Source organism: Actinokineospora sp. NPDC051303 (assembly GCF_055586285.1).
This window is the reverse complement of sequence record NZ_JBVJIN010000020.1, coordinates 1-57,671: the sequence shown is the minus strand read 5'-3', so window position 1 is coordinate 57,671 and position 57,671 is coordinate 1. Positions and strand designations below refer to the sequence as shown.

The window sequence follows — 57,671 nt, the reverse complement described above, 5'->3', positions numbered from 1 at the left end:
GCTGGTGGCGGCGAGTGCCTCGATCCACAGCTCCACCGCACCATGTCCACGTGCGGCTTCGGTGGCACGATTGCCCAGCCCCACCAGTACGCTCGCCAACGTGAAGCTGTGCAAGTCCGAGTTCGAGACGGCCAGTCGGCGGGCTAGCCGCACCGTCTCCCGGTCGGTGCCCAGAGCCTCTTCCAGCCTTCCGTTGGCCAGTAGCACGGTGCCGAGGTTGGCCAGGCTCACCACCAGTGCGCGCTCGTGTGCGGCGGGGTCCGTCGTCGCGAGCGTTCGGCGGATCTCCACGGCCTCCCGTGCCGCGACGAGACACTGCTCATAGAGTCCGGCGGCGAGCAGCGTCGGCGCCAAATTGTCCTGGATCGAGGCGCGCTCGACCGGGTCATGGGTTTGGGCCATGCGATGAGCGGCCAGCCGGACAGCGATCGCGGCCAGCCCGCTGAAGACATCCATGCGGCGCTCCGCCGAGAGCACGCTCTCGACCGCTTCGAGCGCGCCGAAATCGACATCGGGCAATTCCGAGAGCCGCGTAAGCGTAGCCGCGTCGATGTGCAGCGCGAGTGCCGGGTAGTCCTTCAGCAGCGGATAGAGATGGCACTTCGCGACGTGCGGCCATCGGTGGGCTGTCTCGACCAGGACCGTCACGACCTGGCTGGGCCGCCCTACCGGATTCGCGTCTTCGTCGTGTGGCGTGAGCAGGCTCCTGACCGCGATCTCCGTCCACGGGTCTACGACGTCGCCGCTGGCACGGCTGTGTCCAGGGGTGGTTATGGCGATGAAGTCCTCGCCGAGGCGGTCTGGGTAGAGCGGCTCCAGGACTGTGCCGGGATCTTGCGCCGGATACAGCCTCGCGTGGTCTTCGATGATCTGGCCGCATCCCCCCGGTGAGTCGGAGACGTGGGTGCGCCGCAGCACGTCGACACCGCTCAGATAGGGAAGCGGACCGCTCAGGGTGGCGAGGCACACCGCTCGACTGATCGTGTGGGGCGGAGTGTGCAACGGTTCTTCGCTCTGCACGTGCCACTCGAGCCAATGGCGTCGCTCACGCTTGAGCAGGTAGTCCGTGACTCGGTGAGGTTCCGTAGGAGGAACCTCACCGTGAAGCCACGCGTCGACGGTGGCGAGAGCTGCCATGTGCACGGTAAGAACCTGGTCGAATCCCGGAGTGTCGACCACGGGTAACACGATGCGGCGGCTGATCTCGGGTACGCGTAGTGCGCGGGCAAAGGCTTTGAGCGCGGATCGGAAAATCTGGTCCAGACTCAGCTCGAAACCGAGTGGCAGCAGCACAACCGCGTCCGACGGCACGCCCAATTCGGTGTCGAGCCAGTTCTCAACTGCGTTCCACCACCATCCGGCGGACCGTGCCAAGAGCAACACCCGAAGTGGTATCGCCCCCGGTAGATGACCCATCATGACGCGCAGGTCGGCGATCAGTGCTTTCAAGCTGTTCAGCGGCCATCTGTCCGCGTAGTCGACGATGACCAGCAGCCCCTCGACGGAACGGTCGATCTGCTGATCAGCACCGCTGAGCGCGCTCGGCAGCGGGAGCCTCGCCCTCCACACCTGCCATTTCGTGGCGTGGTTGTGGGCCAGATGGGCGGCCAGTCGGGACTTTCCTTGCCCTCCAGGAGCGTGGATCAGGCGGACTGAGATCTGGGAAGATCCGCGTGTCATCCACGCCGACAGATCCGCGAGAACGGCCTCGCGTCCCTCGAACGGAACCACCTCGTGCCGGGCCATCAGGAGCCGGGATGGTTGCCCGCGGATGTGCTCGTACGCCAGCGACGCGGATGCCACTGGGAAGGATTCGATATGATAGCCCGGCTGGTTGAACGAGACCGTCAGATTCCCGTGGAGCTCGCCGATCTGGATGACGTTGCCCAGGACGATACTGTCCGTCACGGAATTGACGGAATCGAACCGTCGTACGTCCTCTTGGGCTTCCCCGTCCTCCGAGGGGTTCGACGGTGTGCTCATGCGCGGCCAAGTCCGATCACCCACTGGATGATAGCCAGTGAGACACAGACGTGGTCGGCCATCGCGAGAGAAGTTGCTGTCGTCCGACCCCGTCCGAGGTCCAACGTGAATGTGCCCCACCCACCGTCTGGATGTAGGTAGCCGCGCGGCGCGCGAGACGTGCGCGTGAGGCCGGTTCACCCGATCACGGCTGGCTCAGCGCGCTTGCACGACCTGCGATGCGCCCCCTCAGCGGCCTCATGGTCCCCGAGTTCCTTGAGGCGCTCCGGTGACTTCCGCCAGCGTGCGTACGTAGGGGCCTTGCCTGGCGAGCGTGAGCTGTTCATACAGCCTTCCGGCTTCCTTCACGCGGCGCTAGCAGGCCAGACGGTGGTGATCACTGGAACGATCAAAGACCCAACCCGAGTACCTCGAACACACCGGTCAGATCGCGGGACTGGGCGCGGAGGCGGACTTCGACCTGGCTGGGAGGCCGTCCTGTGGCAGGGTGCGGTGCAGTTCTTGCCGGTGCGCGGTCAGGGCGGGCAGGCCGAGGTAACCCTGAGCCAGGCCGACACCGGCCCTCGATGGCTTCGGCGGTGTGCTCGTCGCGTTCCTGTATGGCGGTGTGCTCATGTTCGCCGCTGAACTCGGTGCTCCCGATGTCGGCGACGGCGTCGACGGTCACTTGCTCCGCGTCCTCCACCTCGATGACGACGCTCATATCGATCTTGACTCTGCGAGCGATGTTTCCTCCTCCGGCATGGGCTCGACTCTGTTCAGGTACCGGTCTTCGCGAGCCTGATGTCGCCGCTTGAGTCAGGGATTGCCCGGAGAGGAGCCGACAGGGGAAGATCTGCCGTTGCCGTACTTTGCCGAGGGCGCGGTCCACGGCGCAACAGCTGGCTGGCAGCGGCTGCGGTCGTCAAAAGCGCGCTTCGACCCTTCCAAGCAGTAGAATGACTTGGCGGTCTGCGCTTCGCTGCTCCTGCGGACGTGAAAGGGTAGGGAAGACGACCCCATGACCTCGCGGGAAGACGCATCTCCTTGCCCCCAGTGCCGCCCGGATAACGCGCTGACCAACGGAAACAGAGAATCCCCAGCGTGTGTTGGTGCGGTTGACGCCTGTTGGGTGCACTTCGACTGGTCAAGTTAGGCACCGCGCTCCAGTTTCGCTCCTGCTCCAGTGTGCGTTCGTGTCCCCGGCGAGGCTCGTGCAGCATCCACACGAAGCCACAACTACCGTGTTCTGCGGCTTTCCGCGACCGTCAAGTTCGACCGGCTGCGTCGTCGTCAGGGGGTTGGTGCGTCATGACGAGTTTCGTGTGCGCCGGGACCGACTGGAGGGGCTCCGGGCTGCGCCGTGCTGGTCGGGTCATCTCGTGCTCGACTCGGATGACGGCTGTGACGCCGTTGGCGGGCACTGCGTGGGTGCTGGGACCCATGTGGGGCAGGACTTTCGGTCGCCGCCCACGCCCGGCCCCGTGCCTGCCGTTCTCGCGTTTGCCGTGCCTGCCAGGGCGCGACCCGGCTCATCGTCCGGCGCTGCCGTCACGGCGTCAGCGCACGATGACCGTGGAAGGAACCGGATCGAGAAGCCGACGACCAGGGTGGCCGGAATCGGTCACCAGGCCCCGTGTGCCCCGTGCGCGCCTCGATACTGGTCGCCACGATCACCCGCCCCGGCTCGATGTAGAGGAAAGGAATGAGTCTCGTGAGCGGTTTCGATGAGCCGTCAGCGCATCACGGCGGTGCGGGCGACAGGGAGGAGGCGCGGCAGGCGCCTTCGCACGGGGTCCCGCCGATGCCGCCACCGCCGGGCCGGGAGGTGCGGCCACGTCCCCCGGGCACGCTGACCGCGGCGACGGTCGTGTTCGTTCTGGTGGTGGTGCCGACCCTGGCCCTGTCGTTCATCGATTTTGTCACCACCCCTGCCTCGCGGAGCCGTTCGGCGAACCAAGAGCAACTCGCGCAGTTGGTCGGGATGGTGTTCTACACGGCGCTGCTGATCCTGGCGATGCTGCTCCGGTGGGGCAGGAACTGGGTCCGGGTGACCGTGACCGTGTTGGCGTCCTTCGCTGGACTGGGCATGTTGGCGGGGATGGCGGCGGGCTTGACGAACGGGGACGTCCGCCAGTTGATGATCTTCGTTCCCGTGCTGGGGCTGATGGTCGCCGGAATCGTCTTGCTCTACGTGCCCACCTCCAGCGCCTACATTGATGACATGTGCCGCATCCGATGACGTCATTCTCCTTGGTGGGGAGTGTTCTGCGGGCACGTCGGGAACGTGCGCGACACCCAAGGAACCTCCTGATCAGCAGACCGCGCTCCAGGCCTTCGTCGAAGGCTTGCTTGGTCGACCGACTGCTCGACGGCCACGTCATCGATAGTGCCGCCGAAAACCGACCTGCGGCCCGCCCTGGCCCGCGCCGAAGCCGCGCGTTGCTCGCCGCTCGCGCGGTCACGCCCGTCGGGCGACCTGGGCGCGACTGGGTGCGCTGCTCTGCCTGACCGGCCAAGGTATCCGAGTCGTCGGGGATCATCTCATGTGATCACCATAGGTATATGTTTCGCCGGGGTTTGAACATCCCGTGCGATGAGAGTCCAGGCTATTTAAGCAATCGAGGATCTTGCGGCCGACCGCCATGTGGCCGCCCAACGAAGCTGTGAGTGGGGGAATCACACATGCCCGGTGCGCCTTCGCGTCTCTATGGCAGGCAGCGGCCAACAGCCCTGGTCCTCGAGTTCATGACCAGGCCCATATACGACGGGTTTCCGACCAGCAGACGCGTGCCAATCATCGTTTTCACGGGTTCGCGTGGGTGCGGTAAGACCGTTTTCCTCAGGGATTTGGCTGAGCAGTTCACCGGGCAGGTTCCGTACGCGCGAATCGATTGCGGGTCGCTGAGCGTCGAGGATCCGTGGGATCTCTTGGCGCTGCTGGTCTTTGAGTTCAACCGTTCGGCTGCGGGCTACCGCAGGATCCCGTTCCCGAGGTTCGTGACCGCGCAGGTGGCCATGGCGGAGGAGAACCTGAGCCGGATTGACGAGGAGGCCCGGAAACAGATTCAGGCGGCCATTGATCGGTACCGCTGGGTCGACACGCTCCGCGAGTTCGTGAGGAACCTGGCCGGGCGTCTGGTCGAGGCCGTGCCGGGGCTCGGCGGTGTACCGGGGGCGGCGGACACCGCAAGCTATGCCGCCGGTCTTGTCATGGATGGGCTGGCCTTGGGGCTCGGCGAAGGTGCTGACTGGTATGGCGAGCAACCCGCCTATGAACTGATCAGGCTCAATCGGTTGACCCGGGGGACCGCGAGCACGGAGGACAAACTCGAGGCGGCGGAACTGCTGTGGAAGGCGTTTCTCGCTGACTTGCGTGCTGCTTTTGGCAAGGGCCGTGGCGCGCGAGCGTGGACGCTCAACTGTCCGGTGCTGCTGGACAACGTCGACAGCGACGTCGGTGAGATGCTGCTGGACGGGCTGGTGAAAGCGCGCCGTCAGCATGCCGTCCACCAGCAAGCCGTGCACCAAGCCGATGAGCCGGATCCACTCACGGTGGTCGCGACCAGCACCGGCGCGATCGTTCGGCAGTTCGTCACCCAGGACGTGCGGATCCCGTCCGCGGAGGAGGCGAGCTACGACGACTATCGCGAGCGGATGCGAGCCGACCGTGACCGCGACTGGTACCCGGTCAGCCTGCGCGCTCTCACCCTCGATGAGGTCGTGGGCATGGTGACCGCGGTCGGCGGAGCGTGGCGGAGCGTGGCCAGCTCGGTGTACCGACTGACCCGTGGTCATCCCGGCGCGACTACCGAACTAGTCGATGCGATCGCGAACAACACGGGTGGTACCGGTCTGATCAAGACCCTGCTGGACACCCCCACCCGCGTGCCGCGGAGCGAAAAGCCGGCCGTGGCCGACGACAAGCCAAAACGTTTCACAGTCGAGGACAAGATCCTGGCGGACTTACGCGGCGAGCACAAAGAGGAGGTAATCGACCGGCTGATGATCTGCTCCGCCGCCCGTGATGTGGAGGAAGCCGAACTCCTCGCCAGCGACAGCGGCCTGGTCACCCTTCGCGACGTCGCGGAAACAGTTCCTCCGGAGTTGCGGAGCACGGACACGTTCACCGGCCGTACGACGATGCTGCCTGGGCTCCGCCACCTGCTGCTGCGCCGCCTGGCTGAGCGACCGGACAAATGGTCGGCCGCGCACGGTTGGCTGCGGGACAACGGCGCGGAGTCCACGCCCGCCAAGCTGTACCACGCACTGGCCACCAGGGACGTCGAAGCGGTGACCACCTGGTTGACCGAGCGGTTGCGGGATCGCAGCGTCGATATCGCCGACTGGCTGGCGGATCTCTACTTGATCACGTCAGCACCCAGTGACCTGCACGACGACGGTGACCCGGACAGCGTGCTGGATGCCGTCGGCTGGGCCGGGCCTCGCGATGGCGCCGATGGCGCACTCGCCCGGCTCGTCGTGGAACTGTGGATCGCAAACGACCCATTGTCTGATGTGGACAGAAAGAGCCTCTACCACGAAGCAAAACTAGACCTACAGAGGCTGGCCCAGGACGCCCCGAGAGGCAGGCACGATCTTCGAAACGAAGCTCGCTGGTTGGAGGACGTGGCCAAGGCGCCGGACGACGCCGCCGTGATCGCTGGCATCCGGCCGCCGAAAGAACGCAACGCGCCGCTGGCACAGCCACATTCAATCGAAACCCAGCAGAAGGTGTCGTTCCAACCACCGGTGTCGCCGAGACAAGCGGCGTATAGGGGGAAAAACCGGGCCTCTGTCGCACTTGTTTTCGTTGCGGCACTCGTCGCGGCAGGACTGCTTTGGTGGCCCTCTTCATTCGGCGAGCCGGAGTGCGGCGCGGGGGTCGCCCGACTAGAAGGTGAGTGTATCGGCGTCAGCGACGGCTCATTCGTCTTCGACGACGCCAATCTCGCGGCTGTGGAGAAACTGATCCACGCCGAGAACCAGGCCGTAGAGTCACAACCCCACGTCACCCTGGCGCTGCTGACTCCGCTTACACCTACCCAGACGGGCAGCGTGACGCCGGAACGGATCCGGGCTCAGGTCGAAGGAGCCTACGTCGCCCAGCACGCGGCGAACGCGTCGGGTGATCCCAAAATCAAGCTCGTGCTCGCCAACCCCGGCAGCCGCCAGCAGGGCTGGCGGCACGTCGTCTACGAACTCCAGGATCTGCTGGACGCTCCGGACAACCTGGTCGGGGTGATCGGCCTGGTGCCGAGCACCCGCACGACCCAGGAGGTCATGCGCGAGCTCGCGGCGAAGAACTTGCCGATGGTCGGGACCTTGGTTACCGCCGCCGACATCAACAAGGTGCAACAACCAGGCGGCATACCCACCTACGTCGATGGGTTCACTCGAGTGAGCCCGACAACGCGTAACCAGGTCACAGCCCTCTCCCAATACCTCGGCACGACCACACGCAGGGCGATGCTGCTCTACGACATCGACGAGGAGAACCTGTTCGCCTCATCGTTGCGCAACGAGTTCGAGGCAGCCGCAGTCGCCAGCGGAGGACGACTGTCGATCACGGTGTTGAACCGGTACGACACCGAAGCATCGCTGGACAACCAATTCGGAGCGATCAACGGTGACCTGTGCGGCGACGGTGCCCCGGACACAGTTCTCTACGCTGGCCGAGCCGCGCTGCTCGACAGCCTCATCCGCAACCTGCGCGACCGCAGCTGTGCGCGGGACCGCCCGATCACCCTCGTCACCGGTTCGGACGCCTCGATTCTCAAGCTACCCGGCTACCCCAAGCCCAGGACCGACCAGGCCAAGCTGACGGTCCTCTACACACCGGCCGCCGACCCTGACGCCATCAGGGAAGTCGGCGTGCCGGAACTGGAAACCTTCGCCAACGAATTTACCGCAGCTGGCTTCGCCGACGCGGACCTCAAAGACGGCTGGGCGATCATCACGCACGACGCGCTACTCATGGCGTCGGAAGCCATCCGACGCGCCGCGCTCTCCGGCCCACCCTCGAAGGAGACCGTTCGGTTCCAGATCAACCGCGCCGCCCGCGAGCGCAACCAGGTTCGAGCCGCGCAAGGCCCGTTCCGACTGCATCCGGAAACGGGCGACGCCGACGGACTGACGGTGCCGGTCGTCGAAGTAAGTCCAGAGTGGATTTTCACCATCAAAGCGTTTTGCGGCATCGACAGTACCCGCGACCCGGTCGTGCAGTGCCAGCCCGATCAGCAATGACTGCGCGTGGCAAGGGCGGGACCAGTCCGTTGCGGATGGCTGCCGCGCACTGCCGGTCGGCGATGTCGATATCAGTGTCCCGTGGCCTCCACGGTGACGGCGACCTCGTCCGCGCAGGCGTGAACGTGCTGCTCGGCGAGTTCCCGGGATAACTCGCGGAGCCGGAGAACGCTCTCGGCGGGGCGAAGACGGGTGCGGCGCTTTGCTGCCGCCCCCGGCCAAAGCGGCGGTCAAGACCGTGGTCCAGGTGGTGATCGCGAGGCGGATTGACATGGGTTCTCCATAGGGTTGTTGATGTTCGAGGTGGGTGCCCTGAATGCCCTGGGCGGCGGGGTGTGGCTTATGGGTTCTTGGCGTTTGGGTGGCTTGCCAGGAGTGGCTGCCCCGCTGTCCGGGACGCCCTTCCCCGCGCTGGAACGGGCTTTCGACTACTCCACGCGCTCCGCGCTGGTTCTGCTGACGGGATCCAGACCCCGGCCGACATGCGGCTGTCGGACCACCCTCACGGCAAGCGCGTGACCAGCGTGACGGCTCGGCCCGATCCTGGCCGCCCACCTGCTGGCCGACACTGGCGGCGACCTGCGGGCCGCCTTCGGCAACCCCGGCCGCATGGCCGCCTACGCCGGGCTGGCACCGGTGCCCCGCGACTCCGGACAGGTCACCGGAAACCCGCACCGCCCCAAGCGATACCACCGCGGGCTGCGCAAGACCTTCTCCATGGCCGCCTTGTCGGCCAGCAAAGTCGCCGACGGTCCCTCCCGCCGCTATTACCCGCGCAAACGCGACGAGGGCATGCACCACGTCCAAGCCCTCATCGCCTTGGCCCGCCGGCTGGTCGACGTGATCTGGGCCTTGTTGCGCGACGGCCGCGAATTCCATGCCTCAACACCGATCACGACCGCGGCAGCTTGACACGATCATTGAGAATCCTGGTTCAGGGCCGGTCGGTTGCCACTGGTGCTGTGGCGGCTGGGGTCGACGTCGTCCGGCTATCCCGGCCACACCTCGAACGAGATGACCAGGTCCGGTGCGAGGCTGTCGACGTGGACGGCGGCGATGTTGTCCTTGTCGGTGCGCACGCAGAACGCGCTGCCCGCCATCAGATCGGACAGGCGGATGGCGCCGACAGTCGTGGCTGTCTGCTCACGACAGACGACCTCCGACGCCTTTCGCCCCGGCTCCAGCAACGTCAGGCGGGGGGCGTGTTCGGGAGCGTGTGCCTCCTGCTCCTCGACGATCAGGTCGGCCAGCTCGCCGCACCGGTCACGACCGATGCGGACGCCGGTGGGGCCCCAACCCGGACAACCGGTGTCCAAGTCGACCTTGTCCCCGATGTTGGTCAGCGGGTCGGATGACGGGGTCAGGCGGTAACCGGACTTCGCCAGCAGCGGAGGCCCAGCGCGCCGCCCCAGTGACGAACCCCGTCCTTACCGGGGGCCTTTGTGAGTTCTTCGCCGCCGCCTGGCTCAAGAAATACCTAACCCCGCTGGCTACTTCCCTCCGTCAAGCCATGTCCACCAACCCAGGCCCCGTCTACGGCACCGGCTACCGCACCCTCTGAGCTTCCGTGATCCGCCACGGTACCCACAAGGTCCTTGTGCCGCACCGGCACTCTCCCGTAGGCGCGTGTCACGCGCGCTCGTCAGAGGTCCGGCGCGCGCGGTGGCCGCCGAACTCCGAGCGGATCGGATCCGAACGATTTAGGTCCTTTGCCTACGACGAACTAATCGCACGCGACAAGGTCAACCTCGATATCACGTGGCTCCGTGATGAGTCACTCGAAGACACCGACAATCTCCCGGCGCCGCATCTCATCGCCCGTGATTTGATCGAGGACCTCACTGCCGCGCTGGTCGAACTCGAAGCGGTCGCCGCGGCGCTTGAGCCGTCATCCGGCGGAACGTCGGACTGAACATCGGACCCTTCGGTCATGCCGGTGATCCACGACGTGTGTCTCCACGACGTGGATCGCGGTTGATCAGGCGACGTCGACCTACCTCCTGGACGACCTGCCGGAGCCGATGGCCAGGATCGCTGACCTCGGCGACGTCAACGTCACCTTCGTACTGCGGACACGGGCGCGGTACTTCGAGTACGCGCCGCTGTTCCACCTGCTGCCCAAGCGCGTGCTGGACATGTTCGGGCTCCCGTTGCTGCGGGGCGGCCAATGGCCGGGTCGGGCATCGACGACTTCCTACCGCCCGATTTCGAGGAACGGCTTGGCCCGCGCCTGGGCATGGACGGTGTGGCCGCACCTGGTGTCGGGGTCGAAGATGAAGGCGTTCTCGGCCCACGACCCGATCCGGCTACTGGCTCAACAATCTGGACTTCTGGGTGCCCGCGGTCACCGCCACCATCCAAGAGCGCCTGCGGGACTTCCCCGAGGTGGACAAGGGCAAGCCCCCCGGCCCGGTCACCTTGGAGGACGGCAGCGTGCTCGCCGGGGCGGTGGTCGGCAACCCGCGGATGGGCGGACAGGTCTGGTTCGGCGAGGACGACGCCCGCGACGCAGTGGTCGAGACCGTGGAAGCAGCCGACCGGACCGGTCGACTGTGCGGCATTCTGGACGCGGTCCGTTCCCACCGGGTCGAGGACGATTTCTCCAGCCACTGGTCGCGCGCGAAGACTTCGAACGCAAGCTGCACGGGAAGCGGCGCAAGGTGACGGTGAAGTTCGTCGAGCTGACCGACACCGTCCCTGTTCAGGGACCGGAGAGCGAGGTGTTGGGCAACCTGGTCACCAACGACTTCCTCACGCTGCTGGACGCCCGGAGTCGACAGATCGTCGTGCTGCTCAACAGCGGCGTCACCAGCAAGACCGAGATCGCCGACGTCCTCGGGTACGCCAACCACAGCGCGGTGTCGAAGCGACTCGCACAGATCCGCCGCACCGCCGAGGCGTACTTCGACGAGAACTGACTCGCCCCGCCCGTTCCAGCCGCGCTCGACACCACCCATGCGAGCGATCAACCGAGGCCTTGGTAGTGATCTTCTTCGCTAGACAAGAAGAATGATCAACCAGGGGCTTCACCATGATCGCCCCGATCGACGGGGGTTAAAACTCAAGCTAGAGGCAGCCAACTGCTGGCAATCCACGGCATTCCGAGCCTGGATCGGCGGTGAGGTCTCCGGTACGGGAAGGGTTTCCCAATGCCGTCGATCAGGTAGCCCGCCACACACACCCCAAGGGCTCTTGGTAGTCGGAGCCCGCAGGCGCCTCTTCAGCATAGTCCACTGTGTACCGCTCCTCCTGGCTCGCGGTCGTGATCCGGAACCGGACGATCATGCGCTGGTCGGTGCGGCACCGGCCGTTCACCGCTTTCAGCACCAGGCCGACTTCGGAGTCGAATCGCCAGTTCGGCTTGGCGGTGTCGGTGTCCAAGGTGGAGTAGTGGTTCGGCTTCGAGCCGCCGCACGCCCTGACGCTAGCTTCGCACACGAAGTCCCGGATCATGCTCGCGGCGCCGCCGTCGGGAATCGCTCCGACGGGGTATGCGTAACCAAGGGGTTTCTCGCGGCGGTACCCGGATTGTGTCATTCCCTCGAAGCGGAGGATGTACACGTTGGGATTGTCGATGCGCTGGTAGCGCCACAGCATCGTGGATTGGTAGGGCGAGTAGTGCACGACCACCACACCGCCGCGCTGCAGGGTGCCCGGAGCCGGTTCCTGGTCGGCGACCACTGCTCCGGGGTGCACGCCGTCCGGACGGGCGTCGCACTGCCAGCCGCCTGCGGCCAAGGTCTGGCACGCGGTGTCTTTGTCCATGTCCCTCACATCGGGGACGGGCGGTGGCGGCGTGACCTGGCGGTACACGGTCAGCACAACCGTCTCCCCGATGCGGACCCGCTCACCGGGTGCGGGGGTCGACGACTCGACCGTCCCCGGAGCCGGACCCTCACTGCCCTGCTCGATCCGGCACCGCACCTGGTTCTTCGATTCGGCGAGGATCGCGTTGCAGGCAGCGTCACCGGCGTGCGCCGCACCGCCGAGGTCGGGCATCGCCACGAACCCCCAGTGGCGAACGGCGACCCTGGCGCCCGCGGTGACGAATTCCCCGCCCCGCGGTGACTGCTCCGCGACCACGCCCAGCGCGGCCCAGTTCGCCCCGGGCGTGGGCATGGCCTGCTCGTCGCAGACGTCACCACCTGCCTGCGCCGCGGCGGCGTTGACCGAGTCGCACGCCGCCGTGACAAGCATGCCGACGACATCGGGGACACGCACGTTCTCGCCGTAGACATGCACGGTCACCGTCGAGCCCTCGGGCACCTCCGTGCCGCCGCGCGGGTTGGTGTCGCGGACAGTCCCGGTGGCTCCGCCCGGCCCGATCTCCACCACCTGGCACCGCAGTTCGGCCGCCTCGACCAGGGCGCACGCCTGTTGCCGGTCCGTGCCGGGCGGGACGACCGGGACGGCGCGCTTGGGCACCTGCGGCGGGGCCGGGGTCGGCGACGCGGTCGCTGTCGGGGAAGCCGTCGCTGTGGGGCTTGCCGGTGGGGTCCGTCGGGTGGTCGACGGCGGTGTGGGCGTCGAGCTGCGGGGTGGTTCCGACGGCCGGTCGGGTTCGGGGTTCTCGGTGTCGGTCTCGACACCGGACGCCTTGCCCTTGTCGATCACCGTGCGCCGCCCGTCTGGATCCACCGCGATCGTGCGGCGGTCCGCCGGGTCATTGGCCACCACCCGCTTGTCCTGCACCTCGACGGTGAACCGGTCGGACTTGCCCGGCACCGCGATCGACTCGGTGCGGGAGCCGGTGCGCAGGTCGAACGACCGCAGCTCGTGCTTGGCGTAGTCGGGGACGTAGACGCGGTCCTCCAGCACGACCGGGGCGCCCAGGTTGTGGTCGACGCCCCTGGGCAGGTCGAACTCGCGCCGCTGGCCGGTGCGCGGGTCCACCGAGACGAGCTTGCCCTTGCGGTCCAGCACCAGCAGGTAGCGGCCTGCGCCCTTGGCCGAGGGCACGGACACGGTGTCGCCGTGTGGCACGGGCTCGCGGCTGATCGACTTCAGCGGCGTCGCGGAGACGTCCAGCGCTTCGCCTGCCCGCGTGATGCCGATCGGCCTGCCGTCGACCAGGGTCAGGTGCTCGATGGGCTCCGGTGTGGGGACGGTTCGCTCCACCTGTCCGCCGACCACGTGCACGGCCTTGCCGTCTTCGGTCAGCACCCAGATGCCCGCCCCGCCGTCGCCCACCGCGGTCGGCGTGGCGCGTGGCACCGGCACCGGGGTTTGCGGGGTGCCATCGGGGTCGATCAGCTCGACGACGTCCGCGCCCGGCCGCAAGAGGTAGGCGGCCGAGGTGGCCGCGACGACGACGGGCGCCTCGTCGGGGCGCGGCACGCCCGCGGAGGACTGGTTGATCGGCGCGCCCTGCTTGCCCAGGTCCTCGTTGAGCAGGAGCACCTGTCCGGTGGTGTGGTTGACCGACGCGGTGCGGCCGTCGGCGAGCCGGACCAACTCCAGTTGCTGCCCACCCGTGGCCAATGCCCGTGCTTCCGCCTCGACGCGTTCGGTTTCGGTGTTGACCTGCACCACCCCGTCACCGTGTTGCACGACGACCTGAGCATTGCTCAATTCCGTATCGGTCATGCTGTAACCGGCGCCGACCGATGCCGCGAACACGGCCGCGAGCACAGCGCTGACCAGCACGAACAGGCGTGATGTGCTTTTTTGGCGGGATGGCGATTCACTCACTTGAGGTCTCCAGTACGACGATTGGAGTAACGCGTCATTCGCGAATGTGGCACGAGGCGCTCGTGCAGAGTACAAAAACGCCGGGCACCGTCAGATGGGAAGTACTTCCCAAAGGCCGGAGGATTTATGAGCGGGCAACTGCCGGTCGAGGTTCGGGTGGGTGCGCGAGCCTACATCGTGTCACCGGGTGAGGAGTTCGAGTTCGGCCGTTCGAGGGAGTGCACGGTGTGCCTGGATCCCGACGACGCGACGATCTCGCGTCGTGCGGGTGTGATCACCTCGGAGAACGGTATCTGGTTCGTGGTCAACACGAGCAGCAGGAGCGGGCTCGAACTCGTCGACGACCGCGGGCTGCGCAGTCTGGTCGCACCCGGCAAGCGTTCCGTGTTGCAGGGGTCGATGCGCGTCTACGTGCAAGGGAGCCGACCTGAACCGCACGTCGTGGAGATCGACGCCCACGAATTCGATTCCGCGTTATTGCGGGAACTGCCGACCGGGCAGCCGACGATCACCGGTGACGACGTCGTGCTCACCCGTGAGGAGAAGCTGGCGCTGACCGCGCTGTTCGCCGGTTATCTGCGGAAGGGCGCGGCCTACGATCCCTATCCGCGCACTTATGACGCCGCCGCCAAGCGGCTGGGTTGGCCGCGCACCACGCTGCTGCGCAAGGTCGAATACCTACGCACCCGGCTGACGAAGGCGGGAGTGCCCAACATGAACGGCGCCAACGCGTTGATCAACCTCGCCGAGCACGTCCTGACCCGCGGCCTCATCACCGAGCACGACCTGCGCCTCATCGGCCTGTGACGCCGGTTTAGGAAGGGCTTCCGATTCCGCCGCGGCGGCGGGTTGCCTAGCGTTCGCACCGACGGCAGAACTGATCGCGGGAGTGGCACATGGCGGAGGTCGAGTTGGTGTGCGTCGGGCACGACGGCATTCGGCGCGCGGTCGTCGCGACTGTCGGGCCGGAGCACCGGGTCGCGGACCTGGCTCGGGCGCTGGGCTGCCGTCAAGCCCTCTACCTGGGACTCGTCGCGCTGCCGAGCTGGCTACCGGTGAGCGGGTCGGGCATCGCGAACGGCACGGTCCTCGGCCTGGACGCGGCGCCGCCGGTGGAACGCGGCGCGGCGGTGGGCGGCGGCGCGCGGGAGGTGGCGGTCGTGGGTGGTCTGCACTGCGGGCCGCGTGCGACCTTGTATCCGGTGGGGGAGCTGAGGATCGGCCGTGCCACGGATGCCGACCTGATCCTCGCCGACGCGGAGGTGAGCAGGCGGCACGCCCGCCTGCGGATCTCCGCGGATGCCGAACGCGTTCGCCTGGAGGACGTCGGTTCGCACAACGGCGTGCGGTGGCGCGGGTGGCTGCTGGAGGGCTCGGCGGAGCTGGTGCCCGGTGACGTCGCGGAGTTGGGGGAGACGGTGATCGGCCTGCGCGAGGCCGTGCCCGCTGACGCGGAGCTGACCGACGCGCCGGACGGGATGGGTCGGGTGTTGCACCGTCCGACCGAGCGCGCGCCCACGGTGGCGACCGGTGGGGAACAGGCGCTGCGTGCGCGCGACCCGGATCCGACGATGCTGCTGGGCATTGCTTGCGGACCGTCCGCCCGGTTGTGGGAACGACGCCGCACCGATCCGGACTTCCGGCGCGTACGCCTCGGGCTGCACGACCGGCAGGCTGAGCTCCGGATGCCGTTCGCCGAACCGGTGCCGGTGCTCCACGCGGTGCCGGTCGCGGCGGACCTGCACGAGGCAGGCGCGCTCGGTCTCGCCGGACCGCGTCCCGCGCTGCTGGCCTCGGCGCGGGCCGTCGTCGCGCAGGCCGCGGTGTTGTGCGCACCGAACGACCTGGCGATCGTGGTGGTGACCGCGCCCGGCGGGGCGTCGGACTGGGAGTGGGCCTGCTGGCTGCCGCACACCCGGGCACGTGCCGGGGCGTTCGACTGCTCGCGGCTCGTCGCCACCGACGAGGACCAGGCCCGTGCCAGGCTCGACGAACTGCGGGCTCTGGTGGCACGGCGCCGTGCCGCGCCGCGGTCCGGCGGGAGTCGGGTGCTCGTCGTACTCGACGGCGTGCGGCGGTTGCACAGGATTCCCGGCCTGGCCGAGGTGCTGGCCGAGGGGCCCGCCGCAGGCGTCACCGCGCTCTGCCTGGAGGAGAGCCCGGACGGGCTGCCCGGCGCGTGTGGCACGGCCCTGGTGGCCACCAACGAATCGGGTAGCCGTGCCGAGTTGCGGTATCGGGGGTTTCCCGCGGTGCCCGACGTACTGGTGGACGGGCTGCTTCCGGAGTACGCGACGCGGCTCGCCCTGGCGCTGGCGTCGATCACCACGCCGGGCGACGGCCCGGAGGAGCCGCGCGGAGCATCGGGAGGCGAACTGTCCGTGCGGCCGCGACTGATCACCGAACTGGGGCGTGCGACCGGGAATCCGACGTGGGACCAGGACGACCGCACCGATGCGATGGCCACCGCACATGTGCGGCTCGCGGCGGATTTCGTTGCGCCGCAGGAAGAAGCGACGGTGGCTCACGTCCGGAGCCGGACTGTTGGACGTGCGGGGCGGTGACTATGTTGTCCCTCGATCGGGGTCGGTGGGAGTTCGGCCGCGGAGACTGGAGGTGCGGGTGTGGTCGCCATCGAACAGCTCGCCGGTTACCGGGTGGCGACCGATCCCGTCCGAGTCGGCCTGTACGCCGTCGTGCGGGCCACGAGAGAGTCCGACCACGCCGAGGTGACCGCGCACGTGGTGGTCGAACCGCTGGACCGCGCGACCCTGCGCAGGGTCCGGACTGAGCTGTCTTCGTTGGCCACCGCGTTGGAGGAGTTGAACAGCCCGCTGGTCGTGCCGCTGCTGGACCACGGACAGACGCCTGACGGCCGCCCGTTCTTCGTCACCGGGTCCACTGGCCCCTCGCTCGCCGACGAACTGGCCGAACGCGGACCGCTGTCCCCCGACCAGGTGCGGCAGGCCGTCTTCGGCGCCGCGACCGCGCTGGTGTCGCTGCACGACGCGAACCTCCTGCACCGCGGTTTGAGTCCGGCGGCGCTCCTCCGCCTGCCGAGCGGGCGGGTTCTGCTGAGCACACCGGTGCCCGCGGTGCTCGCCGAGATCGCCTGCGCCGTGACCGAGGGCTCCGGGCACGAGCCCATCGAGGTCCTCAAAGGCGGCGACTGGACACCGCAGGCCGAGGTGTACGCGTTCGCGTCGACGGTGTGGACTCTGGCGACCGGCAGACCACCGGTGCCCGGGTCGAGGGACGAGCGGTTGTTGCACCTGTTCGACGAGTCGTCGGCGCCGCCGTCCGCGCCGGGCCTGCCGCCGCGGACGGCGGACCTGTTGCGCCGAGCACTCGCGCGAAGACCCGACGACCGGCCACGTTCCCTCGCTTCGTTCGCCTTGGACCTGAAAGAAGATCTAGCCGACCCCGGCCGCACCACGCGCCTGTCCCCGGGCGGGTTGACGCCGTCGGAGCGAGCGATGGGCACTGACTACTTGCTGCTCTCGGAGCTGGGCTCTGGCAGCGCGGGCAAGGTGTGGCGGGCTCGCCGCAAGAGCGATGGGCACGAGGTGGCGGTCAAGGTCCTCAACCCGGAGGCCGATCACGACGGGGCTGGTCTCTCCCGACTCGCCCGCGAACACGCCACCTTGCGCGGGCTCGACCACCCGCACCTGGTCAAGGTGCTCGACATCGTCGTCGACCGCAGCCGGTCGGCGATCGTCATGGAGCTCGTGCCGGGCACTGACCTGCGAGGACTGCTCAAGAGCGGTCGGCTGGCGCCCGCGGACGGCGTGCGGCTGCTGTCGGAGGTCGCCTCAGGGCTGGCGCACCTGCACGAACGGCGCATCGTGCACCGCGACGTCAAGCCCGCCAACATCCTCGTGCGCGCCACGGGGGACCGCCGCACGGCGCTGCTGACCGACTTCGGCCTGGCCAAGCCCCTCGGCGAACCGGATCTGACCAGGGTCGGCTTGCTGCTGGGCACCCCGTCCTACCTGGCGCCCGAGCTCATCACCTCTGGTGAGCCCTCACCCGAGGCCGACGTGTACGCGCTGGGTGTCACGGCGTACGAGGTGCTGGCAGGCCAGCGGCCGTTCGCGGGCTCGACGACCGACCAGATGCTCCGACAGCACCAGATCCAGCGACCCGGACGGCCGGTGGGCCTGCCGGACGCGGCGTGGACCTTCCTATCGGCTTGCCTGGAGAAGGACCCGCGCGAACGGCCCAGCGCCGTCGAAGCGTCGGAGATCCTGCACGACCTCGTCCCCGCCCTCGCCCGGCTGGAACCCGCGTCACCGCCAGGCCACGCAGGCACCACGGGCCAGTCCCTGCCGACGCGTACCAGCGCCCGACCGGTCGAGCCCGTTCCGGGTCACGCCGTGGTCGACGACGGCGAGCCGTCGTCGCCGACCCGCACGAGCAGCCGCCGACCGGAACCCGCGCCTGCACCGCGGGCGAACCGACCGCCACGACGCGGCCTCGTGGTCGCGTCCGCCGTGATGGCGGTCGCAGGGGTGGCGGTCGCCGGGGTGGGCTTCGCGATCGGCGCCCTCGCGGTCCCGGGACTCATCGGCCAGGAACGGCCCGCGCCGACCAGTTCCCCGCTGGCCAACACCCCCTCGCCCGGCATCTACCGCGTGCAGGCCACCGTCGTGATCGACGCGGACGGCGCGGCGACGGTGTCGTGGCCCACGGACACGACCGCGTTGCCCCAGTTGGACCGCTTCGTCGTCATGCAGGGCAACAGCCTTCGGCAGGAAGTGCCCGCCGACACCACCACCTACCGGGACCCCGAACCGCGTGAAACCGGCTGCTACTACGTGATCGCGCTCGGCACCACCGCTCGACCGCTCGACCCGGTACCGCGACCCGCCTGCCTGCCCCACTCGGTGACCCCACTGCGAGGACGATTACCTTGACGACCCACACCGCCACCGACGCCTACGACACGGCCCTCCGGTTCAGGGCTACGCACGACGCCGTCCTCGCCGAGGTCGAGCGGATGATCAAGGGCAAGGCGCGGGCGATCCAGCTCGCGCTCGCGTGCGTGTTCGGCGGCGGTCACCTGCTGATCGAGGACGTGCCGGGCACCGGCAAGACGTCGCTGGCCAAAGCGCTGGCCACGAGCGTGTCCGGGAGCTGGCAGCGCATCCAGTTCACCCCCGACCTGCTGCCCGGCGACATCACCGGCGTGTCCGTGTGGGACCAGACCCAACAGGAGTTCCGGTTTCGCGGCGGACCCGTGTTCGCGAACGTCGTGCTCGCCGACGAGATCAACCGCGCCAGCCCCAAGACCCAGTCGGCGCTGCTGGAGGTGATGGAGGAAGGGCAGGTGACTGTGGACGGCGTGGGACACCCGGTGCCCAGTCCGTTCCTCGTGGTCGCCACGCAGAACCCGATCGACCTCGAAGGCACCTACCAGCTCCCCGAGGCGCAGCTGGACCGCTTCCTCATGCGGATCTCCCTCGGCCACCCGGACCTGGAGGTCGAGACCGAGATCCTGACCAACCGGGCCGCGGCGGCGCCACCGGCGCTGCGACCGGTGACGACGCTCGACCAGGTCGAGTGGATGCGTGCAACCGCGGCCGAGGCGCATACCGCCCCGGAGATCGCCCGCTACATCGCCCTGCTGGCCAAGGCGACCCGCGAGCACCCGGCCCTGCGGCTGGGCCTGAGCACCCGTGGCAGCCTCTCGCTCATGCGGGCCGCGCAAGCGTACGCACTGGGCTCCGGACGCCACTTCGTCGTGCCCGACGACGTGCGGGCGGTGGCCGGACCGGTCCTGGCGCACCGGCTGGTGCTCACCGCCCAGGCGCAGGTGCGCGGGGTGACCGCCGCCTCCGTGCTGGGCGAGGTGCTCGGCTCGGTGCCCGCTCCCACCCAGGCGGTGCGGGTGTGACCGGGCGCGTGCCGCTGACGGCCTCCGGCTGGGCGGTCCTGCTGGGCGCAGGCGTCCTGTTGGTGGCCGGGTCCGTGCTGGGGTACGCGGTGCTCACCTCACTGGCCGCCGCGGGTGGTGCGCTGCTGGTGCTGTGCGCAGCCACCGTGGTCGTGCGGCCACGCGTGCGGATGACCCGTGAGGTCGTGTCGGAACGCGTGTCGGTCGGAGAGCCCGCGCTGGCCCGGCTGGTGGTGCGCAACCCCGGTCGGCTGCCCGTCCCCGAGCTGCTGGTGCTCGACCGGGTCGGCGGACAGCCGGTGGAGGTGAGGGTGCCCGCGCTGGGTCCGGGCGGGTGGCGGGCCGTGCCGTACTCGCTGCCGACCGGGCGCCGGGGGCGTCTGCTCGTCGGGCCGCTGCTGGCAGGCAGGCGGGATCCGCTCGGGTTGTTCCGGCGCGTACAGCCACAGGGGGGCACCGACGTGCTGTGGGTCCACCCGCGGGTGCACCACGCGCACCGGATCCCTGTCGGCACCGTGCCGGACTACGAGGGGCGCGCCGAAGCGTCGAAGGTGGGGACGATGAGCTTCACCTCGCTGCGCGACTACGTGCCCGGCGACGACCCGCGCCGCATCCACTGGCGCTCCACGGCCCGCGTCGGCCGGTTCGTGGTGCGCGACTCCGTGGACACGATGGAACCCACGGTGACGGTCGTCCTCGACACCCGGACCGCGGCGTTCGACGCACCGGCGTTCGAGCACGCGGTCGAGGTCGCCGCGTCGGTCGCGCAAGCCGTGATGGACACCGGGCGTCCGGTGGGTGTGCACGTGGTGGGCGAGGCCTCGGCCAGGTCCGACGCGATCTCGGTACTCGACCGCCTGGCCGCGGCCGAGCCGACCGCCGACGGCGATCCGCTGCGGCTGCTGGAGGAAGTGGACCGGGCACAACCTGGCGGAGCGCTCGTGGTCGTCACCGGTCCCGGCGAGGACGCGGTGACGACCAGGCTGGCCCAGCGGCGCAGGCGGTTCGCGCCGATCGTGGTGTTGCAAGTCGTGCCCACGCGCCACGAGGCCCAGCCGCCCTACCGCAGGCAGGGGATGGCCGTCCTGAGCGCGAACACCGCGGTGGAAGTGGTCACCGCCTGGAACCACCTGGTGCTCGGCGGGGCGGTGGCCTGATGTCGCCCGTCCGCGTGGTGTCGGCCGCTGGTCTCGCCGCTCTGGCCGCGTGGTCGTTCCGGCCGGTGTTCGACGCCGATGCCGGGCTCGCTCTCGTGTTGGCTGTCGCGGTCCCGGCCGTAGTCGTCGCGTTGTGGGAACTGCTCACCTCCTCGGTGCTCAAGCGGCTGTCGGGCGGCGTAGGTGCTGCCCTGTCCCTGCTTTGGGTGGTCGCGGCGGTCACGGCGGTCACCCGCCCCGGAAGCGACGTGCTGTCCGGACCGTTCAGGCTGCTGACCTCGGTGCTGCCGACCGAGGCCGCGGCGCCGCAGTTGGCCGCGGTGTCGGTGCTGGCGGGTTTGACGTCGGTGGCCGCGGTGCACCTGACGGCCAAGGGCGCACTCCTGCCGGTGCTGCCGCCGTTGGTGTGCCTGGCACTGGGGCTTTCGCTCGGGGCCGCCGCGGGTCCGCTGCCTGCTTGGTACGTACCGGCTTTCGTCGCCGTGGGCGCCGGGCCCGTGCTGCTCCACGCCGCTGCCGCCGCACGCGCCCGGCTCGTCGTCGGTGGTGTCGTGGTGGCGCTGGCGGCGGCGGCCAGTCTGGTCCCCGGACTCCTCGGCCCGGCGTCCCGCCCGCCCGCGAGCGCGCAGGCACTGGTGGACGCGCCGGTGCGGCCCAAGCGGCACACCAACCCGATGGCGCAGTACCTCGCCCTGCGCGACGGCAGCATAGTGCTGGCGATCGACGGCACCGTGTCGCAGCGGATCGACCGGCTCGCCATGGTCACCATGACCGCGTTCGACGGCCGTGCCTGGTCACCGGAGGCGGACTACCGCCGCGCGGCGAACCAACTGCCCATCCCACCGCAGAGCATCGCGCCGCGTCGCGAAGTCGCCCTTGACCTGCGGGTGCGGACACCGGACAGCCTCGGTTGGCTGCCCAGGCCGGGGTGGCCGAGCAGGGTCAGCGTGCCGAACCTCGGCTTCGACACTGACACCGGCGACCTGGTAGTGCCCGCAGAGCAGGAACCGCCCGCGCAGTACCGGATCAGCGCCAGCGAACCTGTGGTGTCACCTGACCTCCTGCGCACCGACCAGCCCGCGCGCGGGCAACGGCCGGACCTCGTGCTTCCACCCGAGGTGCTGGGTTTCGTCGCTGACGCGACCGCAGGCCACGACACCGAACTCGACCGGTTCCTCGGGCTCTACCACAACCTGCGCGCCGAGCCGTTCCACTACGACGTGTCGGACGAGGCTCCGGGCGGCAACGGCCTGTACCAGATCTCCGCCCTTTTGGAGAACCACCGCGGCACCAGCGAGCAGTACGCCTCCGCGTTCGCCGTGATGTGCCGACAGCTGGGCTGGGACGCCAGAGTCGTGCTCGGCTTCAAGCCCCGCTGGGACGGCGACGAGCTGCGCGTCCAGGGGCGGGACGTCTTCGCGTGGGCCGAAGTCCGGTTCGAGCGGCTGGGATGGCTGCCGATCGACCCCAGCCCGACCCGGACCGCCGCCCTGGGTGACGAGGCGCCCGACGACACGACGGGGACTGCCCCAGGGCTCGTCGAACTGCCACCGGCCTACGACCCGGATCCGGCGCCCGAACCCGAGCCGGACGGTGTGGTGCCACCGGACCCCGTTGCGACCCCAGTGTCCGGCCGGTCGTCGAGTGTGGTGCTGCTTGTAGCAGGCGCCGGTCTGCTGGCGCTGCTGTTCGCGATCCCGTTGCTCAAGGCCGCGCGCCGTCGTGCGCACCGGCGAGGTCCACCTGGGCGACGCGTCGCGGAGACGTGGCGGGACACGGTGGCCGCGCTACGTACCGGTGGCGCCCTCGTCCACGAGGGTCAGACCACTGGACAGGTGCTTGAAGCGGCGCCGGAGAGCTACGCGGCGGCGTTGCGCCCGCTCGCGGAACTGGTGGACCGCGTGGCGTTCAGCCTGGACGAGGTCACCCAGGACATGGCGACTACAGCCGAATCGCACGGCGACCAGGTCCGGAGCCGGATCCGTGCCGGACTAGGCGCGGGCCGACGAGCGGTCTGGCTGTTCGACCCCCGCCCGCTGCTGGCGGGCCGTAGACCGATCGAGTACGCGGACCTGCGCTCCAACCTGCGCTCGACACGCTGACGTCCGACTCGGCGAAGACGATCAGCTCGTCCACCGAGTGGAAGGGGCGGGGTGTTGTTAACGGGCGCGCTCGATCTGCTCGGCGGCATGGTCGTCGAGTCCGCAGCACTGAGCGATGAGGACGGTGGCGCGGTGTTGATGTCCACCAGACCACCGTCGTCGTACTGTCGCGGCAGATCCGGTCGGCCGATCCGGAGATCCCGCGCGAGTGCCGGGTCACGTGCGACGAGCCAGGTCGACCGGGCGCGCGCGAGCCTGTCCGCCACCGCCACGTCCTCGTCGCGCAGCAGGGGGCGCCACGGTGCTCGGAGAGGTCGGGCATGGCGAACCGGGTTGGCTGCGGCGGGACCGCGACCACGTGCGCGGCCAGTTCGTCCTGCCGCCGCACGGGCCCGTACCAGGACGGGTGGGTGGCGCGGGTGTGCTTGCGGCGCCCTTGGCGAGCCGCCAGCCGGTCCGCGCTGGACCGATCGTTCGCCAGTCGCATCCGCTCGGCGACCTGCTCGCCGTACAGCCCCTCCCAGCGGGCCCGTTCGGCGCGACGGCCCTCGACGTAGCCCGCGTAGCCGCCGTGCATCCTCGGCCCTGCGATCGCTGGAAGAGGCGGGAGTCGGAAGCGGGACTATAAAACGTGCGCCAGAGCCGAACGTGTTTGACAGACCCTGCAGGCGTCGGAGGTTGGTGATGGAGTGTATGCGTGCAACATCGTCGTCGGCGCTGAGGTGAAGGCATTCGGAAAACTCTCGCCAGGGGTCGGGGACTTCTTTGGTGGCTTGCATTTCACCGATCAGGCCGACAATCAAGTCCTTGCCGAGTTCGCCGAGTCGGCGGGTGAGCCAGTCGCGTCGGGCGAGGAGCGTTCGGACTTCTCCGGTGGGTCTGAGGCTCCATCGGGACGTGACCACGAGTTCCCCGTTGGCGTCGTGCCAGTCGGGGCGATCGGGGCGGCGGTGGAGGCCCTCGTCGCGGAGTAGTTCGTTGGTGGGCAGGTCATTGCTCGGCTTGCCCACGGGGTGACTCCCAGCCGAGACCGTCCGGAGTGCCTTTGGCGTACTCGTGCATGACGACCCACGAGGTGCCCTCGGTCCGCTCCCGTGTCCAGATCTCTTCTAACGATGGCGCGGTGTCGCCTGCCCTAATCCAAGTGGAAATGTTATCGCGGTTCGGCAATTCGGGGGCCGGTGAGAGCCAGACCGCAGCAGTGGCACATGACGGGAAGGTATGGCCGTGGGTGGAGCCGAAGTCTGGGTCGGAGTCGTCCTCGTCGTCTTGGTCAGGGAGGGGATGGGTTGCGGGCGGGAGGCTCGGGTCGAGGTCCCGGATGTGTAGTCCCAGGTGCCGCGGTATTCGGGCGGGTCTTCTTGCCACTGGGGTGCGACGTGGTAGTGGTTCGCGAGGCGCTCGAGAAGCTCGTGGAATGCGATCCACTGGTACTTTTTGCCCATGCGTTCAGGCTTGTGGTTCCGGTCAGTGCCGTGTTGCCGGTAGTGGTCGAAGTCGCCGAAAAGTTCTGGGGACCACCCGAGTTCGGCTACCCGTGTGAGGACCCAGCGGTTCGCCCAGCTCCCGCTCGTAGAGCTGTTCGTCCTCAGCTGGGGTGATCGGGCAAGCGTGCAGAAGTTCGAGTTGCTCGTCGGTGAGCACTTTCCTCGCCAGTGTGTCGTCGCCAAGTAGATCGAGGACCGGATCGTCGGCGCCCAACGCTTCGGCGACACCAGGTGGGAGGGATTCTCGAAACGCGGCGACACGTGTGGGATCAAGCTGCGGCTGCCCGCCCCGAAGCGCCTTGGTGGCCGGTCGGGAGCGGTTCAGCGGGAGCCTGCTGAAGTGAGAAGCATGGTGTTCGACCTGGTAACGGCCGAAATCACCAAGGATTGACTCGAGTGACCTCCGCACCGAGGACCACGACATGTTGGCGGGGACGTCAGGGCCAGACGGGTATCGGGCGTCCAGTTCTTCTTCGGTCGGAACCTCCTCAGACGGCGCGGCGTCGTGCGGGTGGCCGAGCCAAGCGAGCTCCTCGGCCGTGGACGCTTGCAGACGGCGCGCCGCTTCCACGACTCCTTGGACAGCGCCGCAGAGGAGTGCGCCGCGCGAGACGTGAACCGGTGACGCGGGGTTGTCACACGTCAAGGTGCTGAGTTGTCGGGTCAGCCGCTCCGCGTTCGTCGGTTGCGCATGTCCGGTGCGCAGGATGACGCCCTCGACGACGAGTGCCAGGCGGGCGAATAGGTACTGGTCGTTGACGCGAGCCGCGTCCTCGCCCAAGAATCGGTCCAGGAGCTTGCAGAGCTCGTCGGGAAAGCCCAGGAGCAGTTGAACGAGCGCCTTGGTCGCCCGATCGCGGAGGAACCGGTGGGGAGTGGTCAGCGTCCAGGCCAGGGTGGTGGCCGCCAACAGGACTACTTCCTTTGGCGGAGCGTCGACGCTTGGGGCGGTTCGGATCCGCCTCCCTCCGGTCGCCGGGCGTGCCTCCAACACGCGAGAGGACGGTCGGTAGCCCGGCAGCAGGTGCTCAGGCGTGGAGATCTGTTCGGCCCAGCGGAGCAGTCGGTGCAGCGACCCCAGCTCTGAGTAGGCGTGGTACGCGTAGGTGCTCCACTCTTTGTCTCGCGCGGGTGGCTCCAGTGCCAGGAGGGTCTTGTGCAGGCTGTTGGCGTTGAGCCGGTGCCCGGGTTCGGTCGAGACGGCGATGATCGCGTCGAACACGTCCGTGTCCAGACCATGTTCTATCGCCTCGTTGAGCAGCGCGATACTGCGGTCATCAACGCTCGACACCGCACGAAGCGCCAGTGTTCGGACAAAGGACGACAGGAAGCCGTACCGATGATCTCCACGGCGATCGGCGACGTCGTCGGACCGGTTACCGGCAGAGGGGAAAAGCGCGTCGAGCAGTTCGACCCCAGTAAGCTCGGGCAGGACGACGGTGGCAGCTTCCTGGAGATTCGGACTGGCTGACAGCAGCCACCCCCGCAGGGGCGACGCCTCACCCAGTGGTGCGCCCTCGGCGAGACCGCCCAGTTCGCTGTCGAACGTCCGCAGCGCGGCGCGCACGACCAGGTCGTCGCTGAAGGCCTGGTAGGGGAAAGTGACTCCCGGTTCCGGTTCCGCACGCCTGCGTACGTGGCGTTCGGTCGCCAGGACGCCCCGTGAGATCAATTGGCCGAGCATGGTGTCCGGCCACGACGTCGCATGCGGTGCGAAGGGGTCGGCGAGGGCGCGGGCTTCCTCACGAGCCAGGGTCTCCCGTCCGATCGTCGCCATGCGGTCGGCGACCGCCTCGACCGCGCGGTGGACTGGTCGGGAGAGCGGGTCCAGGTTGAGGTATTGACAGATGTCCGCAGCCCGATTCTCGAGGAAGTTCTTGAACACCTCACTCCGATGAACATTCGTCGTGTCTACCGTCGACGTGCGCTCGACGGATCGCGCACGGAGCATGTCGGCGTAGAGCTTGACGAACAGTGGGTTGCTGAACGCCGCCCTGAGCAGCGGAGTGCGCGGGAGCGCCCCGGGGACATCCGCCAGATACTTCTCCAGCCCCTCAGCCTCCCGGCCGCGAAACCCCTGGTGATGGCCCACGGGCAGTCCGAGAGCAGCGAGGTCGATGGGCAAGACCATGTCCCGCATGGTCGTGCGGCACGAGAGCACGACCGCCACGTGCTTCAGGTCTGCTGCCTTCGCCAAGACGCTGTGCAGTTGGGCCCGCCAGAGGTGTGCGCGGTCGCAGTCGTTGAGGGCGTCGATCACGAGCAGGAACCGCGATGGCGTTGCGGCGCCTGCGGCGTCGAGAGCGCGGAGGAAAGTATTGTGGGGCAGGTCACCGAGGCCGAGGACCCGGGCGATCTCCGTGAGCGGGTCTTCGCCCACGAGTTGCTCGCCGAGGACCACTACCCCCACGCCGCCCGCTTCAAGGTGTCTGCGGACCGCGTCGAGCAACAGGTGAGTCTTGCCCTGACCTGCGTCACCGAGCAACAGCCAGGCTTTGGCCTCCGCGGCGGCGCACTGGTCAGAGCGGAGGAAGTCGGCCAGGCGGGCGAGCTGTTTCCGAGCGCCGGGAATAGTCCCAGATTCCCTGACCAAGGAGGACAGGGCTGATGCCGGTGTTCTCGGCGGAGGTGCCCCGACTGCGAGGCCAGTATGGTCGTCCGGGGTTGCGGGCTCACCGTTGTCCGGCGATGCTGGCAACTGCTGCGCCAATTCCTCGGCCAGGTCAGTGAACCGAGCCAGAGCCCCGTGCGCGGACAACGCCATCTGCGCTCCTGACGCAGCAGGCAGTCCGCGCACCCAGTTGTCTGGGCGGGTGATGCCGAGTAGTTGCCTGATGGAACTCGTCGCCTCGTCGAGCGCTGACCGGATTTGAGCAGTGTGCACATCCGTCACGGCCCCGAGGCTCGCGGCCGCCGCGGCGCCGTGACGGGCGAGCCAGAACTCCCAATTCGACCTGACCGCGCCCACAGCCGCGTCCCGTCGTTGAGATGGTTGGTGACGAGGCGTCGGAACCTCTCGCCCATGGTCAGGCCATCAATGACCCGTCCAAGCGGAAGCGGAAGGTGGCGTTCAGGCGTATACCGGTCGTGCGCCTGCCGTTCGGACTCGATGAAGCGATTGGCACACCATTCCCGTCCGAGGGCCAGTCGCTCGAAGAAGAACCATTGCACCCCCTCGTTCCCTGGCATGGTCAGCCGCTGGAGCAGCTCACCGGAACCGACGAGCACGATCTCGACATCCTGAAGGCCGGGCAAACTCTCCCGCCAGTCCGTCACGGCGGACTCCCATCGGTGGCGTGCTCCTTCGAGATGCTTGCCGGTGCGGGTCCGCGCGGCTGGCGCGGGCAGATCGATGGGAACGAAGAACGTCAACCGAACGACGTTGCGCGTCGCCCGGTTGGCGCCCACGGTTCGAGCGCTGTCCTTCGCCAGAGGCAGCAGGCGCTTGATCGAGGCGACGAACTTGGCCTGAAAGCCGTGCACGACCCCCTCAGGGCCTTCGTCGTACCACTCCAGTCCGCCATCAGGGGCAGCGGTCTTCACCGTCCGCCATCCGGCCGGTGCCGGGTCGCGAAGCTGAAAGCACAACTCCTCGAACGCGCGCGGTTGCGTCCCGTCCCATGTCCGAATCCGGCCCCAGTCATGGCCGAGCCCGAGACCGGCGGAAGAAGAGTCCGACATCGCCCACCTCGTGCTTTAGTCAACGGGAGACGTACCCTACTTGACCACTCTGCGAGGGGAGTGATCTCGACACCATGTCCAGCCTCCTAGCGGCTGAGGCGGTGACCCACGATGCGGCTCGACGACAACTCGTCGCCGCAGTCGCTGCGGTGTGTGTCGTGTGCGGACACAGACGACGGCGTCCGGGTTACGCGCTTGGCTCAGCCCGTCGCCCACCCTGGCGCTGCTAGGGCGCGCCTGTACGAGGCGGCTATCGCCACAATCAGCGGGGACTGTCACCTGGCTGAGCGGAGCCGCCTCGTTCCATTCTTCTCCGACTCAGGCACAGCGGCCTTCGAGTGCCAGACTCCTTGGGCAGGTGACGCCCCAGGTCGACTGCGCACGACACGGGCACGTTCAGGAAGGTTGGCAACACCACCCAGAGGGATGAAGATCAACCCGACCCCGTAACGGTGTTGCGTCAAAGCTGGAGGACCGCCGCTCCAGTATTTCTCCAGTTCACCCTTGTCGATCTTCAATCAGACCACAATGGACAGACGTGCGATGATCGACTCAAAGACACGAAAACGCCCGCTGACCTGGTGCTTCGTCCAGAATCAGCGGGCGTTTCACGACCGTCGGGCTGACAGGATTTGAACCTGCGACCCCTTGACCCCCAGTCAAGTGCGCTACCAAACTGCGCCACAGCCCGGCCGCATTCGCTCTCGCGAGTGCTTGGGAAGCGTAGCGCATGGGGTTGGGTGGGGTTGCGGCGGGGGAGAGGTGCGGGGACCCGCCGCGTGGGAGTCCCCGCACTCTCCCCCAGTGTGCGCCGCTCCCCGATAGTGGCGCTTGGCGACTATGACCGGGTGGGGAGTGGGGTGCTACCGCCGGAAGTTGGGTGGGATGGGTCGACTTTGGGTGGGAGTTCGGCGATGACCTGGTAGCCGCCGTCGGGGAGGGGGGTGGCTTGGAAGGTGCCTCCGGCTGTGTGGACTCGTTCGGTCAAGCCTTCTAGGCCGGTGCCGCCGCCGTCGGTGTTTGGGGGGTGGGTGGGGGGTGGGGCGTTGACGACCATGACGCGGATTCGGGTGGGGGTTTGGGTGAGGGTGACCTTGATGGGGGCGCCGGGGGCGTGTTTCAGGGCGTTGGTGAGCGCCTCTTGGACCACCCGATAGATCGCTCGGCCCACCGCTGGGGATGTCTGGATCGCGGCGTGGTCGCCGGTGGCGGAGACGGTGACGCCCGCGCTGCGGGCTCGGTTGAGCAGGTCGGGGATGTCGGACAGGCCGTGGAGGGTGTGTTGGTCGACGGTGACCAAACCCAGGGCGGTCCGCATCTCGGCCAGGGACTGCTTGGCGAGCGCGCGGAGGCGTTCGGCGGTTTCCTTGGCCTGGGGGTCTTTGGTGGTGGCGGCGAGAGCGGCGGACTGGACGGCGATCAAGGTGGCGTTGTGGCCGACGGCGTCGTGGATTTCCCTGGCTATCCGGGCGCGTTCGTCGGCTCTGGCGCGGTCTGAGCGGGCTTCCAACTCGGCTCTGCGGGCGCGGCGGACTTCGGCGAGGCTTTCGGCGAGTTCGCCGCGGAGTCTGACCAGGACGCCCATGGCCGCCGGGCCGCCGACGCCGACCAGGGTGAACAGCAGGCTCATGACGCGGTCGGCGAAGGCCAGGTCCGCGGTCAGGTGCAGCGGCAGCACCACCACCAGGGACGTGGCGACCACCCAGGCGACGGCGTCGCGCACCCGCCGGGACGCCCGGCCGACGCGGTACAGCGCGACAATCGCCGGGGGCAGGCCCAAGCCGCCCGCGAGGGCCGGGAAGCAGATCAGCAGCGCCAGCCTCGGCCACCGCAGACGCAGCGGAAGCGCCAGGCACGCGATGACCGCCGTGGGGAAGGCGAACGCGTACTGCGTCGGATGCGACAGCAGCACGGTTCCCAGCGGGACCCCCACGGCCAGCAGCTCGATGGCGACCACCGCGACGGGGCGGGGAATGCGCGACAACGTCATGGGCGGCGTCCCGGTGCCTGGAGTCGGTGCGGGGCGCGGCGACCCGCGGGCCCGTGTCGGACGATCAGGCGACGGGTGACAACGGCACCGCGACGGCGAACCCCGCGCGGGCGCGGTGAACCGACATCGCGGCCAGGGTGGACAAGCTCAGGGCGCGAGCGGGGCGGGGCCGCGCTGACGTGAGTGCGGCCGCGTTGGTGAGAGGGAGCAGCAGGCGGCAGGAGGGCGGGGGCCGGGTCGGGCGGCGCGGCGGCCGTGGTTGGGCGCGGCGCGGGGGATGTGTTCGCGGGCGGGATTACTGGTCGAGCGGCGTGCTTGCGGGGTGTTGCCCAGGCGGCGGGGCGGTGCCGGTCTCGGGGCGGACCGGACAAGCCTGCGAAGGCAAGGCGAGAGGGCGTGGCCGGAGCGGGGCGGCGTCGGTGCTGGCATGCCGTGGATGTGGCCCCGCGTGGGGACGCCGGGTGGACGGTGTGCGGCTGGGGCGTCGTGCGCGGGACTGGCGGACCGGCCAGGTGGGGGCGGGCGAGCCGAGCGGGAACAGCGAGGCGTGGTGATGCCGGGGGTTGGCGGCGGCGGTGTGGTGGCGTCGCGGGTGTGGGGTGGGCGGGTCGACCCGAGGTGGGGGCGGCCGTGCGTGGTGTTGCGGCGGTGCGTTGGCTGCTGTGTGGCGCTGTTGCGGAGGCGGGATGGGTGGGTTGGCTTGGGGAAGGGTCGGCGGGGAGTGGTGCCGGGGGTTGGCGTTGCGGTGGTGGCGCAGACGTGGGGTAGCTGGGTCGATCGGAGGTGGGGGCGGCCGTGCGTGGTGCTGTGGGTTGGTGGTGTGGCGTCGCAGAGGTGGGGTCGGTGCGTCGATCGGTGGTGGGTTCGGTGGGGTGTGGCGCCGGGTGGTGCGGTGACTTGGCGGTGGTGGGGTGGGTGCGTCGGCCGGTGGTGGGTTCGGCGGGGTGTGGTGGTGCTGGTTGGTGGCGTGGCGCCGCAGGAGTGGGGTGGGTGCGTTGGCCGGAAGTGGGAGCGGTGGGGCGTGATGCCCTGGGGTGGCCCCGGCGGTGTGGTGGTGTCGCGGAGGCGGGGTGGGTGGGTCGGTCGGGAGCGGCACGGTGAGGTGGTGGGGCGGTCGACTGGTGGGGCTTGCTGGGGGGTGTTGTGGCGGTGGGCCAGTGGGGGGACTGGCATCCGCGCGACGGGCTCATGGTCGGCCTCCGGCCGCGGTGTCGACGCCGTGGAGGAGGAGGGCGGCTTGGACTCGGTTGTGGACGCCCAGCTTGGTCAGCAGGGTCGACACGTAGCTCTTCACCGTGGCTTCGGTGATGCCCAGCGCTTGGGCGATGTTCGCGTTGGGGCGGCCGTCGGCCAGGAGGCCGAGGACCTGGCGTTCGCGGCCGCTGAGGGAGGCGATGGCTTGGGCGCGGTGCAGGGCCACACCCGCGCCGCGTAGGCGGGGGAGCAGCCGGGCGGTGATGCGGGGGTCGAGGACGGCGCCGCCCGCGGCCAGGTCGAGGACGGCGCGGACGAGCATCTCGGGTTCGGCGTCCTTGAGCAGGAAGCCCTGGGCGCCTAGGTCCAGCGCCTGGGCTATGTAGTCGTCCAGGTCGAAGGTGGTCAGCACCGCCGTGACGGGGGCGTCGGGCATGGTGGACAGGGTGCGCAGGGCCGCCAGGCCGTCCATGCCGGGCATCTGGACGTCCAAGAGCAGCACTTCGGGCCGGTGTCTGCGGACGGCCTCGATCGCCCCCGCGCCGTCGACGGCCTCGGCGACGACCTGGATGCGGCCGCTCGCCTGGAGGAGGACCCCCAGACCGTGGCGAAGAAGAGGTTCGTCGTCGGCCAGCACGACCCGCACGGCCCGTTCCATCGCCCCGACCTCCCGGCTGCCCCCGCGCCTTGGGGATTCAGCCTAACCTTGGCTCGGCAGTACGCATCCCGGACAGGAGAAACTCACGTGCCGATCGCCGAACTGGGTGACCGCAACCTGCATTACGTTCGCCGGGGCCACGGTGCGCCGCTGCTGCTCATCCAAGGGATGGCGGCCCATCACCTCATCTGGGGAGAGCCGTTCCTGTCCCTGCTGGAGCGTGACTTCGACATCGTCGCGTTCAACCACCGCGGCGTCGGCGACAGCGACCAGGTGGACGGCCCGTTCACCGTGGCCGAGTTGGCCGAGGACGCCGCGGCGGTCATGACGGCCGTGGGCTGGGACGACGCGCACGTGCTGGGGATCTCGCTGGGCGGGATGGTCGCCCAGGAACTCGCCGTGGCGCACCCGAGCCGGGTCCGGACGCTGACCCTGGGCTGCACCTACGCCGGTCCCGACGGCGGCTCCCTCGACGCGCCCGGGCCGCTGCGCCTGATCGCGGCCATGAGCAGCGGCGACCTTCGCGAGTCCCTGCGCGCGGGTTATGAGGTGAATCTCTCACCGGGATTTCGGGCGGACGAGGCCGAGTTCGAGCGGTTCGTGAACATCACCCTGTCCGAGCGGGTCCCCGGGCCGGTGATCCAGCTCCAACTCCGCGCCGCCCTCGCCCACGACGCCGTGCGCGGGCTGCGCGACCTGGCCGTGCCGACGCTGGTCGTGCACGGCACCGAGGACGAGATGATCACCCCGAAGAACGGCGCGCATATCGCCGAACTGGTGCCCGGCGCGCGCCTGGAGATGCTCGACGGGGTGGGGCACCTGTTCTGGTGGGAGCGGCCGGGGGAGAGCGCGGCGCTGCTGCGGGAGCACGCCCTGGGCCGCTGAGCGCGGCCTACTTGCGGGGCTTCTTCTCCCGCACCCGCACCGAGATCCGCACCGGGCTGCCGACGAAGCCGAACTCCTCGCGGAACTTGCGCTCGACGAACCGGCGGTAACCGGCCTCAAGGAAGCCGCTGGTGAACAGCACGATCGTCGGCGGCCGGGTCTGCGCCTGGGTGGCGAACAGGATCTTGGGCTGCTTGCCGCCGCGAACCGGCGGCGGGGTGGCGGCGACCAGGTCCGACAGCCAGGAGTTGAGCTGGCCGGTGGACACCCGCTTGTCCCACGAGTCCAGCGCCGTGCGCAGGGCGGGCGCCAGCTTGCGCACCGACCGCCCGGTCAGCGCCGAGACGTTGACCCGCTCCGCCCACGGCACCCGGACCAGGCCGCGGTCGAGTTCCTTGTCGAGCTGGTGGCGGCGCTCCTCGTCCACCAGGTCCCACTTGTTGAACGCGAGCACGCACGCGCGGCCGGAGTCGACCACCATCGTCAGCACCCGCAGGTCCTGCTCGGCGATCGGCTCGGCCGCGTCCAGCAGCACGATCGCGACCTCGGCCGACTCGATCGCCGCCTTGGTGCGCAGCGACGCGTAGTACTCCGTGCCGCTGGCGAAGTTGACCCGCTTGCGCAGGCCCGCGGTGTCCACGAACCGCCACACCTGCCCGTCCAGCTCGACCAGCGAGTCGACCGGGTCGACGGTGGTGCCCGCGACCGAGTCGACCACGGCGCGGTTCTCGCCGGTGAGCCGGTTGAGGAGGCTGGACTTGCCCACGTTGGGCTTGCCGACCAGCGCGACCCGGCGGGGGCCGCCGGTGGGGCCGAAGTTCTCCTTCGGCGTCTCGGGCAGGGCGGAGAGGATGGCGTCGAGCAGGTCGCCGGAGTTGCGCCCGTGCAGGGCGCTGACCGGGAACGGCTCGCCAAGGCCCAGCGACCACAGCGCCGCGGTGTCGGCGAGCAGCCGCTCGTCGTCGACCTTGTTGGCGACCAGGATCACCGGCTTCTTCGACCGGCGCAGGACCTTGGCGACGGCCTCGTCGGTGCTGGTGGCCCCGACGGTGGCGTCCACCACGACCACCACGGCATCGGCGTGGGTCATCGCGTACTCGGCCTGCGCGGCGATGGCGCCGGGCAGCCCCTCCAGCCCCGGTTCCCAGCCGCCGGTGTCGAGCACGGTGAAGCGGCGGCCGCTCCACAGCGCGTCGTAGGCGACCCGGTCCCGGGTGACGCCGGGGATGTCCTGCACGACCGCCTCGCGGCGGCCCAGGATGCGGTTGACCAGGGTCGACTTGCCGACGTTGGGGCGGCCGACGACGGCGAGGACCGGCTGTGGGGCGTTGCCCTCGTCACCGTCCTCGCCGAACTCGTCGGCGACCGCGGCCCAATCGGACTCGTCGGACCAGGTGCCATCCAGCTCTGTCATGACTCCGCTTTCGTGTGCGGCGCGCGCCGCTCGTCGAGTTCGTGCACCAGGTCGGCGAGGCGGACCCGGATCTGTTCTGTGGCCTCGGCCAGGCCGGTGCGCCCGCGTCCGACGGGCAGGGCGAACGGCTCGCCGACCAGCAGGTCGACCACCGGCCGGAAGCGGCGCCCGCCGCCGTCGGGCCGCCGCGTGCCTCGGGTGGCCACCGGCAGCACGACCGCGCCCGTGCCGCGCACCAGCCACGCCGCGCCCTGCTCGGCGGCGGTGACGTCGCCCGCGCCGCGGGTGCCCTCGGGGAACACCCCGACCAGCCCGCCCGCGCGCAGCACGGACACGGCGGTGAGCAGTGGCTTGCGGTCCGGCTCGCCGCGGCGGACCGGGATCTGGCCGATGCCGCGCAGGCCGCGTCCCGCGATGCCGCGGAACAGCTCCTCCTTCACCAGGAACACCGAGCGGCGCGGCAGCATTCCGAAGATGAGCTGCGGTTCGAGCATCGAGCTGTGGTTGGCGACCAGCACGACCGGCCCGCCGCGCGGCACGCGCTGCAGACCGTCGACGCGCAGCCGGAACGCCGGGCGGAAGACCCAGCCGCCGATGGCCCGCGCCGTGTCGTGCAGCCAGGGGATCGCGCCATCGGGCAGGTCGCCGGTCATCGGGTCGCCGCCGCGCGGTTGAGGCCGCGGTCGCGGACGATGGCGAGCAGGTGGTCCAGGACGCCGGTGATGTCGAGTTCGGTGGTGTCGACCTCGACGGCGTCCTCGGCCGGGCGCAGCGGGGAGACCGCGCGGGTCGAGTCGAGCCGGTCGCGGCGCTGCACGTCGGCCAGCGTGGCGTCCATTGTGGACACTCGGCCCTCCGCGCTGTCCTGGGCGCTGCGGCGCGCGGCGCGGGCGGCGGCGGACGCGGTCAGGTAGACCTTGAGCCCGGCGTCCGGCGCGACCACGGTGCCGATGTCGCGGCCCTCGACCACGATGCCGCCCAGCCGCGCGCGGGCCTCGCTGATGATCTGCCGCTGCCGGGCGACGAGCAGGTCGCGCACCCGGGGCACCGCCGAGACCGCCGACACCGCCAGCGTCACCCGCTGCCCGCGGATCTCGGCCGCCACGTCCTCAGCCCCCAGGTGCACGCTCGCGTGCCTCGGGTCGGTGCCGATGTGCAGGTCGGCCGCCTCGGCGACGCGCAGCACCGCGGCGCTGTCGGCCGGGTCGACCCCGGCGCGCAGCACCGCGAGGGTGATCGCCCGGTACATGGCCCCGGTGTCGAGGTAGCCCGCGCCGAGAGCGTCCGCGAGCCTGCGCGCCACGGTGGACTTCCCGGTGCCGGAGGGGCCGTCCATCGCGACGACACCGCGCAGCTCACCTTGTCCCACCGCGTCTGCCTCCTTGGTCGCCCGCCGCTGCCAGCGCACCATTCTGCCTGGCCGCCTCGGCGCGCCCACGGCCGGTCGACCCGACGGCGCGGGGTTACCGTCACCCGCATGGTGGACATCGCGGGCGACTCGACCGGTTCCGGGACCACGCGCGGCGCGGACCGGCGGCCCGCCACGCTGTCGGCGCGGGCGCTGAACCGGGCGACGCTGGCGCGGCAGCTGCTGCTGGCCCGGTCCACGATGGACGTTCCCGCCGCGGTCGAGCACCTGGTCGGGTTGCAGGCGCAGACCCCGCACACCTGGTACGTGGGCCTGTGGTCACGGCTGGCAGGGTTCGAGCCAGCGCACGCCGCCGACCCGCTGGCGTCCCGCGCGCTGGTGCGGACCGCCCTGCTGCGCTCGACCATCCACCTGGTCACCGCGCGCGACGCGCTGGCGATCCGGCCGCTGCTGGAACCGGTGATCGAGCGCGGCCTGACCGGCGCGTTCGGCAAGCGCCTGGTCGGCGTCGACCGCGCCGAGCTGGTCGCGGCCGGTCGGGCGCTGCTGGCCGAGCGGCCGATGACCTTCGCCGAGCTGGGCCGGGCGCTGGCCGAGCGCTGGCCCGACCGGGACCCGGCGGCGCTGGCGGCGGCCATCCGCTCCTGGGCGCCGCTGGTGCAGGTCCCCCCGCGCGGGCTGTGGGGGCGCGGCGGGGCAGCCGCGCACACGACGGTCGAGCGCTGGCTGGGCACGGAGGCGGCCGTGGAGTCGTCGGTGGCCGATCTCGTGCGCAGGTACCTGGGCGCGTTCGGGCCCGCGTCGGTGCGCGACGCGCAGACCTGGTCGGGGCTGACCAGGCTGGCGGAGGTGTTCGATGAGCTGCGGCCCACGCTGGTGACGTTCCGGGACGCCGACGGACGCGAGCTGTTCGACCTGCCCGACGCGCCCCGGCCCGACGAGGACACGCCCGCGCCGCCGCGGCTGCTCTACGACTTCGACAACCTCCTGCTCTCCCACGCCGACCGCAGCCGGGTGATCACCGACCGGCACCGGGCGCAGGACTTCGCCCCGCACGGCCCGGTACCCAGGTCGGTGCTGCTTGACGGTGTCACAGCCGGGGTGTGGACGACGGAGGTCGACAAGCGGCGGGCGGTGCTGACGGTGCGCTGCTTCGACCCGGTGTCCGGCGCGGACGAAGAAGCGCTGGCGGCCGAGGCACGGGACCTGCTGCGGTTTCTGGCGGGCGACTCGGCGGAGCGTGAGGTGCGGATTTCGAGCTAGTTGCCGATGTCGCACCAAGGTTGTGGACGAAGTTGATCAGAGCGGCCAAGGTGGGGGCAAAGGCTTCTCGAAGGGAGACGAGGGTGTCCGCAGGGGAACGGGTATGGCTGATCACGGGCTGCTCGGCGGGATTCGGCCGGGAGTTGGCGGTGGCCGCGCTGGCGGCAGGGGACCGGGTGATGGCCACGGCGCGGCGGCCGGAGCAGTTGGCCGACCTGGTGGAGAAGTGGGGCGACCAGGTGCGCGCCACCGCGTTGGACGTGACCGACCAGGCCGCGATCGACGCCGCCGTGCGGACGACGCTGTCCGAGTTCGGGCGGATCGACGTCCTGGTCAACAACGCGGGCCACGGGTCGGTGGGCGCGGTCGAGGAGATGACGCTCGACGAGTTGCGGGCGTTGATGGAGGTCATGTTCTTCGGGGCGGTCGCGCTCACCAAGGCCGTTGTGCCGCATCTGCGGGCGCAGGGCAGCGGCTGGGTCGTGCAGATCACCTCGATGGGCGGGCAGGTGAGCGCGCCGGGCTTCGGGGCCTACTGCTCCACGAAATTCGCGCTGGAGGGGATTTCCGAGGCGCTCGCGGCTGAGCTCAAGCCGTTCGGGGTGGGCGTGCTGATCGTCCAGCCGGGGGCGTTCCGGACGGAGTTCGCCGGGTCGCGGATGCATCGGTCGGTGGAGATTGAGGACTACCGGGTTTCCACTGGGGCGACTCGGGCGTTTGTGGATGAGATGGACGGGACCCAGCCTGGGGATCCGGTGAAGGCCGCTGCGGCGATCTTGGAGGTGCTGGACTCGCAGGAGCCGCCGTTGCGGCTCGCGTTGGGGCGGGATGCGGTGGAGGGGATTCGGGGGCAGCTTCAGGGGCAGCTTGCCGATCTTGAGCGGTGGGAGGGTGTGAGTCTTTCCACGCTCTTCTGAGTGGTTGGTTCTGGGGGTCCGCTCGATGGGGTGGAGTGGTTTCTTCGGGGCCCCTACGAAGGAAGATCGCCGTGTGAAAGACGGGTGGGAAGCCTTCGGCCTCACACGCGCAGCCAGCTTAGCGATCTTCCTTCTCCCCCGAAGAAACCACTCCACCCCATCGAGCACCTGGCAGCTTTGGGTGCGGTTGGCAGTCGGGCGGGTTTATTCGCGGTTGGTAGTTGGCGGGTTTATCTGCTCTATCTGCTTTATCTGTGGTTAGGCGGGGACCAAGGGTTTCTCGGCTGGGGTGGCGATTGGGCTGGGGATTGTGGCCAGCCGTCGGAAGTGGGTGGCTGCTGCGGCGGTGGCGGTGAGGGCTATGGCGCCTGCCAGGACTAGGGCGGTTTGGGGGCCTGGCCATTCGCACAGCCAGCCGAGTAGGGGGGCGCTGACGGCGCCTGCTGTGGCTGAGACGGCGCCGTGGGCCGCTATTACTCTGCCGCGCATGTCGCCTGCGGAGTCTAGTTGGAGGCGGGTGCTCATGGTTGTGTCGATGAGGACGGCTCCGGCGGCGATGGGGAGGATGACCAGGGCGAAGGCGACCATGCTGGTGGTCAGGCCGCCGGTGACCTGGAGGACGCTGGTGATGGCCGCCGCGCCGAGTAGGACTGGGACGCTCAGGTGGCGCATTCTTGCCGCGATGACGCCGCCGATGACGGTGCCTACCGCGAAGATCGCCGACAGGAGGCCGTAACCCGCTGGGCCGGAGGCTAGGGGGCCCTGGGTCATCGCGGCCATGGTGACCTGGTAGTTGCGGCCGAGGCCGGAGAGGATGAAGCCGAGGGCGAACAGGGTGAGCAGCCGTGCGCTGCCGCGGAGGTAGCCGAAGCCCGCGCGCACGCCTGCCCGGTCGGGGGCGGCCTGGGGCAGTGGGGTCAGTTCGCCGGTGCGGATGGCGCGGATCGTGGCCAGGACGGCCAGGAAGCTTGCCGCGTTGACCAGGAACAGGGACGGTTCGCCGATCGTGGCCGCGAGCACGCCCGCCAGGCTCATGCCCAGGACCCGGCCGGTCGAGTTGACGATTGAGCCGAGTGCCAGGGCGTTGCCGAGGTCGCTGGGGGGCACCACCTCGCCTGCGAACCGGCCGAGGGCGGGGCCCTCGAACGTGGTGACGACGCCCGCGATCGCGGTGAGCGCGTAGATGAGGGCCAAGGCGCCGTCGGTGGCGACGACCAGGGCCAGCAGCACCGCCAGGGCCACGTGGATCGTCTGGCCGAGGGTGATGATCCGCCGGGCGGGGAACCGGTCGGCCAGGGCGCCCGCCCACGGTCCGAGCAGGATGCCGGGCAGGGTGCTCAGCAGGATCGAGATCCCGAGCGAGGTCGCTGAGCCGGTTCGCGCGAGCACCACCCAGTTCAGGCCGAGCACCTGCATCCACGATCCGGTGACCGACACGAGGTCGGCCGTCGCCCAGAGTCGGTAGTTGCGGTGCGCGAGCGCGCGAAGGGCAGGCGGCATGGTTCGCCGCACGGGCAAATCCTTTCAGGGGGCGACCGCGCGCGTCGGGCGAGGCCACAGTGGAATGGGCCGATCTCTGCGGCCCGGGAGAACGCTACCCACTGCTGCGCGCTCCACGCGAGCGTCACTGTGTGTGGCGATGCCTACAGGCGCGGATGTAACGCTTCTCCGGCGCTATCCCGATGGTGACCTTGCTTGATGCCCCTGAACTGCGGATTCTCCGTCGTGCGGGCTTTGCGAGCACTGCTCGGGTTTCAAGATGTGGAACTACTGTGCGTTGTGGTCACACTGCTGGCTCACGCGACCCAAGTTCCTCGTCCGCGGATTTGTCCGTGACGGCCAAAAGCGCGTGCGGTCAGGAAAGGTTCTTCTCCAGTGCGCTGATGTACTGCTTCATGAGGTGGTCGCGGACGCCGTCGCTGGCGGGCGAGAACATGTCCGCGGTCGGACGCGGTCGGACGCGGCGGAGAGCAGCGGCATGCGGTCGCGCAGGTTCCCGGAGGCGTCGATGTAGTGCGGCGTCGCGGTGTGGTGGTAGGCCGGTTCCGGGGGCAGTCGCGGCACGATGTCGTTGTTGTTCACGAACCGGTGGGTCCGGCCGCGGAACGCCTTGTCGTGCGCCTGGGCGAGGAAGCGGTCGCAGACCCGAGGCTGGCCGAAGGTGTAATGGACCAGGCCGGTCTTTCCGGGCCCCGGCCATGGGGAGTGGTGGCGTCGGAAAGCCAGTCGCGGATCTGCGCGGGCTCGGTGCCGCGGAACGCGGTGATGACCATGCGGTCGCTGCCCAGGGTGTAGGCCTGCATGTGCTCCAGGGGAAACGGCGGCCGGAACGTCGTCTCGTGGTGGCGGACCCGGTCGAATCCCCACTCCGCGGCCTTGGCCTCGATCTTCCCGGCTATCCGGCGAGCGTCGATTGGTTCGATCGAGCGGGGTTCACTCGAAAAAGGGAAAGAGGATTGCCGAGCGTGGCGCCAATAGCGCTTTCTTGGTGGTATTTCGCAGGCCGGTGTCACTTGTTCGTGTGGACTCGGCGAGCGCGGAGAAAAGCGCTGAGGTCCCCTGCTCCTGGCCGTGCCGGACGCTCTCGCCGCGCGGCCCCGCGGCCGACTCGCCCAGGTGTCCCCGGCCTGAACGTCGCGCGAGTTTCTGACAAAAAGCGGGCTGACCGGGTTGGTCTTTCTTGTCAGGTGATCGTCGTCGCGGTTGACTGGATGGCCAACGAGGGGGAGGAATCATGGCCAAGCCGTTCACCCGGATCGCCGTCGCCCTGGCGGTGGTCTCGGCCGCCGTCTTCGGCGTGCCCGCGGCCGCGGACGTCACCGCGCTGCCGACCGTCGACATGGAGGCGGTGCTCAAGGCCGCGCAGATCGACCCGCGGCGCGCCGACAGCGCGATCACCACGGGCAGCGGGCCCAGCGTCCGCCTGGTCGAGCAGGCGCTGTCGGCCAAGGGGCTGCTGGCCGCGTCCTACGTCGACGGGCACTTCGGCACCAGGACGATCGACGCCTACGCCGCTTACCAGCGCTCGCTCGGCTACACCGGCATCGACGCCTCCGGGCTGCCGGGCCAGACCTCGCTGCGGCAGTTGGGCGACCAGCGCTACACGGTGGTGCGGCCGGTGTCGGCGGGGAGCAAGGTGACCTACCACGGCGCGCTGATGAACAGCCGCACCAAGGCGATGCTGGTCGAGGCCGAGCGCCTGTTCGGCGCCCAGGTCGGGGTCACCCAGGGTTCCTACAACCCCGGCGGCACCCCCGCGTCGGCGGGCACCCACGACGGCGGCGGCGCGATCGACCTGTCGGTGTCCGGGATGACGGCCACGACCCGCACCAACCTGGCCAGGGCGCTGCGCCGGGTCGGCTTCGCCGCCTGGGTCCGCACCCCGGCCCAGGGCGACTGGGGCTACCACATCCACGCCGTCGCCCTCGCCGACCCGGACCAGTCCACCGGCGCCTACCACCAGTCCGGCGACTACTACCTCGGGTTCAACGGCCTGGCCAACCGCGGCCCCGACGACGGCCCCTCGGTCAGCCCCAAGGTGACCTGGGAGGAATACCAGCGCGCCAACTAGCGGCTGGGGCGGGCACGCGGTTGCCGCCCGCCCCCCGAGCGCCTACTTGCCGCCGACCTTGCGGATGAGGCCGCCGACAAGGTCGCGGCCGCGGTCGAAGACGGCCAGCGGCAGGCCGAGCAGCAGGTTCGCCTTCGCGCTCTCGACACCCGGGTGGGGCCGGGTCGGGGCGATGGCCTCGGCGGCCCGGGCGGTCACCGCCATCGCTTGGAGCCTGCGCTCGTCGTGGGCGGCGCGCAGGAGGGGGAACTCTTCGCGTTCCTCGTGGTCGGCGTGCGCGAGGACGTCCTCGCGGAACTCCCGGAACAGGGTGTCGAAGCCCTCCGCGTCCGGGCCGAGCTCGGTCAGGGTGGACAGCAGCTCCTTGGCCCGGTGCTCCTCGCCGAGCCGGGCCTCGACCACGGTCTTGCCCTCGGTGAGCCTGCGGACCTCCGGGTGGACGACTTCCTCTTCCGCGGTCTCGTGCACGGCGAGCAGCCGCACCAAGTCCCGGAAGGCATCCCGGCGTTCGTCGCCGTCGGTCTGCTCCACCTTGGCGAACAAGCCGCGGATTTCCTCGTGCTGGCGGCTCAGCAGCGCGATAACGTCCTCGGGCACAGCGCCTCCTCGTCTCTGCTCTCCTTCTGCGCACCGGGAATACCCCGGCCCGGCCCGGCCACACCCCGGTGTGGTGACGGCGCCCGCCGCGCCACGTGGCCCGACGGGCGCCGTGGCTCAGGGGACGCGCCAGGCGCCGTCGGGAAGGCGTTCGCTGGCCTGCGGGGCCATCAGCAGCATTCCGCCGTCGACCACATAGGACGCCCCGGTCACGTAACCCGCCGCCGGGGTGGCCAGGAACGCCACCACCGCGGCCACCTCGCGGGCGTGCCCCGGCCTGCCCAGCGGGTAGCCGGGCCGGGGCTCGGTGCGGGGGTCGACGTCTTCCTGCCCGGTCATCGGGGTGCTGATCTCGCCCGGCGCCACCGAGTTGACCGTGATGCCGTGCTCGGCCAGCTCCAGCGCGAGGACCTTGGTGAGCATCCCGAGCCCGGCTTTCGCCACGCAGTACGGGCCAGCGCCGACGCGGGGCGCGTGCTCGTGGACGCTGGTGATCGAGATGATCCGGCCGCCCCGCCCGCCCTGGATCATGTGCCGGGCGGCGCGCTGGGCGCAGAGGAACGCGCCGTCGAGGTCGACGTCGAGGACCTGCCGCCACTGGTCGTAGTCGAGGTCCATGATCCGGGTGCTGCTGCCGGTTCCGGCGCAGTTCACCAGGACGTCGAGGCCGCCGAGGTCCTCGGCGAGCGCGTCGACCGCGCTGGTGGCGGTGGGCAGGTCGGTGAGGTCCAGTTGGGCGATGGGGGCGCGGACGCCGTGGTCCTCGACTTCCTTGGCGGTCTGCTCGATTCCGTCGCGGTCGCGGTGCCAGGTGATGCCGACATCGGCTCCGCCGCCCGCCAGCGCGACCGCCACGGCCCGGCCGATGCCGGAGTCCGCCCCGGTCACGACGGCGCGCAGCGGCGCTCCCCGTCGGTCTTCTGGCAGTGGTGCGGGTGTCGTGGTCACGCGGGTCGCTTTCCCCTTCTCCGGCGCGCTAAACGTCGCGCGTACCGGCCCTTGGGGGCGGGTATCCAACCCACTCGACAGGGCATGACGACGAAGGAGGACCGCGTGCAGACGACCGCGTTGCGTGACCTGATCCGCCACCCCGGCCCGTTCGCCTCGGTGTATCTGGACTTCTCCCACGACACCGAGGACGCCCTCGACCAGCGGCGGCTGCGCTGGCGGGCGGCGCGCGCGAGCCTGGAGGAGCAGGGGGCGGACCAGGAGACCGTCGAAGCCCTCGAACAGGCTTACGACACCAGGGAAACCGCCCCCGGCCAGGTGGGGCTCGCGCTCATCGGCGCGGCCGGGGAAGTCCTGCTCGACCATCTGATGCCGGTGCCGCCGCCGCTGCCGGAGGCCCGGTTCTCGGCGCTGCCGTACCTGCTGCCGCTGGTGGCGGCCGCGCCGAAGGACCGGCCGTACCTGGTGGTCGTGGTGGACAAGGTGGGCGCGGACTTCCGGCTGTTCGAGCCGGACGGCACGGTCGCCGAGCCGGGCTCGGTGGAGGGGGTCGACCACCCCATCCACAAGGTCCGCGGCGGCGGCTGGGCGCATCTGTCGATGCAGCACCGGGTCGAGGAGACCGTGGCGCAGAACATCGCGCGGGTGGCGGCCGAGACCGAGCGCCTGGCCCAGCGCGGCGGCGTGTGGCTGGTGGTCGTCGCGGGCGAGGTCCAGTCCCGGTCCGACCTGCTGTCCGCGTTGCCGAAGGGCGTCGCCGAGATCGCCGCGGAGGTCGACGCGGGCAGCCGCAGCGCGGGCGCGGACGAGGACCGGCTGCGGGTCGAGGTGGAGCGCGCCGTCGCGGAGTTCGAGGCGGCCGAGCACCTCGACGTGGTCGAGGCGTACCGGGCCGAGCGGGGCGCGACCGCGGTCGACGGCCTGGCCGCGGCCACGGCGGCGCTGCGGGAGGCCAACGCCCGCGTGGTCCTCATCGGACCCGAGTTGAGCGGTAGCGCGTGGGTGTCGCCAAGTTCACCCGACCAGGTAGCGATCGACGACGACGCGTTGCGCGGACTCGGCCTCGCCGACTTCACCCGGCTGCCTGCGGACGAGGTCGTTCCGGCGGCCGCGGTGGCCGTGGGAGCCGAGCTAGTGGCCGTGCGGCACGAGGTGCCGCTGTCCGGCGGGATCGGGGTGCTGCTCCGCCACCGGTGACCCGACCGTGTGACGATTACGCAGAGTAGTAGTTCTGGCGATCGCGTTTATGGCGGTGCTTCTCGGCAACCACCGCTGCATGACGAAGTCGAGCCCTGTCCGCGTTCTCGTGGCCCGTGTGGACAGCGACGGAGACGTCCTGCTCACCGGGCCCGCGGTTCGCGCCGCCGCGGCCGGTCTGCGCGGCAGGCCGACCGAGGTGACCCTGCTGGCGAGCCCGGCGGGGGCGCAGGCCGCGCGGCTGCTGCCTGGCGTCGACCGCGTGCTCACCTGGTCGAGCCCGTGGATCGCCGCGCAGCCGCCGCCGGTCCGCCGCGCCGACTTGGCCGCGCTGGCGCTGCGGCTGGCGTGGCGCCGGTTCGATGCCGCGCTGCTGCCCACCTCGTTCCACCAGTCCGCGCTGCCGCTGGCGCTGCTGCTGCGGCTGGTGGGCGTGCGGTTCATCGCGGCGATCTCCGCCGATTACCCGGGGTCACTGCTGGACGTGCGGCTGCGCCCCGGAACCGATTTCGACGACGACGCCCCTGAGCCGGAGCGCGCCCTCGCGCTGGCCAGGGCGGCGGGGTTCGCGCTGCCCCCGGGCGACGACGGGGCGCTGCGCGTCACCCCGCCGCCCGCGGTCGGCCACTTGGTCGAGCCGCCCTACGTCGTGGTCCACCCCGGCGCCACCGCCCCGGCGCGGGCCTGGTCGCCGGGGCGCTGCTCGGACGCGGTGGCGGCGCTGAGCGCGGCGGGGCACCGGGTGGTGGTCACCGGGTCGCCGGACGAGCGCGCGCTCACCGCCCGGGTCGCCGGGTCGTCCGGGCTGGATCTCGGCGGGCGCACGACGTTTCCCGAACTCGCGGGCGTCCTGGCTGGCGCGGACGCGGTCGTCGTCGGCAACACCGGGCCCGCGCACCTGGCCGCGGCGGTCGGCACGCCGGTCGTGTCGCTGTTTGCCCCGGTCGTGCCCGCGTCGCGGTGGGCGCCGTACCGCGTGCCGAGGGTCCTGCTCGGCGACCAGGCCGCGGCGTGCCGCGACACCCGCGCCCGAATGTGCCCGGTCCCCGGGCATCCGTGTCTGGACTCGGTGACCCCGGCGGCCGTGGTGGCCGCCGTCGGCGAACTCGTGGGGGTGGCGGCGTGAAGATCCTGCTCTGGCACGTGCACGGCGGCTGGACGACCTCGTTCGTCCAGGGCGAGCACGAGTACCTGCTGCCGCTGCTGCCCGAGGGCGGCCCGTGGGGCGGCGGGCGGATGGGCCGCGACTGGCCCGCGTCCGCCCGCGAGGTGCCCGTGGACCGGCTCGCCGACGAGCACGTCGACGTCGTGGTCCTGCAACGCACCGAGGAACCCGAGCTGGTGCGCCGCTGGCTGGGCAAGACCCCGGGCGAGGACGTTGCCGCGGTCTTCGTGGAGCACAACACCCCGCAGGGCGACGTGCCGCGCACCCGCCACCCGTTCGCCGACCGGCCCGACCTGCTGATCGCGCACGTCACGCACTTCAACGAGCTGATGTGGGACACCGGCACGACCCCGACCACGGTGGTGGAGCACGGGATCGTCGACCCCGGCCACCGCTACACCGGCGAGCTGGCCCACGCGGCCGTCTCGGTGAACGAGCCGGTGCGCCGCTGGCGGGTCACCGGCACCGACCTGTTCCCGCGCTTCGCCGAAGCGCTCCCGCTCGACGTGTTCGGCATGGGCTGCGACAGCCTCGGCGACGCGGTGGGGCTCGGCCCCGACCGGCTGCGCGCGGTCGGCGACCTGCCCACCGACCGCCTGCACGCGGAGCTGGCGCGCAGGCGGGTCTACCTGCACACCGTGCGCTGGACCTCGCTGGGGCTGTCCCTGCTGGAGGCCATGCACCTGGGCATGCCGGTGGTCGCGCTGGGCGTGACCGAGGCCGCGCGTGCCGTGCCACCCGAGGCGGGCGTGCTCTCCACCCGGGTGGACGACCTGGTCGACGCCCTGCGCGCGGTGGCGGCCGATCCCGCCCGCGCGGCGGAGATGGGCGCGCGGGCGCGCGAGTTCGCGCTGGCCCGGTTCGGGCTGCGTCAGTTCCTGCGGCGGTGGGATGACGTCCTTGCTGTTGTCCACGGCGGACATGCCACCGCCAAGAGCGGAAATGCCTTCGCCAGAAGCGGAAACGGAGTCTCAGCATGAGGATCGCGATGGTCTCCGAGCACGCCAACCCGTTGGCGGTGCTCGGCGGAGTGGACGCCGGTGGTCAGAACCTGCACGTGGCCGAGCTGTCGGCCGCCCTCGCCAGGGCCCGGCACGAGGTGACCGTCTACACGCGACGGGACGACCCGCGCGCGCCCGAGCGGGTGCGCGCTCCCGGCGGTTACGAAGTGGTCCATGTGCCCGCCGGGCCACCCGGCCCGATTCCCAAGGACGACCTGCTGCCCTACATGGGCGAGTTCGCCCGCTTCCTGGTCGACCAGTGGCGGGAGCGCCCGCCGAGGGTGGCGCACGCGCACTTCTGGATGTCGGGCCTGGCGACCGCGACGGCGGCCCGGGCGACCGGCGTGACCAGCGTGCTGACCTTCCACGCCCTCGGCGTGGTCAAGCGTCGGCACCAGGGCGCGGCCGACACCAGCCCGCCGGGCCGGATCGTCACCGAGCGGATGATCGGCAACCAGGTGGACCGGGTCGTGGCCACCTGCTCCGACGAGGTCTTCGAGCTGGTCCGGATGGGCGTGCCGCGCGAGCGCATCTCCGTGGTGCCCTGTGGGGTCGACCTCGACCTGTTCACCCCCGAGGGCCCCCGGTTGCCCCGGACGCTGCCGCACCGGGTGGTCACCGTGGGCAGACTGGTGCCCCGCAAGGGTTTCGCCGGTCTGATCAACGCGCTGCCCGCGTTGCCCGACACCGAGTTGGTGATCGCGGGCGGGCCCGAGCCCGCCGCGCTGGACCGAGACCCGGAGGCGGCCCGGCTGCGCGCGGAGGCCGAGCGGCTCGGGGTGGCCGACCGGGTTGTCCTCTGTGGACAGTTCAGGCGCGCGGACATGCCCGCGCTGCTGCGCTCGGCGGACGTGGTGGCCTGCGTGCCGTGGTACGAGCCGTTCGGCATCGTGCCGCTGGAGGCGATGGCCTGCGGCGTGCCGGTGGTGGCCTCTGCCGTCGGCGGCCTGACCGACACCGTTGTCGACGGCGTGACCGGACTGCATGTGCCGCCGCGCAAACCGGCCGCGCTGGTCTCGGCGCTGCGCGGCCTGCTCGGCGACCCGGTGCGCCGGGAACTGCTCGGGGTGGCTGGCCGCGACCGGGCCCGCGCCCGCTACGGCTGGGACCGTGTGGCCCAGGACACGACGCGCGTGTACGAACGGTGCCTGTCCACTGTGGACAGCGCGCCGCAGGCGGTGGGGGAGCGATGAGTCCGATGAGCTGGAACCATGTGGACGACCTGATCCGCGCCCTGGGCGACCTGCGCGGCCAGGCCGCGCGGCTGGACCGGTGGGGCCGGGTGCTGGCCGCCCGGCTCCAGGCGGGCGGGCGGCTGCTGGCCGCGGGCAACGGCGGCTCGGCGGCCGAGGCGCAGCACCTCACCGCGGAACTGGTGGGGCGCTTCGACGGCGACCGCAGACCGTTCTCCGCGATCGCGCTGCACGCCGACACCTCAAGCCTGACCGCGATCGGCAACGACTACGGCTACGACGACGTGTTCGCCCGCCAGGTCCACGCGCACGGGCGGCCGGGCGACGTGCTGGTGCTGTTGTCCACCAGCGGCCGCAGCGAGAACGTGCTGCGCGCCGCCGAGGCGGGCGTCGCGGTCGGCGCGTCAGTGTGGGCGATGACCGGCCCCGGGCCGAACCCGCTGGCGGAGCGGGCGGATGAGGCGGTCTGCGTCCCCGGGGCCACGGCCACCGTGCAGGAGGCCCATCTGGTGCTGGTGCATCTGCTGTGCGGCGCGTTCGAGGCCGCGCTGTCCACACCGTCCACACCGGAGGTAAGGGTGGTGCGGGCGTCATGACTCTGGTGGTGGTGGGCGATTGCCTGCGCGACGTGGATCTGATCGGCGTCAGCGACCGGCTGTGCCCGGACGCCCCGGTCCCGGTGGTCGACATCGAGCGCGAGGTGAGCCGGGCGGGCGGCGCCGGTCTCGCGGCCACTTTCGCCGCGGCCGACGGCGCGCCGGTCGTGCTGGTCACCGCCCTGGCCGACGACGCGGACGGCGAACTCCTGCGCGCGGACCTGCGGCACCTGCGCACGGTGAGCGCGCCGATCAGGAGCACCCCGGTGAAGACCCGGCTGCGCAGCGCGGGCCAGTCGCTGGTGCGGATGGACCGCGGCGGCGACGGCCCGCCGCCCCGCGCGACCGACGACATGCTCGACGCGGTGCGATCGGCCGACGCGGTCCTCGTCGCCGACTACGGCCGCGGCCTCGCCGCCGACGACCGGCTGCGCGCGGAGCTGACCGCGCTCGCGCGCCGCGGCGTCCCGGTCGTCTGGGACCCGCACCCGCGCGGCCCCGAGCCGGTGCTCGGCATCCGGATCGCCACGCCGAACCTGGCCGAGGCGCGGGGTTTCACCGGCCACGCCGACCCGGCCGCCGCGGCGGGCGAACTGCGCTCCCGCTGGGCGGCGGAGACCATCGCGGTCACCCTCGGTTCCCGCGGAGCGTTGCTGCACAACGGGTCCCGGTCGCTGGAGCTGCCCGCGCCCCGGGTCCGCACGGTCGACACCTGCGGCGCGGGCGACCGGTTCGCCGCCGCCGTCACGGTCCGGCTGATGGCGGGCGACCCGACCGCGCGGGCGGTCGCCCGCGGCGTCGAGGAGGCGTCCCGGTTCATCGCCGACGACCGGGTGCCGGTCCGCTCCACCGACGCGGCGGACCTGGCCGAGCGGGTGCGCGCCGCGGGCGGCACGGTGGTGGCCACCGGCGGCTGCTTCGACCTGATGCACGCGGGCCACGCCCGCACTCTGGCCGCGGCAAGGCAGCTTGGCGACTGCCTCATCGTGTGCCTGAACTCCGACGCCTCGGTGCGCAGGCTCAAGGGGCCCGACCGGCCGATTGTCGACCAGTCCGACCGCGCGGAAATGTTGCGCGCGCTGGATTGTGTGGACGCGGTGGCGATCTTCGATGAGGACGGGCCGCAGCGAATCCTGTCCGAGCTGCGCCCGGACGTGTGGGTCAAGGGCGGCGACTACGCCGAGGACGACCTGCCCGAGACCGCGCTGGTGCGCGGCTGGGGCGGTCGCGTCGTCATCACCCCCTATCACGACGGCCGGTCCACGACCCGGCTGGCAACCGCGCTCGCGGCAGCGGGCTGAATCCAGGGAGTCCACTGTGGAGTCTGATCGCAATCCCGGCCGCGTCCTGGTGACCGGCGGCTCGTCCGGCTTGGGCGCGGCCGTCGTCACCGCGGTGCGCGCCGCTGGCGGAACCCCGTTGGTGCTGGACAAGCAGGCGCCCGGCCCGGACGCCGCCGACTTCGCGACCGTCGATGTCTCCGACAGCGCCGCGGTCGCCGAGGCGGTGCACGCCATCGCCGAGCGCGTCGGCGGGCTCGACGCCGTGGTCACCGCGGCGGGCACCGACCGCTGCGGCCCACTCGGCGAAGTGTCCACAGCGGACTGGGAGCGGGTCGTGCGGGTCAACCTGTTCGGCACCGCCGCCGTGGTCCGCGCGGCGCTGCCGCACCTGGAGCGCACGCACGGCCGCGTCGTCACGGTCGCCTCGACCCTGGGCGTGCGGGTCGCGGGCGACGCGACCGCGTACTGCGCCTCGAAGTTCGGCGTCGTCGGCTTCACCCGGGCGCTGGCCATGGAGACCGCCGGGAAGATCGGCGTGACCCTGCTGATCCCCGGCGGCATGAAGACGCACTTCTTCGACGACCGCACCGAGCAGTACCGCCCGCCCAGCGACGCCGCGCTCAACAGCCCGGACAACGTGGCCGCGTCGATCCTGCACGTGCTCACCGCGCCCCAGGGTTGCGAGGTGCGGGAACTGGTGGTGTGCCACGAGTTGGAGCCGTCGTGGCCGTGACCACCGCCGAGCCGTACGTGCCCGCCGAGGGCGGCCTGGACGACCTGCGCGCCGCAGCGCAGTCCTGTCACGGCTGCGACCTCTACCGGCACGCCACGCAGGCGGTGTTCGGCGCCGGGTCGCCCTCGGCGTCGGTGATGCTGGTCGGCGAGCAGCCCGGCGACCGCGAGGACATCACCGGCGAGCCGTTCACCGGCCCGGCGGGCAAGTTGCTCGACCGCGCTCTCGATGAGGTCGGCATCGACCGCGACAGCGTCTACATCACCAACGCGGTCAAGCATTTCCGGTTCGAGCAGCGCGGAAAGCGCCGCATCCACAAGACGCCGGGCCGCACCGAGGTGGTGGCCTGCCTGCCGTGGCTGCTGGCCGAGCTGTCCCGGGTGCGCCCGGACACGGTGGTGTGCCTGGGCGCGACGGCCGCGAAAGCCGTGCTGGGCACCGGTTTCCGGCTGACCGAGAACCGCGGTTCGGTGATCACCCCGCCGGAAGGCGTGTTCGAGGGGCTGCGCGTGGTCGCCACCGTGCACCCCTCGGCGGTGCTGCGCGCCCCTGACCGGGACCAGGCTTACGCCGACTTCGTCGCCGACCTGCGGGTGGTGGCGTGACTCTTTCCCCACAGACGAACGGAGCAACGTGATGGTCGAGCAGGTCGTCCAGGCCGCCCGGACGGCGTTCGGGCCATGGTCGCGCACCGCCCCCGCCGAGCGCGCCGCAGCGGTGCGTGAGGCCGCGGCCGAGCTGCGCGCCCGGGTCGATGAGGTGGCCGACGCGCACGCCGAGACCAACCGCGACCGTGAGGGCGCCACCGGTTCTATCCTCGCCGGTGTGTCCACATTGGAGCAATACGCCGAACTCGGCCCGCTGCACCGAGGCCGCGCCCTGCAAGGCGGCTGGGACGCCACTGACCTGATGGTTCCGCAGCCGCGCGGGGTCGTCGTGACGCTCACGCCGTGGAACGACCCGGTGGCTGTCGCCTGTGGCCTGATCGGGGCCGCGCTGGTCGTCGGGAACACCGTCGTCCACAAGCCCAGCGAGCGCGCGCCGAAGACCGGCGACCTGCTCGGGTCCATCCTGTCCGCCCACCTGCCGCCCGACGTGCTCACCACGGTCACCGGCGACGCCTCGGTGGGCGCGGCCCTGGTGGCCGACCCGGGCGTCGACGTCGTCGCCCATGTCGGCTCGACCAGGACCGGGCGCACGATCGCCGAGGCCACGGCGCGGACTGGGGCCCGCACGCTGCTGGAGAACGGCGGCAACGACCCGCTGATCGTGGACGCCGACGTCGATCCGGAGTGGGCGGCGGAGCAGGCCGCGCTCGGCGCGTTCGCCAACGCGGGCCAGATTTGCACCAGTGTGGAGCGGATCTACGCGCACCGGGCGATCGCGGAACCGTTCCTGGCCGCTCTCGTGCGGCAGGCGGGCGAGTGGGACGGGCGCCTGTGCCCGCTGGTCGACCGCGCGCACCGCGACGCCGTGCACGCCCACGTCGCCGAGGCCGTCGCCGGGGGCGCGCGGCTGCTCACCGGCGGCCGGATACCGGACGGGGAGGGCAGCCGCTACCCGGCGACGGTCCTGACCGACTGCGGCCCGGACCTGCGGGTCGTCACCGAGGAGACGTTCGGCCCGGTCGCGCCGGTCGTGGTGGTCGAGGACTTCGACCAGGCCATGTCGCTGGCGTGCTCAGGCGGCTACGGCCTGGCGGCGTCGGTGCTTACCGCGTCGATGGAGCACGCGCAGCGGGCGTGGCGCGAGCTTCCGGTCGGCACGGTCAAGGTCAACGCGGTGTTCGGCGGCGCCCCGGGCGGGGCGGCGCAGCCGCGCGGGCTCAGCGGGCACGGGTTCGGCTACGGCCCGGAGCTGCTGGACGAGTTGACGGCGACGAAGGTGGTCCACCTGTCACCCGCTCCGGCCGCAGCGTCCGCGCGGCCGTGAGCACGTCCTCGACCCCGACCCCGAGCAACGCGGGGTCGGGGTCGTCGGCGAACTGGTCGCCGCGCCGCAACCCTTCCGCGGTCAGGGAAATGTGCGGTCCTGGCGGCGGGCCCCAGATTTCCGGCCCGACCGGGCCGAACAGCACCACCGACGGCGTGCCGAACGCGTAGGCGAGGTGCGCGGTCCCGGTGTCCCCGCAGACGACCAGCGCCGCGTGCGCGGCCAGGGCAGCCAGTTCCAGCAGCGAGGTTCGCCCGGCGAGCACGGCGTCCGGCGCCAGCCCCGCCAGCGCGGCCACCCGCTCGGCCAGGTCGCGCTCGGCGGCCGAGCCGGTCACCACGACCGGCCCGCTCAGCTCGGCGACGACGGCGGCGAACCGCTCGGCGGGCCAGATCTTGCTGCCGTAGGCGGCCCCGGGGTGCACCAGCACCGCGCCCGGGGCGGGCGAGGGAATCGCGGGCGCGGCCAGCCGCAGGTCGTCCGGGTCGGCGGGGATGCCGTGCGCCATCAGCAATCGGCACATCCGGACCCGCTCGTGGAAGCCGTCCTCCCAGTGCGGACCGGACCGCCCGTAGCCGATGCGCCTCGGCGCGCCCAGCGCGTCCAGGATCTCGTCGCTTTCCGGCCCCGCGCCGTGCAGGTTGACGGTGACGTCGGGGCGTTCGACGTCCAGCGGTTCCAAACCTTTGACCGGCAGCACGCGGTCGACGACCCCGATCAACTCCACCAGCGGGGCGAGCCACCCGCTGGTCGCCAGCACGATCTCCTGGTCCGGCCAGTGCGCGCGGATGGCGCGCAGCGCGGGCACGGCCACGAGCAGGTCGCCCAGCTTGAGCGCGCGCAGCACCAGGATCACGCGCACTCCAGCTCTTGGGCGCGGTCGAGCAGGTCCAGCACGTCGTCGGCGACCTCGGCCACGGTCACCTCGTCCACAAAGGACACATCGTGCGGGCAGCGCGGAATGTCCTGCCGCGTGCACGAGACCTGGCAGACCGGGCAGTGCGCCGTCCACGAGATGTGGACCCGGTGGTCGTGGCGGCCGGGCGGCCCGGCGTTGATGACGTTGCCCATCCAGTAGACCGAGACAGTGGGCGTGCCGACCGCCTGCGCGATGTGCCGGGGCCCGCTGTCGTTGGCCACCATGACGCTCGCCGACGCCAGCACACCCACCAGCGCGGGCAGGCTCAGCTCGCCCGCGACCGACACCACCCGCCCGCGCAGGGCGGCGGGCACGGTGTCGACGATCTCCGCGCCGAGCGCGGCGTCATCCGCCGCGCCCACGACGACCACGTCGGCGGTCTTGGCCGCGGTCGCCGCCACTTCCCCGAACCGGCGCACGGGCCACCGCCGCCGCGGGTCCGTCGCGCCCGGGTGGATGGCCACGATCGGCCGCTCCCTGGGCCCCAGCGCCGCGGCCGCCGCGTCGAGGTCGCGCTCGGTCACCGCCAGGCTCGCCCGCACCGTCGTCGGCGCGGCCCCGGCCAGCCCGACGACCTCCAGCGCGCGCATCGTCTCGTGCTGGAAGTACCGGAACGGCAGCCACCGGGTCAGCGCCGCCGCGTCGTCGGTGCGCGACCCCACCGTCCAGGTCGGCGCGGCCCGCAGCAGGAACGGGTTCGACCACCGGCCGCCGCCATGCACTTGGACCCCGAGGTCCACCGGCGCTAGTTCGGCGAAGAACCGGGCGACGGCCTCCTCGTCGGTCCCGCCCCCGCCGTGGACGCCCTCGGCCCGGGGCAGCGGAGCCACCGAGTCCACCGGCCCCGGCCGGTCCCGCAGCAGCGCGGCGTGTGCGGGCGCGCCGAGTAGCACGATCTCCGCGTCGGGGTAGGCGTGGTCCAGCGCCTCGATCGCGGGCAGGGCCATGAGCAGGTCGCCCAGCCCACCCCCACGCAGGACGGCGATGCGCGCGACGTTCGGGAACGGGTCGCCCAGCGGGCCGATGGTCTGCACGGCCCCGGCATACCCTGGCGCGGGCCGGACAAACCGGGGTTTGCCCCGCCGCCACCCGGGTAAGCGCACCCCATGCCACCCCGCGCCGTCCTGTTCGACCGAGACGGGACCCTGGTGCACGACGTCCCCTACAACGGCGACCCGGCCCTGGTCCGTCTCGTCCCCGACGCCCGCGCCGCCGTCGACGCCGTCCGCGCCGCGGGCCTGGCGACCGGCGTGGTCTCCAACCAGTCCGGAATCGCCCGCGGCCTGCTCACCGTCGACCAGGTGCGCGCGGTGAACACCAGGACCGACACCCTCCTGGGCGGCCTGGACACCTGGCGCTTCTGCCCCCACGGCCCCGACGACGGCTGCCCGTGCCGCAAACCCCGCCCTGGCCTCGTCCGCCAAGCCTGCGCCGACCTCGGCGTCTCCCCACAAGACACAATCCTGATCGGCGACATCGGCGCCGACGTCGCCGCTGCCCAAGCCGCGGGCGCCCACCCGGTCCTCGTCCCCACCCCGGTCACCCGCCCCGCCGAAATCGCCGCGGCTCCCGTCGTCGCCCCGACCCTGACCGAGGCTGTCCGATGGGTGTTCGCCTTCTTCGGTAACGGGCCACGACTTCCCGCCTAAGATGCCGTGAGGTCGACCCGCTTTCGCGACGAAGAATCGGCGGCGTGCTGATCTGGATGACTCGGGATGCCGCGTTGCCGTCTGAGCCGGTGCCGTTGCGCCGCAACAGGTCTTTTGTGTTGCTCTGGATAGGGCAGAGCGTGTCGCTGGTCGGGTCGCAGGTGACCGTGGTGGCGTTGCCGTTGGTCGCGGTGGCCGCGGTGGGGGCGGGCGCGTGGGAGATGGGGGTGCTCGCCGCTTGCGGGCGGGCGCCTTATCTCGTGTTCGGGTTGCCCGCCGGGGTGTGGGTGGACCGGTTGCCGCGCAAGCGGGTGCTGGTGGTGTGCGGGGTGGGGCAGGCGGTCGCCCTCGCGGCGGTGCCCGCCGCCGCGGCCACCGGGGTGCTGTCGCTCGGGTTGTTGTCGGGGGTGGCGTTCGCGGCGGGGACGTTCGCGGTGTTCGGCGACATCGCGGCGCTCGCGGTGACGCCGTTGGTGGTTCCGCGCGCCCAACTCACGGCCGGGCAGGGGGCGTTGGAGGTCGGCCAGTCGGTCTCGCAGGTCTCCGGGCCGGTGCTGGCGGGGTGGCTGGTGCAGGCGCTGTCGGCGCCGCTGGCGATCGTGGTCGACGCGCTGAGTTTCCTGGTGTCGGCCGTGACCGCCGGGGGCGTCCGGGTGCGGGAGAGCGCGGGCCGGGCGGTGGAGCGAGCCCCGATGGCACGGCAGATCGCGGCGGGCGCGCGGGCGGTGTTCGGCCCGCGGGTGCTGCGCCGGGTGACGCTGTGCACGGCGACGCACATCTTCTTCCACAGCGCGTCCACGGCGGTCTTCGTGCTGTACCTCGTGCGTGACCTGGCTTTGTCCCCCGCTGTCGTCGGGGCCACGCTGTCCGCAGGGGCGGTCGGGGGACTGGCGGGATCGGCGGTCGCCGCCCGCCTCGGCGCGCGTCTCGGCTCCGGTCCGACCATGGCGGCGGCCATCGCGGTCGCCGGTGCGGCCTCCTGCCTGGTGGTCGCGGCGGGCGGGGCGGTCGCGGTGGTCGCGGCGGCGCAGGCGCTGATGTGGTTCGCCATGCAGGTCTACAACGTGCTGCAGGTCCCGGTCCGCTACGCGCTCACCCCGGACCACCTGCACGGCCGAGTGAACGCGACCATCCGGACAACGGTGTGGGGGCTGGCCCCGCTGGGCGCTCTCGCGGGCGGCCTGGCGGGCGACGCGCTGGGCCTGCGGGTTTCCCTGCTCTTGGCCGGAATCGGCGCGGGCCTGGCGTCCCTGTGGCTCATCCTCGGCCGGGTGAGTTCGCCGCGGGACCGGGGATAGCGCCGGGGTGGTTTCTCGGTCGGAGGACGGGTATCCGGCGGCTATGGAGCACTGGATCTCGGGTGGGCAGGACGGGCCGCGGGTGGTTGTCGTCGGGGACGCGTTGCTCGACGGCTGGATGACCGGTCGGTGTGACCGGCTGTGCCGGGAAGCGCCCGCGCCCGTGGTGGACGTGGTCGCTGAGACGTTTGTGCCCGGTGGCGCCGGAAACACCGCCGTGAACCTGGCCGCGTTGGGCGCCCGCACGTCCCTGGTGACGGCGGTGGGCGATGACGACGCCGGTGAGCGGCTTCTGGACACCCTGGGTGCGGCGGGGGTCGACGTTCGGCACGTCCTGTGCGTCCCTGGGCGGAAAACCACCACGAAGCGGCGCATCGTCGCCGGTGACCAGGTGATGCTCCGCTTCGACGACGGCGAGAACCGTCCCCTGCCTGACGACGACGCCGTGCGGTTGTCCGACCTGCTGGCGTTCGCCGTCCGCGAGTGCGATGCCGTCGTGGTGTGCGACTACGGCACTGGGGTGCTGGCGGAGCCGGTGCGCCGCGAGCTTGCCCGGCTGCGCGACCGCGTCCCGCTGGTGGTCGTGGACGCGCATGAGGCGGGCCGGTGGCGGGACCTGCGCCCGGACGTGGTGACCCCGAACGCCGCCGAGGCCGCCCGGTTGATCGACGTTCCCGCGCTCGACCGGGGTGACCTGGACTGCCACCGGGATGCGCTGCGGGACGCTTCGGGGGCAGCCGCGGTGGTGGTGACCCTTGATCGGGACGGCGCTGTGCTTTTCGACGGGGACGCGCCTATGCACCGCACGCACGCGCATCCTGCTCCGGACAACTTCACTGCGGGGGCGGGGGACACGTTCGTGGCGGCGTTGACGGTCGCGGCCGCTCAGGGGGCGCCGCTCGCAGGCGCTGTGGAGGTGGCGCAGGCCGCGGCTGACATCGTGGTGCATCGACCGGGGACCGCTGTTTGCTCGCGGGCGGAGCTGGTGGAAAGGCTGGATGGTGGGCCGTCGGTTGCGGTGACTGTGGACGAACTGGTGCGGCTGGTGGCTGAGCATCGGGCCGCTGGTCGGCGGATTGTGTTCACCAATGGGTGCTTTGATGTTCTGCATCGGGGGCATGTGGCTTATTTGGACCAGGCTAAGCGGTTGGGGGATGTGTTGGTTGTGGCGGTCAACTCCGATGCGGGGGTGGCTCGGCTCAAGGGGGCGGGGCGGCCGGTGAATCCGGTGGCTGATCGGGTTGCCGTGTTGGGTGGGTTGTCCTGTGTGGACTATTTGGTCGTTTTTGATGAGGATACGGCGGTGGATCTTATTCGGGCTGTTCGGCCTGATCTTTATGTTAAGGGTGGGGATTACTCTTCGGAGATGTTGGTTGAGGCTGAGGTTGTGCGGGAGGTTGGTGGGGAGGTTCGCATTCTGGACTATCTTGCTGATCATTCCACTTCGGCTGTGATTGATCGTATTCGGACTACTGCTTAGGGTTCCGTGTTTCTTGGGTTGGTGGGGTTGCTCTATGGGGTGGAGTGGTTTCTTTGGGGCCCCTACGAAGGAAGATCCCGTCGTGGGAAAGACGGGTGGGAGCCAGGGTGATTTCAAAGTCGGTTTGTGCTGGTAGCGGCCGCGATGATCGGTAGGATTCGGGTCCGGTCAGCGGCGATGCGTTGCAGGGTGCGGGT

At 70.7% G+C, this 57,671-nt stretch carries 45 protein-coding genes, 1 tRNA gene and 1 pseudogene (1 of these 47 running past the window's edge); 30 read left to right on the top strand and 17 right to left on the bottom strand.

The features are described from left to right. Positions 1 to 1,908, bottom strand: the 5' portion of a protein-coding gene (locus ACZ6SD_RS17370; protein WP_465317948.1) for a tetratricopeptide repeat protein. It extends 942 nt beyond the left edge of the window; only the first 1,908 of its 2,850 coding nucleotides appear in the window; its start codon is at positions 1,906 to 1,908; its stop codon lies off the left edge, out of view. A 1,768-nt stretch (positions 1,909 to 3,676) separates the two neighbouring features. Between ACZ6SD_RS17370 and ACZ6SD_RS17365 the strand changes: the two genes are divergently transcribed. The 3 genes and pseudogenes from ACZ6SD_RS17365 to ACZ6SD_RS17355 form a co-directional block, all read left to right on the top strand. Next, on the top strand, positions 3,677 to 4,204 hold the full coding sequence (locus ACZ6SD_RS17365) for a hypothetical protein (protein WP_465317947.1): 528 nt from the start codon (positions 3,677 to 3,679) through the stop codon (positions 4,202 to 4,204). 608 nt (positions 4,205 to 4,812) lie between these two features. After that, positions 4,813 to 8,208, top strand: a complete 3,396-nt coding sequence (locus tag ACZ6SD_RS17360) for a type 1 periplasmic-binding domain-containing protein (RefSeq protein ID WP_465317946.1) — start codon at positions 4,813 to 4,815, stop codon at positions 8,206 to 8,208. Positions 8,209 to 8,739: 531 nt separating this feature from the next. Further along, positions 8,740 to 9,120: pseudogene (locus ACZ6SD_RS17355) on the top strand (transposase); the annotation flags it as partial. 77 nt (positions 9,121 to 9,197) lie between these two features. Here ACZ6SD_RS17355 and ACZ6SD_RS17350 read toward each other — a convergent pair. After that, positions 9,198 to 9,524 carry a hypothetical protein gene (locus ACZ6SD_RS17350; RefSeq protein WP_465317945.1) on the bottom strand — a complete coding sequence of 109 codons (327 nt, stop codon included), beginning with the start codon at positions 9,522 to 9,524 and terminating at the stop codon, positions 9,198 to 9,200. A gap of 95 nt (positions 9,525 to 9,619) precedes the next feature. Between ACZ6SD_RS17350 and ACZ6SD_RS17345 the strand changes: the two genes are divergently transcribed. The 4 genes from ACZ6SD_RS17345 (at position 9,620) to ACZ6SD_RS17330 (ending at position 11,126) form a co-directional block, all read left to right on the top strand. Further along, positions 9,620 to 9,769 (top strand): hypothetical protein, encoded by a 150-nt coding sequence (locus ACZ6SD_RS17345; RefSeq protein WP_465317944.1) that lies wholly within the window; start codon positions 9,620 to 9,622, stop codon positions 9,767 to 9,769. A gap of 6 nt (positions 9,770 to 9,775) precedes the next feature. Next, entirely contained in the window at positions 9,776 to 10,120 is a 345-nt protein-coding gene (locus ACZ6SD_RS17340) for a hypothetical protein (protein ID WP_465317943.1), read from the top strand. A gap of 422 nt (positions 10,121 to 10,542) precedes the next feature. Continuing rightward, a complete protein-coding gene (locus tag ACZ6SD_RS17335) occupies positions 10,543 to 10,872 on the top strand; it encodes a hypothetical protein (protein WP_465317942.1) in 330 nt (109 codons plus the stop codon). Between the two features lie 2 nt (positions 10,873 to 10,874). Continuing rightward, positions 10,875 to 11,126 (top strand): hypothetical protein, encoded by a 252-nt coding sequence (locus ACZ6SD_RS17330; protein WP_465317941.1) that lies wholly within the window; start codon positions 10,875 to 10,877, stop codon positions 11,124 to 11,126. 241 nt (positions 11,127 to 11,367) lie between these two features. On the opposite strand, the gene ACZ6SD_RS17325 is transcribed toward ACZ6SD_RS17330, so the two are convergent. Continuing rightward, positions 11,368 to 13,794, bottom strand: a complete 2,427-nt coding sequence (locus tag ACZ6SD_RS17325; protein WP_465317940.1) for a PASTA domain-containing protein — start codon at positions 13,792 to 13,794, stop codon at positions 11,368 to 11,370. A 231-nt stretch (positions 13,795 to 14,025) separates the two neighbouring features. On the opposite strand from ACZ6SD_RS17325, the gene ACZ6SD_RS17320 reads away from it, so the two are divergent. The 7 genes from ACZ6SD_RS17320 to ACZ6SD_RS17290 all read left to right on the top strand — a co-directional run bounded on the left by ACZ6SD_RS17320 (position 14,026) and on the right by ACZ6SD_RS17290 (position 24,028). Further along, complete coding sequence (locus tag ACZ6SD_RS17320) at positions 14,026 to 14,706, top strand: FHA domain-containing protein (protein WP_465317939.1); 681 nt, start codon at positions 14,026 to 14,028, stop codon at positions 14,704 to 14,706. An 89-nt stretch (positions 14,707 to 14,795) separates the two neighbouring features. Beyond that, positions 14,796 to 16,463, top strand: a complete 1,668-nt coding sequence (locus ACZ6SD_RS17315) for an FHA domain-containing protein (RefSeq protein ID WP_465317938.1) — start codon at positions 14,796 to 14,798, stop codon at positions 16,461 to 16,463. A 60-nt stretch (positions 16,464 to 16,523) separates the two neighbouring features. After that, positions 16,524 to 18,815 carry a protein kinase domain-containing protein gene (locus tag ACZ6SD_RS17310; RefSeq protein WP_465317937.1) on the top strand — a complete coding sequence of 764 codons (2,292 nt, stop codon included), beginning with the start codon at positions 16,524 to 16,526 and terminating at the stop codon, positions 18,813 to 18,815. A gap of 83 nt (positions 18,816 to 18,898) precedes the next feature. Further along, complete coding sequence (locus ACZ6SD_RS17305) at positions 18,899 to 19,795, top strand: AAA family ATPase (protein WP_465318009.1); 897 nt, start codon at positions 18,899 to 18,901, stop codon at positions 19,793 to 19,795. Continuing rightward, positions 19,792 to 20,952: a DUF58 domain-containing protein gene (locus tag ACZ6SD_RS17300; protein ID WP_465317936.1), complete on the top strand. Its 1,161-nt coding sequence runs from the start codon at positions 19,792 to 19,794 to the stop codon at positions 20,950 to 20,952. Before ACZ6SD_RS17305 ends, ACZ6SD_RS17300 begins: the two co-directional genes overlap by 4 nt. Continuing rightward, entirely contained in the window at positions 20,952 to 23,054 is a 2,103-nt protein-coding gene (locus ACZ6SD_RS17295; RefSeq protein ID WP_465317935.1) for a transglutaminaseTgpA domain-containing protein, read from the top strand. Before ACZ6SD_RS17300 ends, ACZ6SD_RS17295 begins: the two co-directional genes overlap by 1 nt. A gap of 689 nt (positions 23,055 to 23,743) precedes the next feature. Next, positions 23,744 to 24,028 carry a hypothetical protein gene (locus ACZ6SD_RS17290; protein WP_465317934.1) on the top strand — a complete coding sequence of 95 codons (285 nt, stop codon included), beginning with the start codon at positions 23,744 to 23,746 and terminating at the stop codon, positions 24,026 to 24,028. A 493-nt stretch (positions 24,029 to 24,521) separates the two neighbouring features. Here ACZ6SD_RS17290 and ACZ6SD_RS17285 read toward each other — a convergent pair whose 3' ends face one another. The 5 genes from ACZ6SD_RS17285 to ACZ6SD_RS17265 form a co-directional block, all read right to left on the bottom strand. Beyond that, positions 24,522 to 27,434 carry an NACHT domain-containing protein gene (locus ACZ6SD_RS17285; RefSeq protein WP_465317933.1) on the bottom strand — a complete coding sequence of 971 codons (2,913 nt, stop codon included), beginning with the start codon at positions 27,432 to 27,434 and terminating at the stop codon, positions 24,522 to 24,524. Then, the gene (locus tag ACZ6SD_RS17280; RefSeq protein ID WP_465317932.1) at positions 27,431 to 28,222 is read right to left on the bottom strand and encodes a hypothetical protein; all 792 of its coding nucleotides are present in this window, start codon (positions 28,220 to 28,222) and stop codon (positions 27,431 to 27,433) included. Before ACZ6SD_RS17280 ends, ACZ6SD_RS17285 begins: the two co-directional genes overlap by 4 nt. Positions 28,223 to 28,839: 617 nt before the next feature. Beyond that, a tRNA-Pro gene (locus ACZ6SD_RS17275) sits at positions 28,840 to 28,913 on the bottom strand. A gap of 147 nt (positions 28,914 to 29,060) precedes the next feature. After that, entirely contained in the window at positions 29,061 to 30,212 is a 1,152-nt protein-coding gene (locus ACZ6SD_RS17270; protein WP_465317931.1) for a sensor histidine kinase, read from the bottom strand. A gap of 1,186 nt (positions 30,213 to 31,398) precedes the next feature. Next, a complete protein-coding gene (locus ACZ6SD_RS17265) occupies positions 31,399 to 32,064 on the bottom strand; it encodes a response regulator (protein ID WP_465317930.1) in 666 nt (221 codons plus the stop codon). An 87-nt stretch (positions 32,065 to 32,151) separates the two neighbouring features. Between ACZ6SD_RS17265 and ACZ6SD_RS17260 the strand changes: the two genes are divergently transcribed. Then, positions 32,152 to 32,949, top strand: a complete 798-nt coding sequence (locus ACZ6SD_RS17260) for an alpha/beta fold hydrolase (protein ID WP_465317929.1) — start codon at positions 32,152 to 32,154, stop codon at positions 32,947 to 32,949. Positions 32,950 to 32,956: 7 nt separating this feature from the next. Here ACZ6SD_RS17260 and der read toward each other — a convergent pair whose 3' ends face one another. The 3 genes from der to cmk are packed head-to-tail and all read right to left on the bottom strand — an operon-like array spanning position 32,957 to position 35,699. Next, positions 32,957 to 34,363 (bottom strand): ribosome biogenesis GTPase Der, encoded by a 1,407-nt coding sequence (gene der, locus ACZ6SD_RS17255; RefSeq protein WP_465317928.1) that lies wholly within the window; start codon positions 34,361 to 34,363, stop codon positions 32,957 to 32,959. After that, the gene (locus ACZ6SD_RS17250; protein ID WP_465317927.1) at positions 34,360 to 35,016 is read right to left on the bottom strand and encodes a lysophospholipid acyltransferase family protein; all 657 of its coding nucleotides are present in this window, start codon (positions 35,014 to 35,016) and stop codon (positions 34,360 to 34,362) included. Before ACZ6SD_RS17250 ends, der begins: the two co-directional genes overlap by 4 nt. After that, positions 35,013 to 35,699, bottom strand: a complete 687-nt coding sequence (gene cmk, locus ACZ6SD_RS17245) for a (d)CMP kinase (RefSeq protein ID WP_465318008.1) — start codon at positions 35,697 to 35,699, stop codon at positions 35,013 to 35,015. Before cmk ends, ACZ6SD_RS17250 begins: the two co-directional genes overlap by 4 nt. A gap of 141 nt (positions 35,700 to 35,840) precedes the next feature. Between cmk and ACZ6SD_RS17240 the strand changes: the two genes are divergently transcribed. After that, a complete protein-coding gene (locus tag ACZ6SD_RS17240) occupies positions 35,841 to 36,995 on the top strand; it encodes a winged helix DNA-binding domain-containing protein (RefSeq protein ID WP_465317926.1) in 1,155 nt (384 codons plus the stop codon). Between the two features lie 83 nt (positions 36,996 to 37,078). Next, the gene (locus ACZ6SD_RS17235) at positions 37,079 to 37,912 is read left to right on the top strand and encodes an oxidoreductase (RefSeq protein ID WP_465317925.1); all 834 of its coding nucleotides are present in this window, start codon (positions 37,079 to 37,081) and stop codon (positions 37,910 to 37,912) included. 258 nt (positions 37,913 to 38,170) lie between these two features. Here ACZ6SD_RS17235 and ACZ6SD_RS17230 read toward each other — a convergent pair whose 3' ends face one another. After that, positions 38,171 to 39,424, bottom strand: a complete 1,254-nt coding sequence (locus ACZ6SD_RS17230) for an MFS transporter (RefSeq protein WP_465317924.1) — start codon at positions 39,422 to 39,424, stop codon at positions 38,171 to 38,173. Between the two features lie 381 nt (positions 39,425 to 39,805). Next, positions 39,806 to 40,279 (bottom strand): lipase family protein, encoded by a 474-nt coding sequence (locus ACZ6SD_RS17225; protein WP_465317923.1) that lies wholly within the window; start codon positions 40,277 to 40,279, stop codon positions 39,806 to 39,808. Positions 40,280 to 40,646: 367 nt separating this feature from the next. On the opposite strand from ACZ6SD_RS17225, the gene ACZ6SD_RS17220 reads away from it, so the two are divergent. Next, positions 40,647 to 41,483 (top strand): peptidoglycan-binding domain-containing protein, encoded by an 837-nt coding sequence (locus ACZ6SD_RS17220; RefSeq protein ID WP_465317922.1) that lies wholly within the window; start codon positions 40,647 to 40,649, stop codon positions 41,481 to 41,483. Positions 41,484 to 41,525: 42 nt separating this feature from the next. On the opposite strand, the gene ACZ6SD_RS17215 is transcribed toward ACZ6SD_RS17220, so the two are convergent. Next, positions 41,526 to 42,080: a hemerythrin domain-containing protein gene (locus tag ACZ6SD_RS17215; protein ID WP_465317921.1), complete on the bottom strand. Its 555-nt coding sequence runs from the start codon at positions 42,078 to 42,080 to the stop codon at positions 41,526 to 41,528. Positions 42,081 to 42,197: 117 nt separating this feature from the next. Continuing rightward, complete coding sequence (locus ACZ6SD_RS17210; protein ID WP_465317920.1) at positions 42,198 to 43,028, bottom strand: SDR family oxidoreductase; 831 nt, start codon at positions 43,026 to 43,028, stop codon at positions 42,198 to 42,200. An 84-nt stretch (positions 43,029 to 43,112) separates the two neighbouring features. On the opposite strand from ACZ6SD_RS17210, the gene ACZ6SD_RS17205 reads away from it, so the two are divergent. The 9 genes from ACZ6SD_RS17205 to ACZ6SD_RS17165 all read left to right on the top strand — a co-directional run bounded on the left by ACZ6SD_RS17205 (position 43,113) and on the right by ACZ6SD_RS17165 (position 52,128). Further along, positions 43,113 to 44,225: an Rv2629 family ribosome hibernation factor gene (locus ACZ6SD_RS17205; protein WP_465317919.1), complete on the top strand. Its 1,113-nt coding sequence runs from the start codon at positions 43,113 to 43,115 to the stop codon at positions 44,223 to 44,225. 79 nt (positions 44,226 to 44,304) lie between these two features. Further along, on the top strand, positions 44,305 to 45,351 hold the full coding sequence (locus tag ACZ6SD_RS17200) for a glycosyltransferase family 9 protein (RefSeq protein WP_465318007.1): 1,047 nt from the start codon (positions 44,305 to 44,307) through the stop codon (positions 45,349 to 45,351). Next, positions 45,348 to 46,370, top strand: a complete 1,023-nt coding sequence (locus ACZ6SD_RS17195; protein ID WP_465317918.1) for a glycosyltransferase — start codon at positions 45,348 to 45,350, stop codon at positions 46,368 to 46,370. The genes ACZ6SD_RS17200 and ACZ6SD_RS17195 overlap by 4 nt, the downstream gene beginning before the upstream one ends. Next, positions 46,367 to 47,584 carry a glycosyltransferase gene (locus tag ACZ6SD_RS17190; RefSeq protein ID WP_465317917.1) on the top strand — a complete coding sequence of 406 codons (1,218 nt, stop codon included), beginning with the start codon at positions 46,367 to 46,369 and terminating at the stop codon, positions 47,582 to 47,584. Before ACZ6SD_RS17195 ends, ACZ6SD_RS17190 begins: the two co-directional genes overlap by 4 nt. A 5-nt stretch (positions 47,585 to 47,589) precedes the next feature. Continuing rightward, positions 47,590 to 48,180, top strand: coding sequence for a D-sedoheptulose-7-phosphate isomerase (locus ACZ6SD_RS17185; RefSeq protein WP_465317916.1), 591 nt, complete (start codon positions 47,590 to 47,592; stop codon positions 48,178 to 48,180). After that, positions 48,177 to 49,481, top strand: a complete 1,305-nt coding sequence (rfaE2, locus tag ACZ6SD_RS17180) for a D-glycero-beta-D-manno-heptose 1-phosphate adenylyltransferase (protein ID WP_465317915.1) — start codon at positions 48,177 to 48,179, stop codon at positions 49,479 to 49,481. Before ACZ6SD_RS17185 ends, rfaE2 (ACZ6SD_RS17180) begins: the two co-directional genes overlap by 4 nt. Before the next feature lie 16 nt (positions 49,482 to 49,497). After that, a complete protein-coding gene (locus ACZ6SD_RS17175; protein ID WP_465317914.1) occupies positions 49,498 to 50,196 on the top strand; it encodes an SDR family oxidoreductase in 699 nt (232 codons plus the stop codon). Beyond that, the gene (locus ACZ6SD_RS17170) at positions 50,187 to 50,801 is read left to right on the top strand and encodes a UdgX family uracil-DNA binding protein (RefSeq protein ID WP_465317913.1); all 615 of its coding nucleotides are present in this window, start codon (positions 50,187 to 50,189) and stop codon (positions 50,799 to 50,801) included. The genes ACZ6SD_RS17175 and ACZ6SD_RS17170 overlap by 10 nt, the downstream gene beginning before the upstream one ends. A 31-nt stretch (positions 50,802 to 50,832) precedes the next feature. After that, positions 50,833 to 52,128 (top strand): aldehyde dehydrogenase family protein, encoded by a 1,296-nt coding sequence (locus tag ACZ6SD_RS17165; protein ID WP_465317912.1) that lies wholly within the window; start codon positions 50,833 to 50,835, stop codon positions 52,126 to 52,128. Here the strand turns inward: ACZ6SD_RS17165 and ACZ6SD_RS17160 are convergent. Both ACZ6SD_RS17160 and ACZ6SD_RS17155 read right to left on the bottom strand, forming a co-directional pair. Continuing rightward, on the bottom strand, positions 52,022 to 52,990 hold the full coding sequence (locus tag ACZ6SD_RS17160) for a glycosyltransferase family 9 protein (RefSeq protein ID WP_465317911.1): 969 nt from the start codon (positions 52,988 to 52,990) through the stop codon (positions 52,022 to 52,024). The two genes, ACZ6SD_RS17165 and ACZ6SD_RS17160, sit on opposite strands and share 107 nt — an antisense overlap. Next, positions 52,981 to 54,081 carry a glycosyltransferase family 9 protein gene (locus ACZ6SD_RS17155; protein WP_465317910.1) on the bottom strand — a complete coding sequence of 367 codons (1,101 nt, stop codon included), beginning with the start codon at positions 54,079 to 54,081 and terminating at the stop codon, positions 52,981 to 52,983. Before ACZ6SD_RS17155 ends, ACZ6SD_RS17160 begins: the two co-directional genes overlap by 10 nt. 72 nt (positions 54,082 to 54,153) lie before the next feature. Here ACZ6SD_RS17155 and ACZ6SD_RS17150 point away from each other — a divergent pair, with 72 nt between their 5' ends. Genes ACZ6SD_RS17150 through rfaE2 (ACZ6SD_RS17140) form a run of 3 tightly spaced genes read left to right on the top strand, consistent with a single transcriptional unit; the run spans position 54,154 to position 57,474 of the window. After that, complete coding sequence (locus ACZ6SD_RS17150) at positions 54,154 to 54,696, top strand: D-glycero-alpha-D-manno-heptose-1,7-bisphosphate 7-phosphatase (RefSeq protein ID WP_465317909.1); 543 nt, start codon at positions 54,154 to 54,156, stop codon at positions 54,694 to 54,696. A gap of 56 nt (positions 54,697 to 54,752) precedes the next feature. Next, complete coding sequence (locus tag ACZ6SD_RS17145) at positions 54,753 to 55,994, top strand: MFS transporter (RefSeq protein WP_465318006.1); 1,242 nt, start codon at positions 54,753 to 54,755, stop codon at positions 55,992 to 55,994. Positions 55,995 to 56,037: 43 nt separating this feature from the next. Next, complete coding sequence (rfaE2, locus tag ACZ6SD_RS17140) at positions 56,038 to 57,474, top strand: D-glycero-beta-D-manno-heptose 1-phosphate adenylyltransferase (protein WP_465317908.1); 1,437 nt, start codon at positions 56,038 to 56,040, stop codon at positions 57,472 to 57,474. Positions 57,475 to 57,671 lie beyond the last annotated feature (197 nt).

Bases quoted from the DNA above. Each gene is read 5' to 3' on its own strand.
- rfaE2 (WP_465317915.1), top strand. From the start codon at position 48,177: ATGACTCTGGTGGTGGTGGGCGATTGCCTGCGCGACGTGGATCTGATC.
- ACZ6SD_RS17190 (WP_465317917.1), top strand. From the start codon at position 46,367: ATGAGGATCGCGATGGTCTCCGAGCACGCCAACCCGTTGGCGGTGCTC.
- ACZ6SD_RS17165 (WP_465317912.1), top strand. From the start codon at position 50,833: ATGGTCGAGCAGGTCGTCCAGGCCGCCCGGACGGCGTTCGGGCCATGG.
- ACZ6SD_RS17145 (WP_465318006.1), top strand. From the start codon at position 54,753: ATGACTCGGGATGCCGCGTTGCCGTCTGAGCCGGTGCCGTTGCGCCGC.
- rfaE2 (WP_465317908.1), top strand. From the start codon at position 56,038: ATGGAGCACTGGATCTCGGGTGGGCAGGACGGGCCGCGGGTGGTTGTC.
- ACZ6SD_RS17200 (WP_465318007.1), top strand. From the start codon at position 44,305: ATGACGAAGTCGAGCCCTGTCCGCGTTCTCGTGGCCCGTGTGGACAGC.
- ACZ6SD_RS17315 (WP_465317938.1), top strand. From the start codon at position 14,796: ATGGCGGAGGTCGAGTTGGTGTGCGTCGGGCACGACGGCATTCGGCGC.
- ACZ6SD_RS17305 (WP_465318009.1), top strand. From the start codon at position 18,899: ATGATCAAGGGCAAGGCGCGGGCGATCCAGCTCGCGCTCGCGTGCGTG.
- ACZ6SD_RS17280 (WP_465317932.1), bottom strand. From the start codon at position 28,222: ATGTCGGACTCTTCTTCCGCCGGTCTCGGGCTCGGCCATGACTGGGGC.
- ACZ6SD_RS17240 (WP_465317926.1), top strand. From the start codon at position 35,841: ATGGTGGACATCGCGGGCGACTCGACCGGTTCCGGGACCACGCGCGGC.
- ACZ6SD_RS17205 (WP_465317919.1), top strand. From the start codon at position 43,113: ATGACGACGAAGGAGGACCGCGTGCAGACGACCGCGTTGCGTGACCTG.
- ACZ6SD_RS17320 (WP_465317939.1), top strand. From the start codon at position 14,026: ATGAGCGGGCAACTGCCGGTCGAGGTTCGGGTGGGTGCGCGAGCCTAC.
- der (WP_465317928.1), bottom strand. From the start codon at position 34,363: ATGACAGAGCTGGATGGCACCTGGTCCGACGAGTCCGATTGGGCCGCG.
- ACZ6SD_RS17185 (WP_465317916.1), top strand. From the start codon at position 47,590: ATGAGCTGGAACCATGTGGACGACCTGATCCGCGCCCTGGGCGACCTG.
- ACZ6SD_RS17325 (WP_465317940.1), bottom strand. From the start codon at position 13,794: ATGACCGATACGGAATTGAGCAATGCTCAGGTCGTCGTGCAACACGGT.
- ACZ6SD_RS17265 (WP_465317930.1), bottom strand. From the start codon at position 32,064: ATGGAACGGGCCGTGCGGGTCGTGCTGGCCGACGACGAACCTCTTCTT.
- ACZ6SD_RS17250 (WP_465317927.1), bottom strand. From the start codon at position 35,016: ATGACCGGCGACCTGCCCGATGGCGCGATCCCCTGGCTGCACGACACG.
- ACZ6SD_RS17270 (WP_465317931.1), bottom strand. From the start codon at position 30,212: ATGACGTTGTCGCGCATTCCCCGCCCCGTCGCGGTGGTCGCCATCGAG.
- ACZ6SD_RS17150 (WP_465317909.1), top strand. From the start codon at position 54,154: ATGCCACCCCGCGCCGTCCTGTTCGACCGAGACGGGACCCTGGTGCAC.
- ACZ6SD_RS17295 (WP_465317935.1), top strand. From the start codon at position 20,952: ATGTCGCCCGTCCGCGTGGTGTCGGCCGCTGGTCTCGCCGCTCTGGCC.
- ACZ6SD_RS17220 (WP_465317922.1), top strand. From the start codon at position 40,647: ATGGCCAAGCCGTTCACCCGGATCGCCGTCGCCCTGGCGGTGGTCTCG.
- cmk (WP_465318008.1), bottom strand. From the start codon at position 35,699: ATGGACGGCCCCTCCGGCACCGGGAAGTCCACCGTGGCGCGCAGGCTC.